This is a genomic window from uncultured Bradyrhizobium sp. (assembly GCF_936928535.1).
Classification (GTDB): Bacteria; Pseudomonadota; Alphaproteobacteria; order Rhizobiales; family Xanthobacteraceae; genus Bradyrhizobium.
Genome location: NZ_CAKZHY010000102.1, coordinates 1 through 41,213, shown reverse-complemented (window position 1 = coordinate 41,213; position 41,213 = coordinate 1). Strand labels below are relative to the sequence as shown.

The following is a 41,213-nucleotide window of genomic DNA, read 5'->3' as shown; positions in this document are numbered from 1 at the left end:
CGAAGAGGTCGAGGTGCTGATCAGCGCCGAGGAGCTCGCCGAGCGGCGCGAGCGCGTGGATCGGACGCTGCGCGCCGTGCTGGCCGCGCCCGATGCCGGATTCCGCGCCATCGGCGTGCTCTATCAGGAATTCGTGGTTCGCTGCCGCATCGAAGGGCTCGGCGCGTCCGTGCTTGATCTCACCGAATTTCGCCGCATGCTGACGCATGCGCGCGCCGGGCTCGGCACTGACATTGCCGAGGACGACGCCTGGCGGGAGGTGACGCTGCGCGCCTCGATCCTGCCTGACGACATGCAGGGCGTGTTCATGATGATTGCGCGCGCGGCGAAAGAAGGCTGGCCCTGCCCCGGCGATGCCGCGATCGCACGCGCCTATGGCTCGCATTCGCTGCGCCGGGCGCAGCGCCTGCTCGGCTATATGGAGGAGCAGGGCCTGATCGTGGTCCAGCTCGACGGCGCCGGGCGCCGGTTCGTGACGCTGGTGGAATTGGCCTGGGCGACCGCGCCAGGCGATCCCAATGGCGACGACCAGCCGGTGGATCAGGTCGCGAGCGCGGCGTCGGCCTAGAACGCGCCCGCCACTGTCAGCCGAAACGTCAACGGCTCGACCGGGTGCAGCACGTAATCCATCACGCCATTCTGGCAGACGGCCGTCGGCGCGACGCCGCCGGTGCAAAGATTGTACAGCGTGTCGGTCTTGAGCAGCGAACCATAGGCATAGGTGATCTGGTTCGCTTGCGTGTTGAAGAGATTGAGCACATCGAGCTGGATGCGCCAGCCGTTGTCTGCGCGATAGCCGAGCCGCCCGTTGAAGATGCTGGTCGCGGACGAGCGAAACGCATTGTCTTCAGTGAGCGGGCTCGCCGCGAGATAGCGCCAGCGCAATGCCCCGAACCAGCCGGTCTTGTCGCCGAGCGTGATGCCGGCGGACGCCACCATCGGCGGCGCGTTCGGAATGTAATTGCCGGGCACGTTGCCGATCTGCGCTTCGGGATAGCCGGCGAGTGAGGCGTAGACCGCCGCCTGATCGCTGTCATAGCCGCGAAAGCGCGCATGCGTCATCGCGAGATCGGCATCGATGTCGATCCAGGAGCGCGGGCGATAATGGTTGGTCCATTCGAAGCCGTAGCGGCGGCTGGCGCGCGTGGCCTCGGTGTCGCCGGCGTCGCCCGAAAACAGGATCTCGGAATCCTGGTCGAGGATGAAGACGCTGAACGAACTATCGAGACCGGGAATGATCCTGCTACGAACTCCGACTTCGGCACCACGCGTGCGCACTAGCAGTGGCGACGGCGAGAGTTTTGTCGTGGAATCACTCGGGTCTTCCGTCGTGGTCGCGCCGCGGGCGTCGTTCGAATGCATGCCGTAACCGGCGCCCAAGAAGAATTCGGTCTGGTTGAAGGGGCCGAGCACCATCCGGAATTTCGGACTGCCGAGCGAAGCATCAACGTGCCCGGAATTGTTGGAATTGAACAGCGAGGTGACGTCGGCGTTGTAGTAGTCGCCGCGCCAGCCAACCGTCGTCCGGAGCCAGTCGGTCCAGCGCACCGTGTTTTCGGCATAGATGCCGACACTGCCCTCGCCGACCTTGTCGCTGCGAACGCTCGACAGGAAGCTGCGCTGGAACGTGTTGGAGAGCGCGAGATCAATCGCATCGTACCGCGATTGCAGGCCGAATGTTGTTTGCATCGGCAGGCCCGCGAACGAGCCGTTCAGCGTGCGTGAGATATTGGCACCGGCCATCAGGCGGTCGTCGTGCTGGTGAAACTGGTCGCCGAGCACGGGATCGCTGAGATAGTAGGTGAAGTTGTTGAAGAGATCGAGCTGGCTCTTCACGACATAGGCGTTGGCCTTCCACGACCCCGCGTCGTCGCTTTGCGCCACGCGGCCCGAGAGCGCGAAGCGGTTGGTATTGCCGCCGTCGCTGGGATCTTCCGAACCGAAACGGTCGAGAAAGCCTGAGGTGATCGCGCGCTGCGGCACCTGGTCGGTCGAATTCCATCTGTTGGCGTAGGCCATGCCGGTGACCGAGACGCCGTCGGTGGCGGTGCCCTGGCTGTAGCGCACGAGGCCGTTGAGCTTGCGGACATCGTCTGGATTCACCCACGGGCCGTCATAGGTGCCGAGCTCGCCGGCGACAAGCAGCGAACCGTCGCCAAGCTTGGCGGAGTCCATGCCGAGCAGGCGGCGATAACCGAAGCTGCCGACGGTGACCTGGGCGAGGCCTTTTTCGGTGCGGTCGATCAGGCCGATATGGATGCTGCCCACCGAAGCGAAATCGCCCTCGTCGGCGAAATACGGTCCCTTGCGCACGTCCATCGTGCCGATGGTTTCCGGGATCAGCCAGTTCAGGTCGGCATAGCCCTGGCCATGCGCATGGGTGCGCATGTTGACGGGAACGTCGTCGACGGTGATGGCCAGATCGGTGCCGTGATCGAGATTATAGCCGCGCAAAAAGTACTGGTTGGCTTTGCCCTCGCCGGAATGCTGGGTGACGATCAGCCCCGGCACGGCCTCGAGCGCCTCGCCCGGCCGCGTGAAGGTGCGCGTTGATCGCCTCTCCCGAGAAGGTCATCTCGCTCGCCATGCTCGGAGGTCCCTTCGCGCCGGAGGCAACAGTGCCGGAGCCCGCTGCCGGACCCGGCTGAGCGACCACGGGGCGCCTCGCTGCCGCCGGTTTGGTGGCGCGCCGCGCCGCGGACGGCTTGGTGTGATGAGGTACATCGCTGCCCCTCACCTCGACCGGCGGCAGTTCGCTCTGGGCGAACGCCTTGCCGTCGCCGGCGACAAGGACGAAGGCCGGGAGCGCCGCGAGAGCGACGTAGCGCTTAGGCCGCCTCGGTCGCATCGAGATCATTCGGCGTGCCATCGCGCGACTCTACAAACATGCGACGGTAGAGCAGGCTCGAGACCAGCCAAGCGATCACGAACAAAGCGATCACCGCGAAGCCGACATTCGCGAGGGACTCGTTGAGGCTATCGACCAGAGCCCACACGCCGCCGGACAGGCCGAGGCGGTCGCTAATCAGGCCGAGCGCCTCGATGCCGCCGACGAACAGCGCGACCGCGACGGAGGCACCAGTTATGGTGAGGTTGTACCAGAGCTTGCGCATGGGATCGACGAAGGCCCAGCGATAGGCGCTGACCATCAGAGCCGAGTCCGCGGTGTCGACCAGCGCCATGCCGGATGCGAACAGCGCGGGAAAGACCAGGATGTCGGCGAGCGGGACACCACGCGCAGCTTCAGTGGCGGAGATGCTGAGCAGGCCGATCTCGGTTGCGGTGTCGAAGCCGAGGCCGAACAGCAATCCGAGTGGAAACATGTGCCAGGGCTTCGTCACCAGCCGAAACATCGGGCCGAGCAGGCGCGCGAGCAAGCCGCGGCTCGCGAGCAGCACCTCCAACCCGGCGGCATCGTGAACGCCCTGCTCGCGCGCCGCGCGAAAGGTCCGCCACAGGCCGGCGAAGATCGCGAGGTTGATCGCCGCGATCAACAGCAAAAACAGCGCCGACACCGATGTGCCGATCAGGCTGCCGATGTCCTTCAGCAGGCTGTCGCCGCCGAGGCTGACGACGCCGACCGCCAGCAGCATGGTCGCGACCACGACGACGGTGGAGTGACCGAGCGCGAAATAGAGACCGACACTGCGCGGCGCATCGCCGGTCTGCATCAGCTTGCGCACGACATTGTCGATGGCGGCGATGTGGTCGGCGTCGACGGCGTGGCGTAGGCCGAACACCCAGGCGAGCAGCGCGGTCGCCATCACCGCGGGCCGGTCGCCGAACGCTGCGAATGCCCAGACCCATGCCGCAAAATTGGCGGCGACGAGCCCGCCGAACAGCAGCACCATTCCGGGCTCAACCGCCCGCAAAGACCTCGTTACGAAACTCATTCCGCCGCGCGCCTCGTTGCGTCACCAGTATGAGGATTCCATAAAATCATCATACTGACTAGCGCCATCCCAAGGCGGCAGGACATTTTCCGCTTACGCGGCTTCGCTGCCGCCGAGATAGGCGTCGCGCACGCGGGGATCGTCCTTCAGCGTCCGGGCGGAGCCGGACAGGACGATCCTGCCGGTCTGGAGCACGTAGGCCTCGTGCGCGATCTCGAGCGCGAGGCTGGCGTTCTGCTCGACCATGAAGACCGAGACGCCTTCCTGGTTGATGGTGCGGATCAGCTCCAGCACGCGATCGACATAAAGCGGCGACAGGCCCATGGTCGGCTCGTCCATCACGATCAGGCGCGGCCGGCTCATCAACGCGCGCGCCATCGCCACCATCTGCTGCTCGCCGCCCGACAGGGAGCCGGCGCGCTGCGACAGCCGCTGGCCGAGCTTCGGGAACAGCGTCAGCATCTTGTCGAGATCCTGCGCAACAGCCTCGCGGTCGTTGCGCACAAAAGCGCCCATCAGGATGTTCTCGCGCACGCTCATGTCCGCGAACAGCCGGCGGGCCTCCGGCACCGAGGCAATTCCGCGCCGAACGATCTGCGGCGTGGTGAGGCCGATCAGCGAGGCGCCGTCGAAGCTCACCTCGCCCGAGCGCGGCTTCATCAGGCCCAGGATGATCTTCATCGTCGTCGATTTGCCGCTGGCATTGCCGCCGAGCAGGCAGACGATATGGCCACGACCGACATTGATGGACAAGTCGAAATGTACCTGGGCCTGGCCGTAGAAAGTGTTGACGTCAGTCAGCGCCAGCAGCGGTTCCGATGCGCCCGTGGTCATGCCGCGCTCTCCTGCTCTGCTGTTCCGGACAGGCCGTGGCCAAGATAGGCCTCGATCACCTTGGAATCGTTGCGCACCTGTTCGCCCGGCCCTTCCGCGATCTTCTTGCCCTCATCCATGACGATGACGCGATCGGAGAGCCGCATCACCATCTCCAGCTTGTGCTCGATCAGGAGGATGGTGAGCCCTTCTGCTTTCAATTCGGCGACCAGCGCCTGCATCTCCGCGGTCTCGCTCGGGTTCATGCCGGCGGTCGGCTCGTCCAGCAACAAGAGGCGCGGCTTCAGCGCCAGCGCACGTGCGATCTCGACGCGGCGGCGGTTGGCGTAGGAAAGGCTGTAGGCCGGCTGGTCGATCCGCGGCAGCAGCCGTTCACCGAAGCGGGCGAGAATGACCTTCACCTCTTCGCGCAGCCGCTCTTCCTCGGCCTTGACGCTTGCAGGGCGCAGCAGCGCCAGGCCCAATTCCAAGAGCGGACCGATCACGGGCACGGCCGGCTTCACGGCACGCAACCGCGTGTGAGCACCGATCAGGACGTTGTCCATGACGCTGAGATTGCCGAAGACGCGGCCGAGCTGGAAGGTTCGCGCGATGCCTTGCGCTGCCAGCCGTTCCGGCGAATGGCCGGTAATGTCGCGTTCTTCGAAACGAACCTCACCCGCATCCGGTCGGTCCAGCCCGGTGACGAGATTGAATAGCGTGGTCTTGCCAGCGCCGTTCGGGCCGATGATGCTGACGAGCCCGCCCTTGGCGAGATCGAGATCGATGCCATCGACGGCCGTGAGGCCGCCGAAGCGGCGGGTCAGCCCGCGCAGGGACAACAGCGGTGCAATCGTCTCCGCCATCAGATCGTCCCCAACAGGCCCTGAGGCCTGAACCGCACAAGCAGCAGCAGCACGATGCCGTAGATCAGGATGCGGTACTCGGCCGCGATCCGGAACATCTCGGGGATGCCGACTAGCGCGACCGCGCCGACGATCGCTCCGACGACATTGCCGAGCCCGCCGAGGATCACGACCGTCAGCGCCAGGATCGATTGCTGCGTGTTGAAGGTTTCGTGGTTGATGTAGGAATACAGATGCGCCGCGATGCCACCACTGACGCCGGCCGCAAAGCCACCGAAGATGAAGGCGAGCGATTTGTAACGGTTCAGGCTGAGGCCGTAGGCGCGCGCGGCGATATCGTCGTCGCGAATGGCACGAAAGCTGCGGCCGAGATGCGAGCCCAGCAACCGCCCCTGCACCAGCGCGAGCACAACCATCACGGCAAACGCGAACCAGTAGACCGTTCTCGGATCGACCAGATCGTAGCCGAACAACGACAGCGGTGGGATACCCGAAATTCCGATCGGGCCACGCGTGACGCTCTCCCAGTTCAAAATCACCAGCGAAACGATCTCGCCGATGGCGAGCGTCGCGATCGAGACGTAATGCCCGCGCAGCCGGAACGACGGCGAGATCAGGATCGTGCCGAGCGCGGCACTCATCAAGCCGCCGGCGACGATGGCGAGACCGACAGGAACGTTGAGCGTGAGCGAAAGCAGTGCCGAGGTATAGGCGCCGATCGCGAGCAGCGCGGCGTGGCCGAGCGAAACCTGCCCAATCGTGCCGGCCACCAGCGTGAGGCTCAGCGCGAGCATGCCGAGCAGCCAGGCGTTGATCAGGGTCTGCAGCACGTAGAACGACACCGGCAGCAGCGGCAGGACCGCAAACAGTGCGACCGCGACGACCAAGGCCCAGCGTGGAATCCGCACCGGCCTGCTCGGCGCGATGAAGGTACCGGTGAGCGGCTCGGGCGGCGCCTGCCGGGCGCTCGCGAACAGGCCGTTCGGCCGCAGCACCAGCACGACTATCAGCAGCAGGAAGGCGAACAGATTGCGATAGCTGGTCCCGAACACGGCGACGCCGTAGCTCTCGACGAGACCAAGCAGCATGCTGCCGATGACCGCGCCCGGCACATTGCCGGCGCCACCAACGACTTCGGCGACGACGCCCTTCAGCGTTGCCTGCAAGCTCATCGCGGTGTCGATCTGGTTGTAGTACATGCCGACCAGCAGGCCGGAGACGCCGCCAAGGGCCGCCGCAAGGCCGAACACGGTTTGATTGACGCGGTTGACGTCGACGCCCATCTGCATCGCGGCGTCGCGGTCCTGCGAGGCGGCGCGCACCGCCCAGCCGAGCTTGGTATAGCGCAGGAACACGAACAACAAGAGCGCGCTGGAGATACCAACACCGGCAATCAGGAGATCAAGCGGACCAATGGTGCCACCGCCGACCTCGAAGCGGACATCAGGCAACTGGCTCGGCAGTGCGCGCGGATTGGGCGAGAAGGTCAGCATGACAAGCTGATCGAGCACGAAGCTGATGCCGATGGTCGCCAGCAGCGGCGCGATGCGGACCGAGTTCTGCAGCGGCCGCAGGCCGAACCGCTCGATGATCAACCCGACCAGAGCGGCCACCACCGCAACGAAGATGATGGTGAGCGGCAGCGGCGTATGCAGCTGCACCACCGCAACCCAGCCGATATAGGCGCCGACGAGGTAGATCGAGCCCTGCGCGAAATTGATCAGTCGGCTGACGCCGAAGATCAGCGCAAGCCCGACTGCAACGAGGGCGTAAACGTTACCGACGATCAGCCCGTTGATGGTGTAGTCGAGCCAGGAAGACACGCAGGGTTCCTAATGAAGGGAGAAGGGCCGGAGCAAAGCGCCGGCCAGGAGATTCAGGTGGGCTTGCCGTCCCAAACCGTGAACTGGCCCTTGCGCACGACGAGTTCGGCATTCATCGCGCCCTTGACGCGGCGGGTGGCGACATCGAACGTCGCGGTGCCGAAGATGACGCTCGGGACGTCCTTGACCTTGGCGAAGGCATCGCGGATCGCCTTGCGGTCGGTGCCGCCGATCTTCACCACGGCGGCGGCCATGTTCATGGCGTCATAAGCGTAGGCGTTGAAGGCGTCCGGCTCGACGCCGTTATACTTCTTCTTGAAGCCGCCGATGAAGTTCTGCACCTCCGGCCGCGGATCTTCCGGGAAATACCGCGTGCCGACATGGACGTCCTCGACGGCATCACCGCCAAGCTCCAGGAACTTTGGCGAGTAGACCGAGCTCGCGGCGCAGATCACCTGCTTGAGCCCGACCTGGCGCGCCTGGCGCGCGATCAGCGCGCCGTCGGAATAATAGGAGATCAGGACAAGACCATCGGGATTGGCATCGCGCACGCGCACCAGGGTGGAGCGGAAGTCGCGCTCCTCGGGGATATAGCCTTCGGTGACGACGATCTCCGCGCCGTATTCCTTGGCGGCGTTGTTGAAATAGTCGCGGCTGGTGCGGCCCCAATCGGTGTTAAGATGCAGCACTGCCAGCTTCTTCAGGCCGAGGCGCTTCACGGCATATCGCGCCAGCAGCGGCTGCTCGTCGGCCTGGCTGACCGACGTGCTCCACATGAAATCGCCGCCCTTGGTGAAGTCAGGGTGTGAATTGGTGAAACCGAACTGCACGAGGCCGCCGCGCTGATAGATCGGCGAGGCTGCCATCGAGGCGGGGCTGGAGAAATCGCCGAGTTCCAGCACGATGCGGGGATCAGAGACGAATTTTTGTGCGATCGCCACGGACTGGCGCGGATCGCTCTGGCTGTCCTCGAAGGTGTAAGCGAGCTTGCGGCCGTTAATGCCGCCGGCGGCCATGATCTCATCGAGCGCGAGATCAAAGCCCTGCTTCCATTGCGTGCCGTATTGCGCGTTCGGTCCCGTCAGCGGACCGCTGACGCCGAGCAGGATCGGATCAGCATCAGCGGCGAAGGCAGTGCGGGAGAAGGCTGCTCCGGCCATCATGGCGGCCAGTGAGCCCTTGACCAGGGTTCGGCGATTGATGTTGCTCATGGTCGGCTCCATCCATTCAGGTGTTGAAAACAAGCAGCAAGTCTTGTGCCGGTGAGATTGACTATTTCGAGGGCTCTCCGAGCGACAGCATCAGCCGGTTCGCCCAGTTGAAGAACGAAGCGCCATTGATGACATCGACGATCTCGGCATCGTCGAGGCCCGCACTGCGCAACTCCTTGATATTGTCCGGACCGAACGCGATCGGCGTCGATGCCAGTGCGACCGAGGCCTTGACCACGGCGTTCCAGCGCTCGCCGAGATCGGCCTTGACGCCTTCATCGAGCAGCTTCTGCACGTCCTCGCGCCGCTTGGAATAGGTGCTGGCAAAGCGCGCATGCACCGAGGCGCAATAGATGCAGCCATTGTAGCGCGAGGTCGCGGCCGCCGCGAGCTCGCGCTCGGCGCGCGGCAGGCCGTCGGCGACGTTATAGAAGATGTCCTTGTCGGTCTTGGTGCGGGCCTCCAGCACCTCGGGATCGCGCACCAATAGACGAAAATATTCCGACTTGGCGCGGGCGCGATCGACGAGACCGTTGAAGTGCCGCTCGGTGAGCTCGGCCTCGGGTAACGGCTCGATCCAGGAGACCCAGCCGAGCTCATCCTGGGTGAAGACGACGGGCGGATTGACGGTGGCGCTCATGATTGCGGCCTCCTCTTATGCGTTCGCGGCGGCTAGCGTGCGCAAGCCGCTGACGACCCGCACCTGGAACGACAGGAACGCGACGAGTTGCGAGAAGGTGACGATGCCGGTGGTCGACCAGCCCGCGGCCAGCAGCGCCTTCATGTCGCTTGAGGCCGCATCGCGCGGCCGGAACACCAGCAGATGCGCATGCCCGAGCGCTGCGACGAGCCTGTTGCCGAGAGCAGCCTTGCTCGCCGCATCCACGCGATATATCAGGCCGGCCGTGTTCTCGACCGACAGCGGACCTGCCGGAAACGAGCCATAGGGCCCCGAGGTCTTGCCCCGCGCGATCTCGGCGTCGATCGCCTGGAGCAGCGCTGGGCCACCGGCGGTCGCGGCAAGCTTGTCGCGATAGAAGGTGGCAACCGGGGATTCGCCATGGAGCCCGGTCACGAAGGCCGCGACTGCGGCGCGTTCGAGCAGCGAGAAATCGCCGGCGTCGATCGGTTCGAACAGGGAAAGATAGCTCTTCTGAGCGTTTTCACGCGCCTGCACGCGCTTGCCGCGGATGCTGTTGAGCGCGGAGCCCGGCTCGATGCCGGCAAGCTTGTCGATGATATCTGTCGTCGCCATCATTCAGCCTCGTGCAATTCTCTCAATTCCGACTAGCCCGCGAGGGCCACTTCGGGCGCCGTCCTGGTCCAGCCCAGCGCGGGCGCGACTTTTTCAGCCACCAGCTCGATCGAGCGCAGCACATAGGGATGCGGCGCATCGACCGAATGGACCTGAAACACCAGATCGGTGATCCGATCCAGCGTCGCATCCGTACGCAGCGAGGCGATGACCTCGTCAGCGCCGCCGACATGGGTATCGAACGCCGTGATCATTTCCTCCAGGGTCTCGCCCGGAGGAAGGTGACCGCTCTTCATGAATTGCGGCAGCGCCCGTCGCAGGCCGATATCGGCAAGCCGCATCGCCTCGCGATGATCGTCGGCCACGAACACGCTGCGCGAGGCCATGATGCGCGGCTCCGCGCCCGGCGGCAGCGCTTCGAGATAGGCGTCGATGATCGGGTTCTGGATCTCGGCGAGCGTGGCGTTCGGCGCGTCCTTGGTCCGCGGCTGGGTGCGCGAGAGCAAGAGGCCGTCGCCGGCCTTGCCGGCGCGGGCGCCGCCGGCCACCGAGAAGGTCGCCTGCCAGATCCGCTTGTCGAGCTGTGGCCGCTGCGGGTAGAGCGTGTCGCCGCCGTCGAGCGGCTTGCCGGTCAGCGCCTTGCGGACCACCTCCAGATTGCGTGCGAAGATCTCGTTGCGCTGGGTGCCGTCGAGGCCAAAGGCGGCGAAGGCCGAGGGGTTGCCGCCGGTGCCGACTCCGAGCTCGAAGCGGCCGTTGCAGAGCAGATCGAGCACCGCTGCGTCCTCTGCCACCCTGACAGCGCTCTCCAGCGGCAGCGTGACGATGCCGGTGCCGAGGCGAATGCGCGAGGTCTGGGCTGCGACATAGCCGAGAAAGGTGAAGGGCGACGGCAGCCCGCCCTCGCGCTCGTGAAAATGGTGCTGCGCGATCCAGGCGGAATCGAGTCCCGCCTTTTCGGCGCGCACGATCTGCTCGGCGGCGAAGCGATAACGCTCGGCCGGCGGGGCCTCATCGAGCAGGCGCGTGAAGAATCCCAGGCGTTTCAGGTTTGCAAAGCGTTTCATACGACCCCTGTCGGGCGAGGATGGATCCCGATGATGTCGGTTGAGAGGGCCCGACACAAGCGGGCAATGCGCAAGGCTGCCCGCCGGGATCGCGCCCCTGTGCTAGACCTTTGGCTAGGCAGACTGCCTACCAGCTCGGCAGCACCGCGCCCTTGAACTTGGTGAGGACGAATTCCTTGACCTCGGGCGTGTGGTAGCTGTCGACCAGGGTCTTGACCCAGGGCTTGTCCTTGTCGGCGCTGCGCACCGCGATCAAATTGACATAGGGGCCCTTGGGGTCCTCGCGCAGGATCGGATCCTTGACCGGATCTAGGCCCGCCTGGGTTGCATAATTGGTGTTGATCGCGGCGGCGTCGACGTCGTCGAGCGCGCGCGGCGCCTGCGCTGCGTCGACCTCGATAAACTTCAGCTTCTTCGGGTTCTCGGTGATATCAAGCACGGTCGGCTTGTAGCCGACACCGTCCTTCAGCTTGATCACGCCCTTGTCGCGCAGCAGCAGCAGGACGCGGCCGCCATTGGTCGGATCGTTGGGGATCGAGACCTTACCGCCCTCGGGAATGTCGGCGAAGGCCTTGTGCTTCTTGGAGTAGACGCCGATCGGAAAATTCACCGTCAGCGCGACGGACTCGATCTTGTAGCCGCGGTCGGCCTTCTGGTTATCCAGATAAGGCTGGTTCTGAAACGAATTGGCCTGGATCTCGCCGGCATCGAGCGCGGCGTTCGGCACCACGTAGTCGGAGAACTCGATCAGTTGGATGTCGAGGCCCTGCTTGGCGGCGATCGGCTTCACGGCCTCCAGAACCTGGGCATGCGGACCCGGCGTCACGCCGATCTTGATGGTCTCCGCGCCTGCCGCGGCCGACCAGGCGGCGAGCATGGTTGCGAGGATCAGGGCAGGGCGAAACGACATCTTGGTCTCCATGACTCAGCGACAATTGATGGAACCGTATTCGCTTCTCCGCCAGGCGAAATCAATGAAATGAATATCCATATTGACCGCCAACAGCGGCCAACGCTTCTCCGTTCCCCACCAAATGGGAAACGAACGCAAATTGCGGCAGGTGCTGGCCGTGGGCAGGCTCTTCCTAGGCGCGCGGCTCGGCGCGCCAGGTCGACGGCGACAGCATGATCAGCACGCAGATCACGGCATAGGCGGCAAGCGACGCCGTCACCATGGCGGCGAGCCCGGTCATGCCCGCGCCGAAATATTCAACCGCAATCCAGCCGCCGCCAGCCGCGATCAGGATACGCGCAACCGCGCCCGCAAGTGGCCCCATCGCGCGGCCCGTGCCCTGGGTTGCGAATGAGGTGACGAAGCCGAACCCCAGCGCCGCGTAGGCCGGCGCCACGACGCGCAGGTAGGTCATGCCCTCATTCACGACATCGGTATCGTGGCTGAAGAGATGCAGCCAGGCGGTTGGAAAAATCGCGACCAACAGGCCGATCGAACCAGTCATGATCATGCCGGCGGCGCCACTGACCCAGCCGATTCTCTGCGCCCGCGCCGTCTCGCCTGCGCCCATGTTGACGCCGACCATGGTCAGCGTCGCCGTGCTGATGCCGAACAGCAGCGGAATCATGATGTAGTCGAGCCGCGAGGCGATGCCGTAGCCGGCAAGCGCGGAGGTGCCGAACAGGCCGACCGCGCCGGTGACGAGGATGACGGTGAGGTTGGTCAGCACCGCGTTCAACGCGGTGGGGATGCCGACCTTGAGCATGTCGCCAAAGATTTTTGCGCGCAGCGGCACGATGTGCAGCCGCAGGCCGGATGCACCCGAGGACATGTAGCGCAGCAGGAACAGCATCGCCGCGCCGTAGTAGAGCCCGAAGGCTATGCCGGCGCCGCCGATGCCGAGGCTTGGAATGGGTCCGAATCCGAAGATCAGCAGCGGAGAGACCGGAATGGTCACGATGGCGCCGATCAGCGTCACCAGCGCCGGCACCTTGACGTTGCCCGAGCCGCGCAGCGCGGCGGCCTGGAGATTGACGATCCACACCGGAATAGCGCCAGCGAAGAGATAGCTGGAATAGGTGACGGCGGCGTCGAGCGCACCGTCGCGGCCGCCGAGCGCACGGAACAAGACGGCGCCGCCGAACTGGACTCCGAGCGTAAACAACGCGCCCGCGATAATTGCGAGCACGATGGCGTGGAACAGCGCCGCATCCGCATCGCCCCGGCGGCCGGCGCCGACGGCGCGTGCCACCGACGAGGCGACGCCGGAGCCGAACCCGCCGTTCGACATCATGGTCATCAGCATGAAGATCGGAAACACCAGCGCGGCACCCGCCAGCGCATCGGTGCCGAGATAGCCGACATAATAGGCCTCGGCGATGTTCACCGCGGTCTGCGCCACCAGCACGGTCACCGTCGGCGCCGCGAGCTTGAGCAGCGTCGGCAGGATCGGCGCGGTCAGAAGCGCGGCGCGGCGCTGGTCGGCGGTCGTCGCAGGGGGGCGAAGCACTGCGCGGTGCGGCGGGGCCTCCATTGCGGGCAAGCCCGGTGCGGCAACATCCTCGACTGACATTCCTGAGGTCCCGTTCTGTTCCAGGGTTAGCGCTGCAACCATTGCATTACGTCCATAATGTATTATTATGATCGTAATGCAATGGAAAATCGCTCACGATGTCGTGGCCATGGACGTCAGGCCGGGCAACGCGGGGAGTTGAGGCCATGCGCTACGAAAAAGGACACAAGGACGAGACCCGCCGGCACATCCTCGATGTCGCCTCTGCGAGATTCCGCGAGAGCGGGATTGCCGCAGTCGGCCTCGCCGGCATCATGGCTGAGGCAGGTCTCACCAACGGCGCCTTCTACACCCACTTCGCTTCCAAGGAAGACCTGGTGCGGGAGGTCCTCGTGGAGGCGCTCACGAGGCGCGAGGAGCGGCACAAGGCCAATCTGGAGAACGGCGTCCCTGTCGAAACGGTGATCCGCGACTATCTCTCGACGCGGCACCGCGATCACGCCGGCACCGGCTGCCCGACCGCCGCGCTGGTCGGAGAAATCGCGCGGCACCCGCGGGCGACGCGCGATGCCTTTACCGGCAAGGTGTCCGACCTCGTCGTGCTGATGGCGGAGCAGATCAGGCAAGGCACCGCAGAAGAGAGACGGCGCAAGGCAATCACGATCTATTCGATCATGGTCGGTGCGCTGCAATTGGCGCGCGCGGTCAACGACAAGAAGTTGTCCGACGAGATTCTGGAGAATGCGGTGGAAGCCGCACTAGCAATCGCGAACGAGCGCTGAGGTGTAGCGAGCAGGACGCTACACCGGATCAAATGCCCGGATCGGCGGCAGATTGCCGGTGAACTTCTCCACCTCCACCGTGGTGAGCTGGCCGGTGCAGCCCTGCGCAAAGGACGAGGTACCGATGTCGCGGGTAAGCACGTTCGGATTGCCGTGAACGCAGAGCGGCGCGTCGTCTTGCGGGTCCATCGGATCGTACCAGGCGCCGGTCGGCAATTGCACCACCCCGGGGGCGATGCCGTCGGTGACATGCACCGCGGCGAGGCACGCGCCGCGCTCGTTGAACAGGCGGATGATGTCGCCATCCTTGATCCCGCGCGCGTCTGCATCGCGCGGATTCATGCGCGCGACCTCGCGGCCACGATGCTTTGCGCCCAGCGAATGTCCGCCGAAATCGAGCTGGCTGTGCAGCCGCGTCACCGGCTGGTTGGCGACGAGGAAGCACGGTGCACCTGACTTCGGCATATCGCTCTTCTCGAGCCAGACCGGATGGCCAGGACAATCCGCATCGCCGTGGCCGGCGATCTTGGCGGAATAGATCTCGATGCGCCCGCTCGGCGTGGGCAGCGGGTGTGCGACCGGATCCTCGCGAAAACTGCGCAAGCGGCCGCCGTCGTCGGGCTGCTGCGGCACGACCAGGCTGCCGCGCTTCCAGAACTGCTCGAAGCTCGGGGCCTCCAGGCCACGCTTGGCCAGTGAAGCACGCACCGGCTCGTAGAGATGCTCCAGCCATTGCCGCGAGCTGCGCCCTTCGGTGAAAGGCTCACGGGCGCCGAGGCGATCGGCCAGATCGGCAAAGATCTCGTAGTCGTCGCGCGCGAGGCCAAATGGCTCGGCGATGCGGTGCATCGCGACCATCAAGGGATCGTTGCTGGAATAGCCGATGTCCTCGCGCTCGAGCGTCATGGTCGAGGGCAGCACGATGTCGGCGTGGCGGGCGGTCGCGGTCCAGGCAAGCTCGTGCACGACCAGCGTGTCGACCTTCGCAAAGGCCTTGCGCAGGCGGTTGAGGTCCTGGTGGTGATGGAACGGATTGCCGCCGGCCCAATAGACCAGGCGGATGTCCGGATAGGTGCGCGTCTCGCCATTGTAGCGATAGGTCGCGCCCGGATTGAGCAGCATGTCGGCGATGCGCGCCACCGGAATGAAGTCCCGGATACCATTGCGCCCCTGCCCCAGCGTCGGCCCCGGCACGTCGTTGACCCGGCGGCCGTAATAGCCGATCGCGCCAAGCGAATAGGCGTAGCCGCCGCCGGGAAGGCCGATCTGGCCGAGCGCTGCCGCCAGCACCATGCCCATCCAGACCGGCTGCTCGCCATGCTCGGCACGCTGGAGCGAATGCGAGACGGTGATGACCGCGCGCTTGCCGGCGAGGCGCCGCGCCAGGTTCCGGATCGTGGTGGCGTCGACGCCGCAGATCGCGGCAGCCCATTCAGCGTGCTTGGGCTGTCCATCGCCCTCGCCGGTGAGATAGCTCAGGAACACCGGCCATCCCTCGGTGTAGCGATCGAGGAAAGCCTGGTCGTGCAAGTCTTCGCTGACCAGCGTGTGGACGATGCCGAGCATCAGCGCGGTGTCGGTGCCAGGCGTGCATGTCATCCATTCGGCGCCGGCCTCTTCAGGCAAATCCTCGCGCAGCGGGCTCATCAGGATGAACTCGCAGCCGCGCTTGCGCGCCGCCTGCATCGCACCGCGTTCGACATGCTTGCTGATCGAGCCGCCGGCCACCATCGAGTTCTTCAGCGCCATGCCGCCGAACGCGAGCACGATCTCGGTTTCGGTGGCGATCTGCTCCCAGGTGACGTTGCGCTTGGTGATATCCTCATAGCCCGCCAGGATCTGCGGCAACAGCACCGAGGACGCGCCGGAGGAATAGGAATTCACCGAGCGGACATAGCCGCCCATCGCGATGTTGAGGAAGCGGTGCACCTGGCTCTGCGCGTGATGCAGACGGCCCGCGCTCGCCCAGCCATAGGAGCCGCCGAACACGGCACCCGGGCCATGTGTATCGCGGATGCGCATCAGCTCGTCGCCGAGCAAATCGAGCGCTTTCTCCCAGCTGACCGAGACGAATTCGTCGCGGCCGCGCCTGTCATCCGGACCGGGCCCGCGCTCGAGCCAGCCGCGCCGGATGGCGGGCTGCGCTATACGGGCCTGATGGCGCAAGGCGCCGGGGAAATTGTCGATGATGCCGTTCGGATCGGGATCGCCCGCATAGGCCCGCACCTCGAGTCCAGCCTTGCCGTTTCGCGCTGAAAACACGCCCCAATGCGAGGTGTGCGGCTTGAATCCGTCAGACAAATCGAGGCCGGGGTCGGGGAAGCCAATCGTATTGTCCATCGCGTGGCCCTCATCGCAGGAAACGCCGTGCAGGCGGCTCCGGTCGCAATCATCGGGCCAATATAATGAGCGCGGCGCGTGCAGGGCAACGGATTACCGACGTCTGGAACCGCGCGCATGGCCGCATCCCGCAGATCGCACGACGACCTGCGGAGTGCGGAGCCCTGCTCAGCTCTGAGCGTCGAGCTGGCTCGTGCGACCGGATGACGACCCCTGCTGCGCAGCATAGGCGGACGCCGCCGACGATGTCGGCGAATATTGCGCGAGGGATTCAGTCAGCTCCTCGGCCGCCTCCGTGAGCTCTTTCATCACCGCGGCGCTGTCTGTCACCTGATTGCCGGAGGAATGGATGACCTCGAACGAGAGCCCGTTCGGCAGATTGACATGAATCATATCGAGACCGACGATCTTGGGCGTGTCGTGATTCTGCGATTGATCGGCGTTGGAGGACGATGTTTCAGACGTCCCTGACGAGGTTTCAGACGTCGCTCCGGATACAGTCTGGCTCGCGAACTTCTGCACGAAGTCTTCGATGGATTTGAGCGCGCTGCTGTCAAAGCCGCCGCCACCGAAATGGACAATACCGACCGACATCCCATTCGGCAGGTCGACCTTGACCTCGTCATAAGGCGCGCCTTCGTGCATCAGCGAGGCGAAGGCCGAGACGTCTCCTTGCGAGCCGTCCGCCGATTTCGCTTGGTTCGGGGATGACGACGAACTCGCCGTGCTTCCACTACTAATGCTGCTCATGCCGCTGACGCTCATACGCGAACTCCACTGTCATTGCCAAACACACGTTTGACGTGCAATGCGCGTGCCAGCAGAGAGCATCATTGCCATCAAGGACTTATCGCGAAAGCCGGTCGGCAGCTTCGTGACGCCGGCAAATGTATCCCGGCAGAAGCTGCCCAGCTGCACCAGATCATCCTGCCGAGTGCGCACGGCATTTCGTCGCAACGCTTTCCACCATCGTCGGCATTGCTGCCCTCTCCATCATGCAACATGATGGGTTGCCGGTGACGACGTTTCCTTGAGAGGTGGGGTCATCTGATGAACGAAAACGACATCCGCAGGGCTATCGCGGAAGTGAAGCAAGGCACGCTATCGCGACGCTTGTTCATCCAGACCATGGCCGCGGTCGGGATCACGGCTCCCATTGCCAGCCAGATCCTGCTCTGGAACGACGTGGCGATGGCCAATGCCACGCTTGCCTACAAACCGACCAAGGCTGGCGGCGGCGGTCCGCTCAGGATGCTGGTTTGGCAGGCGCCCACCTTGCTCAATCCTCATTTCGCGCTCGGCACCAAGGACCAGGTCGCTTCACGCATCTTCTTCGAGCCGCTCGCCGGCTGGGACAAGGAGGGCAATCTCATCCCCTGTCTCGCCGCCGAGACCCCGACCAAGGCGAATGGCGGCCTTTCGGCTGACGGCACCAGCGTAATCTGGAAGCTGAAGCAGGGCGTGACGTGGCACGACGGCAAGCCCTTCACGGCCGACGACGTCGTGTTCACCTGGACCTACGCCGCCGATCTCGCGACGGCCGCCTACACCACGGGATCCTATAAGGACATTACGGTCGAAAAGATCGACGACCACACCGTCAAGGTCAAGTTCAAGGCCCCGACCCCGTTCTGGGCCGATCCTTTCGTCGGGGCGGTCGGCCAGATCCTGCCAAAGCATCATTTCGGCGACTATGTCGGGGCGAAATCGCGCGACGCGCCGGGCAATCTGAAGCCGGTCGGCACCGGTCCCTACAAGTTTGTCGAGTTCAAGCCGGGCGATCTGCTGCGGGCCGAACGCAATCCCGACTATCACGTCAAGAACCAGCCTTTTTTCGACACGTTCGAGATCAAGGGCGGCGGAGACGCCGTCTCGGCTGCCCGCGCCGTGCTGCAGACCGGCGAATACGACTATGCTTGGAATTTGCTGGTCGAGGACGAAATCCTCAAGCGCATGGAGACCGGGGGCAAAGGCAAGGTCGAGTACACGACCGCCGGCGGCATCGAGTTCATCATCCTCAACACCACGGATCCGTGGACCGAGATCGACGGCGAACGATCCAACGCCAGGACCAAGCATCCGACGCTATCCGATCCGGCCGTGCGCCGGGCACTCAACCTGCTGATTGATCGCGAGGGCATCCAGAAATTCATCTACGGCCGCGCTGCGATTGCCACGGCGAGCTTCGTCAACCAGCCACCGCAGTTTAAGTCAGGCAAGCTGAAATACGAGTTCAATATCGACAAGGCGAACAAGATCCTCGACGAAGCCGGCTGGAAGATGGGTGCAGACGGCATCCGCGAGAAGGATGGCAAGCAGCTGAAATACGTATTCCAGACCTCGATCAACGCGCCGCGCCAGAAGACGCAGGCCATCATCAAGCAGGCTTGCCAGAAGGCCGGGATCGAGATCGAGCTCAAATCGGTCACCGCTTCGGTGTTCTTCTCGTCCGATGCCGGCAACCCCGATACTTACACGAAATTCTATTGCGACATGGAGATGTACAACGCGACCCAGCCGCAGCCGGATCCGGAGCGGTTCCTGAACCAGTGCGTCTCCTGGGAGATCGCCGACAAGGAAAACAAATGGCTCGGCCGTAACGTCTCGCGATGGTCCGATCCGGAGGCTGACAAGGCCTACAAGGCCGCGCAGAACGAGCTCGATCCGGTCAAGCGCGCCGCGCTGCTGATCAAGGTCGGCGAGATCTTCTGCGAGGCCAACATCTTCCTGCCGCTGCTGTCGCGCTACATCGTCGGCGGCGCCGTCAATGGCCTGATGACGGACATATCGGGGTGGGACGTCACGACGTGGAATATTGCGAGCTGGTATCGGAGTTGACGGCAGACCCTTGCGAACCCGGCTCTCTCAGCGCGCCGGGTCGCACGCCGTATTTGCGCATGATGGCCTTGCTCAGCGCACTTTCGGACGCATAGCCGACCTCGTGGGCGATCTTCGCGATCGGGTCCAACGTGCCGGCCAGCCGCTTGCGCGCGACCGCCAATCTGAGATCCGACAGGAACGTCATCGGCGCAACGCTCGCGCGCTTCTGAAAGGCGCGCACCAGCGTCGCACGAGAGGCAATCGCCACGTCCGCCATCTCGTCGAGCGTCCAGTCACGGGCGAGATCGCCAAGGATCGCCAGCACAACGCGGGCCGTGGTCCGGTCCTGCAAAAGCGAAAGTGCGCCCTTCTCTGAAGCCTGCCCGGTCAAATGGTCGCGAAGCATCATGACGAAAATGGCACGCGCAAGATCGGCGGCGACCATTTCCGATCCGGCCCGGCCTGCGTCCAGCTCTTCGCGGATGTCGAGCAACAGTCGCCGAAACCTTTCCAGCAGCGGTTCGCCGGCCGTGCGCAGGATGATCTCGTCGGGAAGAGCCGCGATCAGCGGATTCTCATCCGAGGTTTCGAACAGGAAACGGCCGCAGAGCAGCTCGGTATCGACCGCAGCATCGGCCGTGGCGCGCTGACGGACGCCATTGCGGATTGCGGTCGAGACCCGGCCTGCAGCGCCCCTCACCTCGCTCCGCACCAGATGGCTGTCACCGTGCGGCAGGAGGAGAATGTCGCCGGCCTCCAGCCTCTGCGCACCGAGGCCAGGACGCTCGACAACGCATGAACCACGCGTCACCAGATGGAATTGCGCCCATCCGCGCCCGTTCGGCGTATGGAGCGACTCCCAGCTGCCGCCGAACCTGCAGGAGTCCTCGATCACCGGACGTATCCTGAACAGCGGCACCATCGCTTTCAACAATTCGGCTGCCTCAGCCTCCGACATCAGCACTCCTTGATCCGCGCGGATACGAGCCCGAGCCGCCCGGCCATATCCCCGAGCGGCAAGCGCCGGCACATTACAGGCCGGAACCGCAACGGAGGTTAACATGGCCATGCTTGACTGGAACGACTATCGCCGTCAGCTCGTCGCCAGCGTCAGCGAGATCGGCAAGCTGTCGCCGGACACGATCAAGGGCTACGCAGCACTGAGCGGTGCTGGCGCCAGGACCGCCCACCTCGACGCCAAGACGCGCGAGCTGATCGCGCTCGCCGTCGCCATCAGCCTGCGTTGCGACGGCTGTATCACCGTCCATGCCGCCGAAGCCAAGAAGCATGGCGCGACTGAAGGCGAGCTTGCCGAGGCGCTCGGCACAGCGATCCCGGTCAACGCCGGCGCGGCTCTGGTCTACTCGACCCGCGCGCACGAGGCCTTCAAAAGGAAGCTTGAACGATCATGGCAGTGAGCGCGCCAACGCTCACTCCTTCTAACACAACCTAACGAGCAATCTTTGCGGCATCCGGTACATGTCGTGACATGGGAGCAATCCGGTTTTCAAAACGCACGATGACCGATGGGAGATCGTATGACGTTCAAGACGCCAATCGAAATGTTGTCACGGTCTGCGAACATGTCGCGCCGTGGCTTCGTGGGAGGCCTGTCGGCAGGCATTTTGGGCGCGGCGGCGACCGAGGCCGCCCATGCCGAATCGCTGGCTGATGTCCCCGATCGCGGGCCCGGAGCCGAACTTGGCGCGCACAGCGAAAGATCCCGCTTCGTCAAGATCGATCGTATCCCGGAGGCGACGCCGGGCAAGCGCAACATCGATCCAGGCGACGCCATCAATTCCAAGACGCCGCATCAGAAGCTGGTCGGTAACATCACGCCGACCGACCTGCACTACGAGCGCAGCCATTCCGGCGTGCCGGATATCGATCCTGCGCAACACCGGCTGCTGATCCACGGCATGGTGCGGAAGCCGCTGGTGTTCAGCGTCGACGACCTCAAGCGGATGCCGTCGATCTCGCGCGTGGTCTTCATCGAATGCACAGGCAACGGCTGGGAGAACTGGAAGAAGGCCGATCCCGAGCTGACGGTGCAGAACACGCACGGCCTCGTCAGCACCAATGAATGGACCGGTGTGCCGCTCAAGTTCCTGATCGACCAGGTCGCCAAGGACAGGGACTCGACCTGGATGCTGGCAGAAGGCGGCGACGGCGCCGGCGTCGACCGCAGCATCCCCCTCACCGACGAGATCGTGAACGAGGCCTTCATCGCCTATGGCCAGAACGGCGAGCCGCTGCGGCCCGCGCACGGCTTTCCGATGCGGCTGGTGATGCCGGGCTTCGAGGGCAACCTCAACATCAAATGGCTGCGCCGTCTCAAATTCGGCAACGCGCCCTGGATGACACGCTGGGAGACCGCGCGTTACACGCAGCTGCTTGCCGACGGCAAGGCACGGCAATTCCAGCTGCGGATGGACACCAATTCCGTCATCACGCGGCCCTCGGGCATGATGCAGATCCAGCCCGGCTACATCAGCATCTCCGGCCTTGCCTGGAGCGGCCATGGCAAGATCGCCAAAGTGGAGATCTCGACCGACGGCGCGAAGACCTGGCAGCAGGCGCAACTGAGCCTGCCGGTGCTGCCCAAGGCGCAGGTGCGATTCCAGATGGACTGGGCCTGGGACGGCAAGCCGACCACGATCGTCAGCCGCTCCATCGACGAGCAGGGTAATGTTCAGCCGGACCGGAAATCCTTCATCGCGGCGATGGGGACGAATGCGCTGTTTCACTACAACGCCCAGCAAAGCTGGAGCATCGATGAAGCCGGGAGGGTTCGCAATGTCCTCGCATAGCAAGCTGCTTCTCGCCGGCATTCTCGCCACCGGCCTGCTCGCGGCGCCCGCGCTCGCGTTCGATTTCGGTCGTCCGGCAGCGCCCGATGAGATCAAGCTGTGGGACATCGACGTCGGTCCCGATGGCAAGGGCCTGCCTGATGGCAGCGGCACCGCCACGCAGGGCAAGCAGGTCTTTGCCGACAATTGTGCGGCCTGTCATGGCGAGAACGGCCAAGGCGGCATCAAGGATCGTCTTGTCGGCGGACAGGGCACGCTCGCCTCCAACACGCCGGTAAAGACGGTCGGCAGCTTCTGGCCCTACGCGACGACGCTGTTCGATTACGTCCATCGTGCGATGCCATATCCGACGCCGGGCTCGCTCAGCACCGACGAGACCTACGCCGTCACCGCTTACATTCTGAGCCTCAACGGCATCGTTCCCGCCGACGGCAAGCTCGACAAGGACTCCTTGCCGAAAATCAGGATGCCCAATCGCGACGGTTTTGTTCCGGATCCGGAATTCGACCCAGCGAAACTGTTTCACAAGAGGTGAGCGCTTGCGCGTGACGCTTTCGAGATTGATCCGGATCGTCGCGCTGATCGCAACGACATGTTTATGGGAGACCCGAGCCATGGCCGCGGACGGACTCATCACCATCAGAAGTAATTTTGGACCTGAGGATACGATGAAGCGGCTCGAGGCCGAGGTGAAGGCCAGAGGCCTCACCGTGTTCGCCCATGTCGATCACACCGCGGGTGCAGCCGCCGTCGACCTGAAGTTGCGGCCAACCGATCTGCTCATCTTCGGTAATGCCAAGGGCGGCACGCCGTTGATGCAGCAGGCGCAGACGGCAGGCATCGACCTGCCGTTGAAGGCGCTGGTCTGGCAGGACGAGCAAGGCGCGACCTGGCTGTCCTACAACGATCCGGCGTTTCTCGCACAACGTCACGGCGCCGGTGAGCCGGCCAAGCCCGCCGTCGCGGCACTGACGGGGGCGTTGCAAGCGATCGCGACCAAGGCCACTGCGCCATAGTGTGAGGAGGCATCCATGACCAGCACAGACAATCAAGCGGCCGTCGCTCCGTCCGGCTCCGAAGGCGGCAAATTATCCAGATGGGTCGTCATCGCAGTCCTATCAGCCCTGCTCCTTGCAGCCTGCATTCTCGGCTATCTCGGCTGGACCAGCACCGATACCAAGGTGCCCGAGGCGGGCTATGTCGCGCTCGTGATCGGCGTCGTGTTCTCGCTCCTTGTCGGCGCCGGCCTGATGGCATTGGTGTTCTACAGCAGCCGCAAGGGCTATGATGAGCCGGTGGTGATCATCTCCGAGCCGGACAGCGATCCGGAGGACGGACGCGGCACGCCGCGCTGACGGAACATCGACACATGATTGCGGCGCGGAACTGGGCTGCGCCGCCGCCTCTTGGATTCACCCTTAATGAAGGGCTAGTTCAGACTTGATCCGGAATGCTGGAAAGGCCTCGGTGTCAATCGAGGCCTTTTTTCGTGACCGGCGTATTCCGCTGCAATCGTTCGACATGAAGCCATACGATCTCAGAGCCTGGTTCCTGGTGCTTCCTGCGCTGGTCATCGTGACCTTCGTCGGAATCCTGCCCCTGATCGCCGTTACCAATTATTCCTTCCAGGACCTGTTCAGCCTGAACAACCCCTATTGGGTCGGCGTCGACTGGTATCGGAACATCGTCACCTCGGAGCGCTTCTACGCCAGCCTCGGACGCAGCTTCCTGTTCTCGGCGATCGTTTTGTCGATCCAGGTGCCGCTCGGCATCGGGATCGCGCTGCTGCTGCAACGCTCCAGCCAGGTCATCGTCTCGACGGTCCTCGTTCTGATCACCGTGCCGCTGGTGGTGCCCTGGAACATGATCCCGGTGATCTGGCTCAACTTCATCAATCCCAATGCCGGTCTCGCCGGCAAGATGCTGGCGTGGCTGGGCATCGGCTTCGACTACAAGTTCAACGCCTTGCACACCTGGATCGTGCTGGTGGTGATGGACACCTGGCACTGGCTGGGGCTGGTCGTCGTGCTGGCCTATGCCGGCATCTCCAGCATTCCGGCAGCCTACTACCAGGCCGCGGCCATCGACGCCGCGTCGCAATGGCAGGTGTTTCGCTTCATTCAGCTGCCGAAAATGAAGACCGTGCTGTCGATGGCCGTGCTGCTGCGATTCATGGACAGTTTCATGATCTATATCGAGGCCTTCCGCATCAATGCAGGAGGCCCCGACAGCGCAACCGCCTTTCTCAGTCTCGACCTCGGCGAGGAGATCCTGTCCTTCAACTACGGACCATCAGCAGCGCGCTCGATTGTCTACTTCCTGATCGTGCTCACGGTGGCATGGACCTTCAAGGCGGCCATGAGCGCCGGGGCAACCGCCACGGCGCCGACCGAGGAGCCCATCACGTGAAGTCGTCGCCATCGTGGGGGCGTATCGCCCTGTTTGCCGTGATCGGCGTCTTCATCCTTGTGCCGCTGGCGCAGACGATCATCACCAGCTTCGTCTCGACGCTGCCAAGAGCGGGGATCGCGGAGGGGCACTTCAGCCTCGTCAACTACCAGAACATCCTGCATTCAACCGCTCTGAAGGACTCGATCGTCAACTCCATCATCTACGTCGTGCTGAATGTCGCGCTATGCCTCGGCGTCGGGCTGCCGGCCGCCTATGCGTTCGCGCGCTACAGCTTCGCCGGCGATCGCCAGCTCTTCTTCCTGCTGCTGGTATTCCGGATCACGCCGACCGTCGTGCTTTCGCTGCCGATATTCGTGCTGTTCGCTCAAATCGGCCTTGCCAATACGCCTGTCGGCATCGCGCTGGTCCACTGCGTCTTCAACATTCCGATCTCGATCTGGATCCTGGAGGGTTTTATCTCCGCGGTGCCGCGCGAGTTCGACGAGACGGCGTTCCTGGACGGCCATTCGCTACCGAGCTTCTTCTTTCGCCACCTCGTTCCGGCGATTGCGCCTGGCATCGGCGTCGCCGCGTTCTTCTGCTTCATCTTCTCCTGGGTGGAGGTGGTGCTGGCCCGCATCCTGACCACCACCGGTGGCAAGCCGATCACCATGGCCATCAACGGCCTGTTCGGTTTTCGAACCGATTTCGGCCTTGTCATGGCGATGACGGTGCTCGCCGTCGTGCCGGGAATCGCGATGATCTATTTCGTGCGCAATCACCTCGCGAAGGGTTTTGTGATCCGGACGTAATCGGGACACCACGCGCCGGGCGCAGTGTGCTGCAAGAGCACACTTGCTCGGGTCTAGCCGGCTCCGCCATCTAACCGATTGAAACATTTGAATTGTCTCTCCCGCTTGGCACCGGCCCTCCAACTCGCCTTCAAGTTGTTGTTTCGTTCGCAAGAGACCTCTGTTGCATGCCGGCGTGTGCGAATGCATTTCGCTTCGTGTCGCCTCGTTGGCCGTCCGTTGACGAGATTGAGGCAAATGATACGATTCAAACCGTGCCCGGCCTCGTCGATCGAACCGGGCGCTGGAATGAAGGCGTGAGGGCCGGCCCTGTCGTGCCAAGCATCGCACGTACGTCCTGTCCTTCATGCGTCCCGCACGCGGAAACAAGAAACGGTAACGGCGCGCATTGCCGCATCGGGGCAGCCTATTGGAGGATGAGGTAAAGTACCGGGGAGCCCCGCTTCGGCTCGGACTTGAGTTCGTGCTTGGGCTTGGCGGCGGCATGGTCTACCGACATGAACCTTTCATCGTTTATGGGCACCGGCTGGGCCCACGGTCCGCAGGTTCTTTGCGACGAAGAAGGGATTCTGCTGTGCCGCACCTCCCGCGAACGCATTGACGGTGAACGGCAGATCGTGCTGGCCGTCGTTCCGGCCGCCGAGCATCCAAGCCCGCAAAGCCTCGATCGGCTGGCTCACGAATTTGCGCTGAAGGACGAACTGGACAGTGCGTGGGCGGCGAGGCCGCTCGAGCTGCTGCAGGATCACGGCCGTACCATTCTCGTGCTCGAGGATCGCGGCGGCGAGCCGCTGACCTGGCTGATGGACGCGCCCATGGAAACGGGCAGTTTCCTGCGCCTCGCGATCCAGATCGCCGCCGCGCTGGGCAAGGTCCATCAACAGGGCCTGGTGCACAAGGATATCAAACCGGCAAATATCCTGGTGAGCCGCGACAAGGACAGTGTGCATCTCACCGGCTTCGGCTTCGCAACGCGCCGCCCACGCGAACGACTGTCGGCAGCTGTGCACGAGCAGATCGCCGGTACGTTCGCTTACATGTCTCCCGAGCAGACGGGGCGCATGAACCGCTCGATCGACTCCCGGAGTGATCTCTACTCGCTCGGCGTCACGTTCTACCAGATGGTCACCGGCTCGCTTCCATTCGCTGCGAACGATCCGATGGAATGGGTGCATTGTCACGTCGCAAGGGAGCCCGACGCGCCGGCCAAGCGAAGCGGCGACGTGCCCGGCGCTGTGTCCAGGCTGATCATGAAGCTGCTCTCCAAGATGGCCGAGGAGCGCTACCAGACAGCCGGCGGCGCCGAGAGGGACCTGCAGCATTGCCTTGCCGAATGGGAGCTTCTGCATCGCATCGACGACTTCCCGCTGGGCCAGCACGACACGCCGGACCGGCTCCTCCTTCCCGAGAAATTGTACGGAAGAACGTCCGAGCGCGAGTTGTTGTTCGCTTCGTTCGAACGCATCGTCAAAACCGGCGCGCCGGAGCTTGCGCTGGTCGCGGGATATTCCGGCATCGGAAAGTCTTCTGTCGTCAACGAGCTGCACAAGGTGCTGGTGCCTTCGCACGGCTTGTTTGCCTCAGGCAAATTCGACCAGCATAAACGCGACATTCCCTACGCCACACTCGCCAAGGCATTCCAGGGCCTTATCCGTCCCCTTCTCGGCAAACGCGAAGCCGAGCTGAACGAGTGGCGTCAGGCCCTGCTCAGCGCGCTTGGCCCGAACGGACAGCTCGTCGTGGATCTGATCCCGGAGCTAAAGGCCGTCATCGGCGAGCAGCCGCCTGTTCCTGACCTGCCGCTCCAACACGCGCAAAGCCGCTTTCACCGCGTGATCGAGCAGTTCATCGGCGTTTTTGCGCGGGCCGAACATCCCGTTGTGCTGTTCCTCGATGATTTGCAATGGCTCGATATGGCGACGTTCGAGCTGCTTGAGGATATCCTGACCCGGTCAGAGCTGAAGCACCTGATGCTGATCGGCGCCTACCGGGACAACGAGGTGGATTCCGCTCATCCCGTTATGCGGATGCGTGAGGCGATCAAGGCGCGCGGACGACGGGTGGTGGAGATCACGCTCGCGCCGTTCGGTCGCAAGCATCTCGGCCAGTTGCTCGCGGACACGCTTCGGTGCGAGCCGAGGCACGCCGCCCCGCTGATCCAGCTCGTGCACGAGAAGACGGCAGGCAATCCTTTCTTCGCCATCCAGTTCTTGTTCTCGCTGGTCGACGAAGGCCTGCTCGCTTTCGACCATGAAGCGATCAGCTGGTCCTGGGACCTCGATCGCATTCATGCCAAGCGATACACCGACAACGTCATCGACCTCATGCTGGGGAAGCTCACCCGGCTGCCCGCGGTCACACGCGCGGCGCTGCAACACATGGCCTGTCTTGGAAATGTCGCCGAGGTCACCGTGCTTTCGGTCGTGCTCGGCCTCTCGGAGGAGCAGGTCAATGCCGATCTATGGCCTGCCGTTCGCCAGGAATTCGTGGAGCCGCAAGGCGACACTTACCGATTCGTTCACGATCGGTTTCAAGAGGCCGCCTATGCACTGATTCCGGAGCACGAGCGGGCCGCGACGCATCTGCGCATCGGCCGTTTGTTCGCAGCGAGAGCCGCACCCGATACCGTCGAGGAAGACGTCTTCGAGATCGTCAGCCAGCTCAATCGCGGCAAGGCCTTGATCGCTGCACCCGACGAGCGCGTCCGACTGGCGGAGCTCAATCTGCTGGCTGGCCGCCGCGCCAAGGCCGCGACGGCCTTCGCCATGGCCCACGCCCACTTTGCCGCCGGCGAAGCCATGCTGCCCCTGGATCGCTGGGAGCAACATTACACGCTTAGTTTCACGCTGGCTATCCAGCGCGCCGAGTGCGAATTCCTTGCAGGCGAGCACGCGGCGGCGAATATGCGCCTTGCCGAACTGGCGGAGCGTGCGGCCACCCTGCCCGATCTTGCGGCAGTCACCCGCCTGCGGATGGAGCCAAGCGATCGCGACGTCGAGACCGCGCTCGACTATCTGCGACGCGTCGGTATCGACTGGTCCGCGCATCCAACGCCAGATGAAGTCCAGCGAGAATATCAGCAGATGTGGCAGGCGATCGGTGAACGCCCGATCGAGACCCTGCTCGATCTGCCGCAGATGGCTGATCCTGTCGCGCGCGGAACGATGGACGTCCTTACGGTCCTGGTCTCGCCAGCCTGGTACATCGACGAGGGCTTGCGTCGCCTGATCATCGGACGCATGGCCAATCTCAGCCTGCAATACGGCAACTCCGATGCCTCATGCCTCGCATACATCGTGCTCGGCACCGTGCTCGGCCCCGACTTTGGCAACTATGCTGCCGGCTATCGGTTTGCCCGGCTCGGCCTCGATCTGGTCGAGACGCGCGGACTGGACCGGTTCAAGGCCCGCGTCTATCTCGGCTTCGGCAGCTGGACGCGAGATGTGAGGACAGGCCGCCCCTGGCTGAAGCGCGCCTTCGACGCCGCGCAGCAAGTCGGCGATGTGAACTATGCGAGCTTTACCCGTCATCATCTCTTGACGCATCTTCTCGCCTGCGGCGATCCACTAGCCGAAGTGCAGCAGGAGGCCGAGGCGGGGCTCGACTTCGCACGCATGGCGCGCGTCGATCTTGCAGCGGACCGAATTATCGGGCAGTTGCAGCTCATCCGCTCGCTGCGCGGACTCACAGCGAAATTCGGCGGCTTCGATGGAGCCGACTTCAACGAGGCGCAGTTTGAACGTCGTCTCGAGACGGAGCCGTACCTGGAGCAGGCGGGATTCTGGTACTGGACCCGCAAGCTGCAGGCACGCGTGCTTGCCAACGATCCCGCCGCCCCCGCCGCTGCAGAAGAGGCCGACAAGCTCTTGTGGACATCGAAAGCCCTGTTCGATCGGATTGAGTTTTACTTCTATGCGGCCTTGGCCGAGGCCGCATGTTGCGAGGTCGACGCCCCAGACGAACGAGCCCGGCATTTCGACATACTGACCCGCCACCACCGCGAGCTTCAGCAATTGGCAGAGATCAGCTCGGAGGACTTCGCCGACCGCGCCGCGCTCATCTCGGCTGAAATCGCGCGCATCGAAGGCCGCGAACTCGATGCGATGCGATTCTACGACCGGGCGATTGCCGCGGCGCATGCAAACGGCTTTCCTCAGAATGAGGCCATCGCAAACGAACTCGCCGGACGCTTCTATACGACGCGCGGCTTCGACAAGATCGCCAATGCCTATCTGCGCGATGCCCATTACGGATTTATTCGCTGGGGAGCCGATCAAAAGGTCAGGCAGCTCGAACATCTCTATCCTCGGCTCCACGTCGCCGAAGATACCGGCTCCGGAAGCCGGCTGACCATCCAGCAGATGGACGTCACGACGGTGGTGAAGGCGTCTCAGGCCATCTCGAGTGAAATCGAGTTGCCCAAACTGATCGAGACGCTGATGAAAATCGTGCTGCAGAACGCCGGCGCCGATCGCGGCCTGCTGATCCTGTCACGGCACGACGACTTCCGTATCGAGGCGGAGGGCCAATCCAGAGGCGACCAGTTCACGGTCGCGATGCATCAAACCTCGCTCTCGACACCGGATTGCCCGGAAGCCCTGCTGCGCTACGTCATTCGCGCCCAAAAGCCCCTCATCGTCGACGACGCGACGCGGCCCGATCCGCTCTACGGCGACGACTATGTGCGTCGTCGGCGCCCAAGATCCATACTTTGCCTGCCCCTGCTGAAACAAGCCAAGCTGATCGGCTTGCTGTATCTGGAGAACACGCTGACGACGCACGCCTTCACGCCGGATCGCGTGGCGGTGCTGGACCTGTTGGCGGCACAAGCGGCAATTTCACTGGAGAATACGCTGCTCTATCGCGACCTTCAGGAGCGCGAGGCACGCATCCGCCGGCTCGTCGATTCCAACATTATCGGCATCCTGTTCTGGGACGGCAGTGGCGACATCAACTACGCCAACGATGCCTTCCTGAGCATGACCGGATATTCCAGGCAGGACCTGGTCGCGAACGCAATCCGCTGGAGCGACATGACTCCCGCGGAATATCGCGACGAAGACGCGCAGCGGATCGAACAGCTCAGGACATCGGGTAAGATCGCCTCGCGGGAAAAGGAGTTCATCAGGAAAGATGGCAGCCGCGTACCTGTTCTCATCGGGTCCGCCTCGCTGGCCGCATCGTCCGATCAATGCGTCTCGTTCGTGCTCGACCTCACCGCGCGCAAGCAGGCCGAGGAAAAATACCGCCTGCTCATGGAGCAAGCACATGACGCGATCCTGGTTCTCGACCAAAGCGGCGTGGTGATCGAGGCAAATCGAATAGCTGGTGCGATGCTGGGGCGCGCTCGGGAGCAGATCATCGGCCTGCCGTTCCGATCCATCCTCGTTCCTGCCGACGCGACAGCGATCGCTCGCTTGCTGGCGCCGGATTCGACAGGCCTGCTGCAGCTTCGCCTGGATGGCGCCGACGACAAGGGCCTTGATCTCGAAATGTCTGCCGCTCACGTCTCGACGGGCGGCCAGGAGCTGATCATCGTGATCGGGCGCGACATCAGCCAGCGTCTGCGCCTCGAGCAGCAGCTGCGCCAGGCGCAGAAGATGGACGCGGTCGGCCAGCTCACCGGTGGCGTCGCCCATGATTTCAACAACATCCTGACTGTCATCACCGGAACGATCCAGATCCTGATCGACGATCTTGCGGCTCAGCCCGATCTTCTCGCGATTGCGCACATGATCGACGACGCCGCCACGCGCGGTGCCGATCTGACCATGCAGCTCCTAGCATTCGCGCGCCGGCAGCCCCTGCAGCCCCGCAACGTCGACGTCAACAATCTCATTGCCGATACCGCGAAGCTGTTGCGACCAACGCTGGGCGAGCACATCGAGGTCGGCTCCACGCTGCAGGACGATTGCTGGCATGCGCTGATCGATCCGGGCCAGCTCTCGACCGCCCTGATCAACCTGGCCGTCAATGCCCGCGACGCGATGGCAGGCGGAGGCAAAATCTCCTTCGGCACCACGAATGTGAGCTTTGGCCCCGACAATCCCGGCCCGGACGATACGCTCGGCGCCTTCGTCCTGGTCACGGTGAGCGACACCGGCTCGGGCATTCCGCTGGCGATCCGGGACAAGATATTCGAGCCCTTCTTCACGACCAAGGAGCTCGGCAAGGGAACGGGCCTCGGCTTGAGCATGGTGTATGGCTTCCTCAAGCAGTCCGGCGGACACATCAGGATCGACAGCGAAGAAGGATTGGGAACGACCTTCAGCCTGTACCTGCCCCGTTCGGCCCAAGCCGCAGTCTCGGCGAGCGTGGCGACGAAGGGCGAATTGCAGCGCGGCAGCGAGACCATCCTCCTTGTCGAGGACGACGAGCTGGTCCGTAAGTATGTTGAAGCGCAGCTGAAGAGCTTCGGTTACCGCCCGATCGCGGCCGCCAATGGTCCGGAGGCCCTCGCTCTCGTCGACGGGGGCACGGCCTTCGATCTGCTCTTTACCGATGTCGTCATGCCCGGCGGAATGAACGGCCGCGAACTTGCCGATGCCGTTCTGGAGCGGCGACCCGGCCTGCCAGTGCTCTATATGTCGGGCTATCCGGAAGCCGCCATGATGCATGACGGTCGGCTCGACCCTGATATCACCCTGCTGAGCAAGCCGTACCGGCCGGCAGATCTGGCACGTGCCATTCGCCAGGTCCTCGACGCGCAGCCACCGCCCGGCCTCACGCATTGAACCGCAGCGGCCGGCCGTTCCTCGGCTCGCATCCGCGTACGATCTGCCAAATTCAGCCTGCCGACAGATGGATCACGTTCCACGACGCCGGCTTGAGCGTCGTCTGCAATCGTTCCCCATCAAAGGACACATCCCGCAACGGCGCCGGCTTGACCTTGCCTGGATCGTGCTTGGTGTTGGTCGCCTTGAGATCATCATGCCGCAGTTCAAGCCGCTCGCTCACAGTCAGCCGGCCGAAGCGTCTCGCCTCGACGCTCACCTCCATCTCCTGCTTCAAATCTCGATTGAGCAGAAACAGCGACAGGCCGCCATTCTCCGCCGCCACGGCCGCGATTTTCAGATAGGGCACATCAGGCACGGGAAAGTTCTGATCCAGGGTGCCGCGGGGATCGTAATAAGACGAATCATATGTTTCGGACTCCGCTTGGGTGCGCAAGACCTTGCCGCGGCCGAAGCGGGTCATGTGCGCGAACGGAAAGAAGGTGGTCTGGCGCCACGCGCCGCCGCCTGTCTCTGTCATGATCGGTGCGATGACGTTGACGAGTTGTGCGAGGCAGGCAACCCTGACCCGATCGGCGTGATTGAGCAGGGAAATGCAGGCGCCGCCGAAGGCGAGCGCATCCTCCATCGTGTAGATTTCCTCGAGGATCGGCGGCGCCACCGGCCAGCCTTCCTTGACCCGGTCGGCGCGGTTGCGGCGCGTTCGGTACCAGACGTTCCATTCATCGAAGCTCAGCATCAGGCGCTTGCTGGAACGACGCTTGGCCGCTACCGCGTCGGCGATCGCAACGACTTCGTCGATGAAGCTGTCCATCAGGTCGGGGCTGGCGAGAAACGACGCCGTATCCTGCTTGTAATTGTTCAGATAGGTGTGAAGCGAAATGTACTCGACATGATCGAAGGTGTGCTCGAGGACCGTGTCCTCCCACTGGCCGAAGGTCGGCATGTTGCGCCCGGACGATCCGCATGCCGCCAGCTCGATGGTCGGATCAATCCAACGCATCATCTTGGCAGCTTCGCGCGCGAGCGCACCGTAATCGGCGGCGCTCTTGTGCTCCATCTGCCAGGGCCCGTCGACCTCGTTGCCGAGGCACCACAGCTTCACGCCGTGCGGCTTGTCCCAGCCGTGGCTACGGCGCAGCTCCGACCAGGCCGTGCCGCCCGGATGATTGCAATATTCGACCAGATTGCGCGCGGCATCGCCGCCGCGGGTACCGAGATTGACCGCCATCATCGGCGCGACATCGGCAGCCTTGCACCAGTCCATGAATTCATTGGTGCCAAAGCTGTTCGGCTCGGTGCTGAACCAGGCGAGGTCAAGGCGCGCAGGCCTCGTGTGCTGCGGGCCGACGCCGTCCTCCCAATTGTAGCCCGAGACGAAATTGCCGCCCGGATATCTGATGAGGGTCGGGCCGAGCTCCTTCACCAGGGCGAGCACGTCCTTCCGAAAGCCCCTTTTGTCCGCGCTCGGATGGCCGGGCTCGTAGATGCCGCCATAGACGCATCGCCCGAGATGCTCGACGAACGCACCGAACAAGCGAGGGTCGGTGTGACCGATGGCGAAGTCTCGGTCGATCAGAACTCTGGCTTTCCTCATGCTCTTCTCTCGGGTGTTCCGGGGCTGATGAGACCGTTCATGCTGGAAGTTGCGTTCGCCGAAACGTTGGCCACCTCAGGTAATAGCACGGCTTCGCGCAATTGGTACGTATAGGGATGCCGCGGCGCCTTCAGCACGTCTCGCGCATCGCCGCTTTCGACGACGCTGCCCTTCTGCATGATCATGATACGATCGCTGATGTAGTAGGCGGTCGCCAGATCATGCGTGACATAGATGATCGATATCCCCAACTCGTCCCGCAACGTCCTGAACAGATTGACAATCGACATGCGCAAGGACGCATCGATCATGGAGACCGGCTCGTCCGCCACGATTAATTTCGGCTCGGCCAGCAGCGCACGGGCAATCGCGACCCGTTGAAGCTGTCCGCCGGACAGTTCGTGCGGGTGTCGGCCGCTCACCTCCCTAAGCGACAAGCCCACCTTGTGCAGCGCGGCATCCACGGCCTCCGCAGTCGTACTCCCACCTGCCGTCCCAGCAAATCGAAGTCGGGTCATAAGCAGATACCGTTCAACCCGCTTCAGCGGATTGAAGGATTCAAACGGGTTCTGAAAGATCGGCTGTACCCTATGCATGAAAGCCAGCCGACCGGCACTGCCGTTGATGGTCGCGAGGTCGGTGCCGTCGAGCAGCAGCCTGCCGCTGGTCGGCGTCTCCATGTTCAGAATCATCCGGGCAAGCGTCGTCTTGCCGCTGCCGGATTCGCCGATGATCGCCAAGATCTCCGGCCGCCGGGCGGCGAGCTGCAAGCTCACCTTGTTCACCGCAACGATCTTCTCCCGCGAGAGCAGCCTTCCGCGGACGAAGGTCTTGCTGACCTCCCTAACGTCGAGCAGCAGATCATTCATGCCGGGTCGTCCCCGTTGACCGCGAAGCATGCAACGCGATGCCCGGAGCGAGCTTCACGCATGACAGGAACTTTGCGGCTGCAAATCTCGCTTGCAAGCGGACAGCGCGGGTGGAATCGGCAACCCGACGGGGGATCGGCAAGATTTGGCGGGGCACCTCCAAGCCCTGTGCGCGGCGCATCCTCGCCGATCCGCGGAAGGCTCGAGATGAGGTTCTTGGTGTAAGGATGCAGCGGATTACCGAAGATCTCCGCGGTCGCGGCCTCCTCGACGAGGCGCCCGGCATACATGATGGCGAGACGATCGGTGATATGCGCGTGCACGCCCATGTCATGCGTGACGAACAGGACCGACGAGCCGGTCTCGCGTTGAATACCGCGGATCATGCCCAGGACCTCCTTCTGCACCACCACGTCGAGCGCGGTGGTCGGCTCATCGGCGATGATAAATCCGGGACGGCAGATCGTTGCGAGCGCAAGCGTGGCGCGTTGCCGCATCCCTCCCGAGAGCTCGTGGGGAAAGGCTGAAAGCACCGAAGGATCCAGTCTGACGCGAGCCAGATGGGCGACCACCTGCTGCTCGAACTGCTTTCGGCTGCCCCCGATATGCGGATAGGCGAAATCGATGAACGAGGATCCGATACGACGCACCGGGTTCAGTACGTTCATCGAACCCTGCATGATGTAGGACAGGTGCCGCCAGCGAATCCGCTCCACCATCGCCCGCGGCGCACGGTGCAATCCGCCATAGCCGGGCAGGAACGCAAACTCCATGCTGCCGCCGACGATCTCGAGCGGAGGCTTGATCGCGCCGGCAATGCTCTTGATCAGCGTGGTCTTGCCCGAGCTCGATTCCCCGGCGAGACCATAGATCTCGCCGCGGCGCACCGTGAAGCTGACACCGTCAACCGCCCGGATGCCACGCCTGACGCCGGCATGGCTGGTCCGATAATAGGCTTGCAGGTCGCGAACCACGAGAAGCGGCTGGACATCCTGATCGCCGTGCGGCTGCGCCACGCTCGCGAGCATCACGACGCCTCTCCAGTGCTCCAGAGGCGGCTTCTCGGATCGATATGGGCGTTCACCGAGACCGCGAGCAGGAAGAGTCCGATGAACGCCATGATCACCGCGATGGTCGGAAAGGCGATCCACCACCAGATGCCCGCCACCATCGCGGTGTGCTGGTTGGCCCAATAGATCATGCCGCCGATCGTCGGGGTGTTGATGTCGGTGAAGCCGAGCACGGCAAGCGTCACCTCGAGCCCGATCGACCACACCATGTTGTTCATGGTCGTGGAGAACAGGATCGGTACGACATAAGGCAGATGCTCCTCGGTCAGGATCTGCCAGGTGCTCATCCCGGAAAACAGGCTGGTCTGGGTGAACTCGCGGTGCCGCAGGCTCATCACCACCGAGCGGATCAGCCGCGCATCGTAAGCCCAGCCGAAGCAGGCCATGATCAGCGCCAGCATCAGCCAGGAGATCCGGTCGCGCATCACGAAATAGAACAGCACCAGGATCGGCAGCAGCGGGATGACAATGAAGGTATCGTTCACGGACATCAGGGCGCGGTCGATCCAGCCGCCCTTGTAGCCGCTGATGAGCCCGACCGCGAGCGCGAGCAGGCGGCTGACCAGGGCCACCGTGCCGCCAAACAGCAATGTGTTGCGGATGGCGAAGCTCACCTGCCAGAACACGTCCTGGCCGCGCGACGTCGTGCCGAACCAGTACGTCGACGACGGTGGCAAGTCGGGCGGCACCACATAGACGCTGTCGGGCGGGTATGGCGAAAAACTCGCCAGCATGGACAGCACGAGGACGATGGCGACCAGCACGAGCCCGATCCGGAATTCGGCCCTGTAGCGCAGGAGGTCGCGGAGGAAGACGACCATCAGCTGACCTTCACTCGGGGATCGAGCAGCGGGTACAGAAGATCGATCGCGAGCACGCCAACCGATACGCCGAGGATCGAGATGGTGGTGACGCCGAGCACCAGGCCGTAGTCACCAGCATAGACGGCATCGACCAGGAGCGAGCCGAGACCCGGATAGCCGAACACCTTTTCGGTGATCACGGCACCGTTGAAGATTCCGCCGAGCGACATCGCAAGGCCGGTGACCTGCGGCACCAGCGCGTTGCGCATCACATAGGATGTCAGGATGCGCGAGGACTTGACGCCGGCAAGCTCGGCATAGACGACATAATCCTCGGCAAGGACATTGGCGACCAGCGAACGCATGCCGAGGAACCAGCTGCCCACGCCGATCAGGATCAGCGAGAGCGCCGGCAGGATCGCGTGCTGCAGCACGCTCCCAACGAATTCGACCGTCAGGGTCTGCGGCAGGTCCATCGCCGACCCGCCGCTGATCGGGAGCACCGGCCAGATGAAGCCGAACAGGATCAGCAGCAGCATGGCCAGGATGTAATAGGGGATCGGATGAAGGCCCATGGCAATCACCCCCATCAGCTTCAGCCCGCGGCTCTGCCGGTAATAGCCGGCAAGTCCCCCCAGCAGGTTTCCAAGCACCCAGGCGATGAGGGTTGAAACCGCCAGCAGTCCCGCGGTCCAGGGCAGCGCGCGTCCGATCAGGGTGCCGACGGGGGTCGGAAAGGCCGACATCGAGGGACCGAAATCGGCGCTCAGAATGCGCTTCCAGAATGTCAGATATTGTTCGACGGGCGTACCGCCAAGACCATAGAGCTCGCGCAGGGAGCGGCGCATCTGTTCGATTGCATCAGGCGCGGTATTGCCAAACGACGTCACCGCCGAGATCGATTGCTCGACGGGATCGATCGGCGAGGCATGCGTGACGACGTAGGCGATGTTGATGCCGATGAAGACAACGAGCAGGAATTGCGCGAGGCGGCGGCCAACATAGCCGGCGTACCCGCTCATGGCAGCACCCGGGACGCTCGACAAGGTCGTTGCGGGCACTGCCGGATCATCGCTGACTAGTTTGCCGGCTTCAGCCGAACGAACATGTAACGCGAGTTGCCCCAGTTCGGCACGGGATTGGTGTAAGGGTTCTCCGCAGTCGGAAAGCCGGTCCAGTAGGTCTGGTCCATCGCAGTGAACACGTTGTAGGCCATCAACGGAATGGTCGGCATCTCCTTCACCGCGAGCTTGACGTAGTCCTTGCCGAGCTCGATCGATTTGGGATCATCGAAGCCGACGGTGCGGATCTCCTCGATGATCTTGTCGAGGGCGGGACTGGACCAGCGCTGCCAGTTGCGCAGCGGCTGCGGCTTGCCCGGCTCGGCGACGAACTGCGAATGCCAGCTGTCGAGGAAGTAGGACAGGTCCGGGTGGCCGCCCAATGTCTCGACACTCCAGCCGATGAAGGTGTCGAAATCGCCGGCCGCCCGCCGCGTCGGCAACGTGCCCTGCGCGACGTCGATCTTGGCGTCGATGCCCGCCTGCTTCCACAGCTGCACGATCATCGTTCCGGCCCGCGTCATCACCGGACGCAAATCGCCCTCGACCATGACGCGGACGGTGAAGGGCTTTCCGTCAGGCGTGATCCAGGCACCGCCGCGCTTGCTGAAGCCGGCCTTCTCCAGAAGCTCCTGCGCTGCTTGCGGATCGGTTTTCCACCAACCCCGGCCGAACGCCTTGGCGATCTCCGCCGGATCGGTCGGGATCTGTTCGCCCATCGACGGCCGCAGCATGTCGGCAATCTGCTTGCCGATGGTCGGGTCGTACGGCTTGATCTTGCGCTTGCCGGTGTCGAGCTCGAAGCTCTTGAGCCAGTCTTCCAGCGGCGCGTGATAGGTGGCCGGATGGGTTCCAGTCGGCGGCACGCCGATCGCCGAGATGGTGGCAGCGCCGCGATAGGCCGCCATTGCCACGGCCTTGATGTCGATCAACAGCGCCAACGCCCAGCGCACATCAGGATTCTTGAAGTTCTCATTCTGCGTGTTGAAGATGACAGCGGGAAGCGTCGGATCGGGGTGGCCATAGGGGAATCCCTTGAACCAGGCCCGCGTCGTCTTGCTCTGCTTGGCAAGCGCAAACATGCCCTCCGGCGCGATGTCGTGGATCACGTCGAGTTCGTGGTTGAGCTGCGCGATCACCCGCTTGTCCGGCGGACCGGGGTCGACATAAGCGAGATATTTGGGGCCGGGCTTGCCGAAGCGCGCCAGCGTTGTGCGCTGCCAGTCATCGCGAAGCTGCCAGATGTACCATTTGCCATCAGGGTCGTAGCTGTGCAGCACATAGGCGCCCAGCGAGACCGGCTTGTTGAAATCGAATTTGAGGGGATCCTCGACCTTGTCGAAGACGTGCTTGGGCAGGATCCATATCGCGCCCCAGCGCACCGTGAAATTGGTGTGGAAGCGCGAATTAGGCTTCTTGAGCTTGAACACGACGGTTTGGGCGTCCGTCGCCTCGACGGAGGCGACATTGCTCGCCAGCACCGCGCTGAAGCGCATGGCCGGATGCTTGATCTGGGTCGTCACGGTTGCGACGACGTCGTCGGCCGTGAACTCGACGCCATCGCTCCAGAAGATGCCGCTGCGCAGCTTGACCGTCATTTCGGTGAAGTCGGCGTTGTATTGCGGCTTGTCGGCGGCCAGCGAGTTGTCCCAGGCGCCGTCGAGACCGTTCTCGGGATCGATGTACCAGAGCGTATCAAGCGCGACCTGCTGCAGCCCATTGGACTGCGAGCTGGCATTGATCACCCAGATGTTGAACCAGCCGGCGTTCTTGACGGTGCCCTCAGGGTTTTCGAGGATCAGCAGATCCTTCCGCGGGATGTTTTGCGGAATTCCCTGCGCATGGCTCGGTTCCACCGATGCGAACAGCAGCGATCCCAGTACACAAGCGGCCAGCAGCAATGCATTGATGCAGCGCATGATGTCCTCCGGCACATTTCCGTCCCGACGCCCGTTTTGACGCGATGCTAGAGGCGCCGGAGTCGCGCGACAACAGGAATTTTGGGAATGGTAGCGATGGCCGATCGCTGCGGCCCTCAAACACCTCAAGCGCATCTGAAAGACGCGCCTCTAGGTTCTCGCGGCGCGTTTCGCCCGAGTTTTGCCTGGTGATGTCCCCCTCAAAACCGAGAGGGCGCAGGGAAGACCGGGTGCCGACCTCGCACCCGCGGTCCGCTGCGCGAAGATGTAGCGCAGGAAGAACCGCACAGCAGCATACATGTGTGGCCAACACTCGGCCTTCCCTGCGCGATGGTTTGACGGCTTATGCCGTGCTCCCCCGGGAGCCGATTGTCCTTCTGGCCTCCCTCGCCCCGCGAATTGGCGATGCGCTTCGCCCGGTTGGGCTCGGCCACACCTCCGCGACAGGCTTGACCGTAGCAACGACGGCCAGGACCACACGGTTTTGCCGTACGCACCGTACGCCTGCGCCACAGGGTTCGATGGCATCGTGCACGTAGCCATCGAAATGTTGGCGAGACGAACCTGACAGCGCCGTTCGTCCGCGCGCGGTTTCGGGCTCACAGGGACTACCCGCCCTGCCCGCACCTCTCGCGCCGACGCTGCCCGCGTCCACCGCAAACCCGGCTCGCGATGCGTGACGACGTACGATCGCCCCTCAAGGATGAGCTGGGATGGGTGAGATATACGACATTTCCGAATTTCGGTAAAGTGGAATATTTTTACGAGGAGGGGTTGACGGGCGTGGCGGGTGTTTTGCCCGACGGGCGCGACAATTTGATACCCCGGCGCAGTGGCATTTTCCGCGCCACAACTGTGGATAATCATGCAGGTAACCCTACACTTTTTCGGCCAGATGCAAACAAATGATGAGTAGCAGTTGGAAAATTGCAGGCTACAAATGACCACTCAAAAAATCGCTAGGCAGATACGGGCAATTCTACGCGCGCAGAAAAGATCAAGCTCCGTTAGGCCAAATCCACCCACGGACTTCCTCACACTCGCGATATCGGCTTCATCGCTGATAGTCGCATTGGGAGCCGCGTACGCCACCTATCAACAAGCTCGAGTGGCCGAGAGAGCATTCGAACTGGATTCGACTTTTCGAGAACTAAGCATTCGGCCACAACTAGCATTCGCGATTGATGCAAATGATATGAGCGTGAAGATTACGAATCTTGGTGGTGGCAGCGCCGTGATTAAGTCCATTGATTTCGATTTCAGGGACCTTCACTTTCACAAGAACGGCGACACTTCGCGGGACACCGACGTAATTGAATTCGTCAATGGTAATAACGGAACAGTTATTGAGCATCTCTTCGGAAATCTAATGGGGCTCAAACAGAGCATGGAGGGCGGACAGCTTCGCATCCTGCTCCAATCGTCGTTCCAAATTCCTGCCACCGGTGCTTTCATTAACCCTTCCGATGGTTTCTTCATTTTTAAAACCGACCAGTCAGGGTTGGATCGCCTAAAAGCTGCGGCTGAAGCGCATTCAGCGGACTACAACGCGTTCACGCGGGGGTTTCTGAGAAACGTCACGGACATGAGACTGACGGTGAGCTATTGCTCGCTTACCGGCAAGCATTGCAACGTTGGACATATGAACACCGGGCTGCAAAAGGCTCCTAGGCTGTGAAGGGCGATGACCACCAGTCGCCTTGCTTTCGCATACCTTTGCAGACGAACGTTGCGAAGCGACGCTGTCAGGATAAAATACTAGGGTTCAGACTCAATTGATCCAATAGGCGACAATGGCGGCGATGTGGACCG

The 41,213-nt window shown here is 63.2% G+C and carries 30 protein-coding genes and 2 pseudogenes; 12 read left to right on the top strand and 20 right to left on the bottom strand.

The window, feature by feature from the left end:
• A pseudogene (locus tag Q0687_RS22300) lies at nucleotides 1-568 on the top strand (ATP-binding protein); the annotation flags it as partial.
• On the opposite strand, the pseudogene Q0687_RS22295 reads toward Q0687_RS22300, so the two are convergent.
• The 11 genes and pseudogenes from Q0687_RS22295 to Q0687_RS22245 all read right to left on the bottom strand — a co-directional run bounded on the left by Q0687_RS22295 (nucleotide 565) and on the right by Q0687_RS22245 (nucleotide 13,453).
• Nucleotides 565-2,848 (bottom strand): annotated as a pseudogene (locus Q0687_RS22295) (TonB-dependent receptor). The pseudogenes Q0687_RS22300 and Q0687_RS22295 sit on opposite strands and share 4 nt — an antisense overlap.
• Nucleotides 2,829-3,851, bottom strand: coding sequence for a HoxN/HupN/NixA family nickel/cobalt transporter (locus Q0687_RS22290; protein ID WP_298881401.1), 1,023 nt, complete (start codon nucleotides 3,849-3,851; stop codon nucleotides 2,829-2,831). Before Q0687_RS22290 ends, Q0687_RS22295 begins: the two are co-directional and overlap by 20 nt.
• A 135-nt stretch (nucleotides 3,852-3,986) precedes the next feature.
• Nucleotides 3,987-4,727, bottom strand: a complete 741-nt coding sequence (locus Q0687_RS22285) for an ABC transporter ATP-binding protein (RefSeq protein WP_298881399.1) — start codon at nucleotides 4,725-4,727, stop codon at nucleotides 3,987-3,989.
• Complete coding sequence (locus Q0687_RS22280; protein WP_298881396.1) at nucleotides 4,724-5,572, bottom strand: ABC transporter ATP-binding protein; 849 nt, start codon at nucleotides 5,570-5,572, stop codon at nucleotides 4,724-4,726. The genes Q0687_RS22285 and Q0687_RS22280 overlap by 4 nt, the downstream gene beginning before the upstream one ends.
• Nucleotides 5,572-7,395, bottom strand: coding sequence for an ABC transporter permease (locus tag Q0687_RS22275; RefSeq protein WP_298881393.1), 1,824 nt, complete (start codon nucleotides 7,393-7,395; stop codon nucleotides 5,572-5,574). The genes Q0687_RS22280 and Q0687_RS22275 overlap by 1 nt, the downstream gene beginning before the upstream one ends.
• A 53-nt stretch (nucleotides 7,396-7,448) precedes the next feature.
• A complete protein-coding gene (locus tag Q0687_RS22270; RefSeq protein ID WP_298881391.1) occupies nucleotides 7,449-8,606 on the bottom strand; it encodes an ABC transporter substrate-binding protein in 1,158 nt (385 codons plus the stop codon).
• 61 nt (nucleotides 8,607-8,667) lie between these two features.
• On the bottom strand, nucleotides 8,668-9,246 hold the full coding sequence (locus Q0687_RS22265; RefSeq protein WP_298881389.1) for an alkylhydroperoxidase domain protein: 579 nt from the start codon (nucleotides 9,244-9,246) through the stop codon (nucleotides 8,668-8,670).
• A 15-nt stretch (nucleotides 9,247-9,261) separates the two neighbouring features.
• On the bottom strand, nucleotides 9,262-9,861 hold the full coding sequence (locus tag Q0687_RS22260) for a CMD domain protein (protein WP_298881412.1): 600 nt from the start codon (nucleotides 9,859-9,861) through the stop codon (nucleotides 9,262-9,264).
• A gap of 32 nt (nucleotides 9,862-9,893) precedes the next feature.
• The gene (locus Q0687_RS22255; protein ID WP_298881387.1) at nucleotides 9,894-10,928 is read right to left on the bottom strand and encodes a putative FMN-dependent luciferase-like monooxygenase; all 1,035 of its coding nucleotides are present in this window, start codon (nucleotides 10,926-10,928) and stop codon (nucleotides 9,894-9,896) included.
• Between the two features lie 127 nt (nucleotides 10,929-11,055).
• Nucleotides 11,056-11,850, bottom strand: a complete 795-nt coding sequence (locus tag Q0687_RS22250) for a MetQ/NlpA family ABC transporter substrate-binding protein (RefSeq protein WP_298881385.1) — start codon at nucleotides 11,848-11,850, stop codon at nucleotides 11,056-11,058.
• 163 nt (nucleotides 11,851-12,013) lie between these two features.
• Nucleotides 12,014-13,453, bottom strand: coding sequence for an MATE family efflux transporter (locus Q0687_RS22245; protein WP_298881383.1), 1,440 nt, complete (start codon nucleotides 13,451-13,453; stop codon nucleotides 12,014-12,016).
• Between the two features lie 146 nt (nucleotides 13,454-13,599).
• On the opposite strand from Q0687_RS22245, the gene Q0687_RS22240 reads away from it, so the two are divergent.
• The gene (locus tag Q0687_RS22240; protein WP_298881381.1) at nucleotides 13,600-14,175 is read left to right on the top strand and encodes a TetR family transcriptional regulator; all 576 of its coding nucleotides are present in this window, start codon (nucleotides 13,600-13,602) and stop codon (nucleotides 14,173-14,175) included.
• 18 nt (nucleotides 14,176-14,193) lie between these two features.
• Here Q0687_RS22240 and Q0687_RS22235 read toward each other — a convergent pair whose 3' ends face one another.
• Together Q0687_RS22235 and Q0687_RS22230 are read right to left on the bottom strand one after the other, a co-directional pair.
• The gene (locus Q0687_RS22235) at nucleotides 14,194-16,515 is read right to left on the bottom strand and encodes a molybdopterin guanine dinucleotide-containing S/N-oxide reductase (protein ID WP_298881378.1); all 2,322 of its coding nucleotides are present in this window, start codon (nucleotides 16,513-16,515) and stop codon (nucleotides 14,194-14,196) included.
• Between the two features lie 168 nt (nucleotides 16,516-16,683).
• Nucleotides 16,684-17,280: a hypothetical protein gene (locus Q0687_RS22230; protein WP_298881376.1), complete on the bottom strand. Its 597-nt coding sequence runs from the start codon at nucleotides 17,278-17,280 to the stop codon at nucleotides 16,684-16,686.
• Between the two features lie 285 nt (nucleotides 17,281-17,565).
• Here Q0687_RS22230 and Q0687_RS22225 point away from each other — a divergent pair, with 285 nt between their 5' ends.
• Complete coding sequence (locus tag Q0687_RS22225; protein WP_298881373.1) at nucleotides 17,566-19,353, top strand: peptide ABC transporter substrate-binding protein; 1,788 nt, start codon at nucleotides 17,566-17,568, stop codon at nucleotides 19,351-19,353.
• Here Q0687_RS22225 and Q0687_RS22220 read toward each other — a convergent pair.
• The gene (locus tag Q0687_RS22220; RefSeq protein ID WP_298881371.1) at nucleotides 19,316-20,293 is read right to left on the bottom strand and encodes an AraC family transcriptional regulator; all 978 of its coding nucleotides are present in this window, start codon (nucleotides 20,291-20,293) and stop codon (nucleotides 19,316-19,318) included. The genes Q0687_RS22225 and Q0687_RS22220 overlap by 38 nt on opposite strands.
• Nucleotides 20,294-20,396: 103 nt before the next feature.
• Here Q0687_RS22220 and Q0687_RS22215 point away from each other — a divergent pair, with 103 nt between their 5' ends.
• From Q0687_RS22215 to Q0687_RS22180, 8 genes are all read left to right on the top strand, one after another.
• Nucleotides 20,397-20,753: a carboxymuconolactone decarboxylase family protein gene (locus tag Q0687_RS22215; protein ID WP_363323976.1), complete on the top strand. Its 357-nt coding sequence runs from the start codon at nucleotides 20,397-20,399 to the stop codon at nucleotides 20,751-20,753.
• 120 nt (nucleotides 20,754-20,873) lie between these two features.
• Entirely contained in the window at nucleotides 20,874-22,145 is a 1,272-nt protein-coding gene (gene soxC, locus Q0687_RS22210) for a sulfite dehydrogenase (RefSeq protein ID WP_298881368.1), read from the top strand.
• The gene (locus tag Q0687_RS22205) at nucleotides 22,132-22,680 is read left to right on the top strand and encodes a c-type cytochrome (protein WP_298881365.1); all 549 of its coding nucleotides are present in this window, start codon (nucleotides 22,132-22,134) and stop codon (nucleotides 22,678-22,680) included. Before soxC ends, Q0687_RS22205 begins: the two co-directional genes overlap by 14 nt.
• Before the next feature lie 10 nt (nucleotides 22,681-22,690).
• Entirely contained in the window at nucleotides 22,691-23,161 is a 471-nt protein-coding gene (locus Q0687_RS22200) for a DUF302 domain-containing protein (protein WP_298881364.1), read from the top strand.
• Nucleotides 23,162-23,176: 15 nt separating this feature from the next.
• Nucleotides 23,177-23,500 (top strand): hypothetical protein, encoded by a 324-nt coding sequence (locus Q0687_RS22195; protein WP_298881361.1) that lies wholly within the window; start codon nucleotides 23,177-23,179, stop codon nucleotides 23,498-23,500.
• Between the two features lie 166 nt (nucleotides 23,501-23,666).
• Nucleotides 23,667-24,554: a sugar ABC transporter permease gene (locus Q0687_RS22190; protein ID WP_298881405.1), complete on the top strand. Its 888-nt coding sequence runs from the start codon at nucleotides 23,667-23,669 to the stop codon at nucleotides 24,552-24,554.
• Complete coding sequence (locus Q0687_RS22185; RefSeq protein WP_298881358.1) at nucleotides 24,551-25,348, top strand: carbohydrate ABC transporter permease; 798 nt, start codon at nucleotides 24,551-24,553, stop codon at nucleotides 25,346-25,348. The genes Q0687_RS22190 and Q0687_RS22185 overlap by 4 nt, the downstream gene beginning before the upstream one ends.
• Before the next feature lie 497 nt (nucleotides 25,349-25,845).
• Entirely contained in the window at nucleotides 25,846-32,082 is a 6,237-nt protein-coding gene (locus Q0687_RS22180) for an AAA family ATPase (RefSeq protein WP_298881355.1), read from the top strand.
• 52 nt (nucleotides 32,083-32,134) lie between these two features.
• Here the strand turns inward: Q0687_RS22180 and Q0687_RS22175 are convergent, their stop codons facing one another.
• From Q0687_RS22175 to Q0687_RS22150, 6 genes are read right to left on the bottom strand one after another with little or no spacing between them, the layout of a single operon-like run.
• A complete protein-coding gene (locus Q0687_RS22175; RefSeq protein WP_298881352.1) occupies nucleotides 32,135-33,679 on the bottom strand; it encodes an alpha-N-arabinofuranosidase in 1,545 nt (514 codons plus the stop codon).
• Nucleotides 33,676-34,548 carry an ATP-binding cassette domain-containing protein gene (locus Q0687_RS22170; protein WP_298881350.1) on the bottom strand — a complete coding sequence of 291 codons (873 nt, stop codon included), beginning with the start codon at nucleotides 34,546-34,548 and terminating at the stop codon, nucleotides 33,676-33,678. Before Q0687_RS22170 ends, Q0687_RS22175 begins: the two co-directional genes overlap by 4 nt.
• The gene (locus tag Q0687_RS22165) at nucleotides 34,545-35,576 is read right to left on the bottom strand and encodes an ABC transporter ATP-binding protein (protein ID WP_298881403.1); all 1,032 of its coding nucleotides are present in this window, start codon (nucleotides 35,574-35,576) and stop codon (nucleotides 34,545-34,547) included. The genes Q0687_RS22170 and Q0687_RS22165 overlap by 4 nt, the downstream gene beginning before the upstream one ends.
• Entirely contained in the window at nucleotides 35,576-36,439 is an 864-nt protein-coding gene (locus Q0687_RS22160; RefSeq protein WP_298881347.1) for an ABC transporter permease, read from the bottom strand. Before Q0687_RS22160 ends, Q0687_RS22165 begins: the two co-directional genes overlap by 1 nt.
• On the bottom strand, nucleotides 36,439-37,443 hold the full coding sequence (locus Q0687_RS22155) for an ABC transporter permease (RefSeq protein ID WP_298881344.1): 1,005 nt from the start codon (nucleotides 37,441-37,443) through the stop codon (nucleotides 36,439-36,441). The genes Q0687_RS22160 and Q0687_RS22155 overlap by 1 nt, the downstream gene beginning before the upstream one ends.
• Before the next feature lie 56 nt (nucleotides 37,444-37,499).
• A complete protein-coding gene (locus tag Q0687_RS22150; protein ID WP_298881341.1) occupies nucleotides 37,500-39,401 on the bottom strand; it encodes an ABC transporter substrate-binding protein in 1,902 nt (633 codons plus the stop codon).
• A gap of 1,195 nt (nucleotides 39,402-40,596) precedes the next feature.
• On the opposite strand from Q0687_RS22150, the gene Q0687_RS22145 reads away from it, so the two are divergent.
• Nucleotides 40,597-41,079: a hypothetical protein gene (locus Q0687_RS22145; RefSeq protein ID WP_298881338.1), complete on the top strand. Its 483-nt coding sequence runs from the start codon at nucleotides 40,597-40,599 to the stop codon at nucleotides 41,077-41,079.
• Nucleotides 41,080-41,213 lie beyond the last annotated feature (134 nt).

Excerpts from the sequence above, each read along its gene's own strand:
- Q0687_RS22145 (WP_298881338.1), top strand. The coding sequence starts at position 40,597 with ATGAGCGTGAAGATTACGAATCTTGGTGGTGGCAGCGCCGTGATTAAG.
- Q0687_RS22225 (WP_298881373.1), top strand. The coding sequence starts at position 17,566 with ATGAACGAAAACGACATCCGCAGGGCTATCGCGGAAGTGAAGCAAGGC.
- Q0687_RS22150 (WP_298881341.1), bottom strand. The coding sequence starts at position 39,401 with ATGCGCTGCATCAATGCATTGCTGCTGGCCGCTTGTGTACTGGGATCG.
- Q0687_RS22270 (WP_298881391.1), bottom strand. The coding sequence starts at position 8,606 with ATGAGCAACATCAATCGCCGAACCCTGGTCAAGGGCTCACTGGCCGCC.
- Q0687_RS22230 (WP_298881376.1), bottom strand. The coding sequence starts at position 17,280 with ATGAGCGTCAGCGGCATGAGCAGCATTAGTAGTGGAAGCACGGCGAGT.
- Q0687_RS22285 (WP_298881399.1), bottom strand. The coding sequence starts at position 4,727 with ATGACCACGGGCGCATCGGAACCGCTGCTGGCGCTGACTGACGTCAAC.
- Q0687_RS22205 (WP_298881365.1), top strand. The coding sequence starts at position 22,132 with ATGTCCTCGCATAGCAAGCTGCTTCTCGCCGGCATTCTCGCCACCGGC.
- Q0687_RS22175 (WP_298881352.1), bottom strand. The coding sequence starts at position 33,679 with ATGAGGAAAGCCAGAGTTCTGATCGACCGAGACTTCGCCATCGGTCAC.
- Q0687_RS22170 (WP_298881350.1), bottom strand. The coding sequence starts at position 34,548 with ATGAATGATCTGCTGCTCGACGTTAGGGAGGTCAGCAAGACCTTCGTC.
- Q0687_RS22265 (WP_298881389.1), bottom strand. The coding sequence starts at position 9,246 with ATGAGCGCCACCGTCAATCCGCCCGTCGTCTTCACCCAGGATGAGCTC.
- Q0687_RS22160 (WP_298881347.1), bottom strand. The coding sequence starts at position 36,439 with ATGGTCGTCTTCCTCCGCGACCTCCTGCGCTACAGGGCCGAATTCCGG.
- Q0687_RS22190 (WP_298881405.1), top strand. The coding sequence starts at position 23,667 with ATGAAGCCATACGATCTCAGAGCCTGGTTCCTGGTGCTTCCTGCGCTG.
- Q0687_RS22215 (WP_363323976.1), top strand. The coding sequence starts at position 20,397 with ATGGCCATGCTTGACTGGAACGACTATCGCCGTCAGCTCGTCGCCAGC.
- Q0687_RS22250 (WP_298881385.1), bottom strand. The coding sequence starts at position 11,850 with ATGGAGACCAAGATGTCGTTTCGCCCTGCCCTGATCCTCGCAACCATG.
- Q0687_RS22165 (WP_298881403.1), bottom strand. The coding sequence starts at position 35,576 with ATGCTCGCGAGCGTGGCGCAGCCGCACGGCGATCAGGATGTCCAGCCG.
- Q0687_RS22255 (WP_298881387.1), bottom strand. The coding sequence starts at position 10,928 with ATGAAACGCTTTGCAAACCTGAAACGCCTGGGATTCTTCACGCGCCTG.
- soxC (WP_298881368.1), top strand. The coding sequence starts at position 20,874 with ATGACGTTCAAGACGCCAATCGAAATGTTGTCACGGTCTGCGAACATG.
- Q0687_RS22180 (WP_298881355.1), top strand. The coding sequence starts at position 25,846 with ATGAACCTTTCATCGTTTATGGGCACCGGCTGGGCCCACGGTCCGCAG.
- Q0687_RS22290 (WP_298881401.1), bottom strand. The coding sequence starts at position 3,851 with ATGGTGCTGCTGTTCGGCGGGCTCGTCGCCGCCAATTTTGCGGCATGG.
- Q0687_RS22155 (WP_298881344.1), bottom strand. The coding sequence starts at position 37,443 with ATGAGCGGGTACGCCGGCTATGTTGGCCGCCGCCTCGCGCAATTCCTG.
- Q0687_RS22220 (WP_298881371.1), bottom strand. The coding sequence starts at position 20,293 with ATGTCGGAGGCTGAGGCAGCCGAATTGTTGAAAGCGATGGTGCCGCTG.
- Q0687_RS22245 (WP_298881383.1), bottom strand. The coding sequence starts at position 13,453 with ATGTCAGTCGAGGATGTTGCCGCACCGGGCTTGCCCGCAATGGAGGCC.
- Q0687_RS22260 (WP_298881412.1), bottom strand. The coding sequence starts at position 9,861 with ATGGCGACGACAGATATCATCGACAAGCTTGCCGGCATCGAGCCGGGC.
- Q0687_RS22240 (WP_298881381.1), top strand. The coding sequence starts at position 13,600 with ATGCGCTACGAAAAAGGACACAAGGACGAGACCCGCCGGCACATCCTC.
- Q0687_RS22280 (WP_298881396.1), bottom strand. The coding sequence starts at position 5,572 with ATGGCGGAGACGATTGCACCGCTGTTGTCCCTGCGCGGGCTGACCCGC.
- Q0687_RS22235 (WP_298881378.1), bottom strand. The coding sequence starts at position 16,515 with ATGGACAATACGATTGGCTTCCCCGACCCCGGCCTCGATTTGTCTGAC.
- Q0687_RS22195 (WP_298881361.1), top strand. The coding sequence starts at position 23,177 with ATGACCAGCACAGACAATCAAGCGGCCGTCGCTCCGTCCGGCTCCGAA.